The 50,349-nt window shown below is 71.6% G+C and carries 38 protein-coding genes and 1 pseudogene; 18 read left to right on the top strand and 21 right to left on the bottom strand.

What is annotated here, in order from left to right:
- Positions 1 to 97: 97 nt before the first annotated feature.
- From ACFWYS_RS30785 to ACFWYS_RS30805, 5 genes are all read right to left on the bottom strand, one after another.
- Positions 98 to 223, bottom strand: coding sequence for a hypothetical protein (locus ACFWYS_RS30785; protein WP_384775875.1), 126 nt, complete (start codon positions 221 to 223; stop codon positions 98 to 100).
- Positions 224 to 280: 57 nt separating this feature from the next.
- Complete coding sequence (locus tag ACFWYS_RS30790) at positions 281 to 613, bottom strand: hypothetical protein (RefSeq protein WP_384775877.1); 333 nt, start codon at positions 611 to 613, stop codon at positions 281 to 283.
- A 236-nt stretch (positions 614 to 849) separates the two neighbouring features.
- Entirely contained in the window at positions 850 to 1,521 is a 672-nt protein-coding gene (locus ACFWYS_RS30795) for an HdeD family acid-resistance protein (RefSeq protein WP_384775879.1), read from the bottom strand.
- A 76-nt stretch (positions 1,522 to 1,597) separates the two neighbouring features.
- Positions 1,598 to 2,191, bottom strand: a complete 594-nt coding sequence (locus tag ACFWYS_RS30800; protein WP_384775981.1) for an HhH-GPD-type base excision DNA repair protein — start codon at positions 2,189 to 2,191, stop codon at positions 1,598 to 1,600.
- An 87-nt stretch (positions 2,192 to 2,278) separates the two neighbouring features.
- Positions 2,279 to 2,998 (bottom strand): siderophore-interacting protein, encoded by a 720-nt coding sequence (locus ACFWYS_RS30805; protein ID WP_384775881.1) that lies wholly within the window; start codon positions 2,996 to 2,998, stop codon positions 2,279 to 2,281.
- A gap of 78 nt (positions 2,999 to 3,076) precedes the next feature.
- Here ACFWYS_RS30805 and ACFWYS_RS30810 point away from each other — a divergent pair, with 78 nt between their 5' ends.
- From ACFWYS_RS30810 to ACFWYS_RS30825, 4 genes and pseudogenes are all read left to right on the top strand, one after another.
- On the top strand, positions 3,077 to 5,287 hold the full coding sequence (locus ACFWYS_RS30810) for a penicillin acylase family protein (protein ID WP_384775982.1): 2,211 nt from the start codon (positions 3,077 to 3,079) through the stop codon (positions 5,285 to 5,287).
- Positions 5,280 to 5,872, top strand: a pseudogene (locus tag ACFWYS_RS30815) (GNAT family N-acetyltransferase). The gene ACFWYS_RS30810 and the pseudogene ACFWYS_RS30815 overlap by 8 nt, the downstream one beginning before the upstream one ends.
- Positions 5,869 to 6,342 carry a cupin domain-containing protein gene (locus ACFWYS_RS30820; protein WP_384775883.1) on the top strand — a complete coding sequence of 158 codons (474 nt, stop codon included), beginning with the start codon at positions 5,869 to 5,871 and terminating at the stop codon, positions 6,340 to 6,342. The pseudogene ACFWYS_RS30815 and the gene ACFWYS_RS30820 overlap by 4 nt, the downstream one beginning before the upstream one ends.
- A complete protein-coding gene (locus tag ACFWYS_RS30825) occupies positions 6,339 to 7,196 on the top strand; it encodes an SDR family NAD(P)-dependent oxidoreductase (RefSeq protein WP_384775885.1) in 858 nt (285 codons plus the stop codon). Before ACFWYS_RS30820 ends, ACFWYS_RS30825 begins: the two co-directional genes overlap by 4 nt.
- Positions 7,197 to 7,237: 41 nt before the next feature.
- Here the strand turns inward: ACFWYS_RS30825 and ACFWYS_RS30830 are convergent, their stop codons facing one another.
- From ACFWYS_RS30830 to ACFWYS_RS30840, 3 genes are all read right to left on the bottom strand, one after another.
- Positions 7,238 to 7,471: a helix-turn-helix domain-containing protein gene (locus ACFWYS_RS30830; protein WP_384775887.1), complete on the bottom strand. Its 234-nt coding sequence runs from the start codon at positions 7,469 to 7,471 to the stop codon at positions 7,238 to 7,240.
- Positions 7,471 to 7,962 (bottom strand): DUF2975 domain-containing protein, encoded by a 492-nt coding sequence (locus ACFWYS_RS30835; RefSeq protein ID WP_384775888.1) that lies wholly within the window; start codon positions 7,960 to 7,962, stop codon positions 7,471 to 7,473. The genes ACFWYS_RS30830 and ACFWYS_RS30835 overlap by 1 nt, the downstream gene beginning before the upstream one ends.
- Before the next feature lie 114 nt (positions 7,963 to 8,076).
- The gene (locus ACFWYS_RS30840) at positions 8,077 to 8,559 is read right to left on the bottom strand and encodes a hypothetical protein (RefSeq protein WP_384775984.1); all 483 of its coding nucleotides are present in this window, start codon (positions 8,557 to 8,559) and stop codon (positions 8,077 to 8,079) included.
- Positions 8,560 to 9,236: 677 nt separating this feature from the next.
- On the opposite strand from ACFWYS_RS30840, the gene ACFWYS_RS30845 reads away from it, so the two are divergent.
- From ACFWYS_RS30845 to ACFWYS_RS30855, 3 genes are read left to right on the top strand one after another with little or no spacing between them, the layout of a single operon-like run.
- Positions 9,237 to 9,491, top strand: a complete 255-nt coding sequence (locus tag ACFWYS_RS30845; protein WP_384775890.1) for a hypothetical protein — start codon at positions 9,237 to 9,239, stop codon at positions 9,489 to 9,491.
- Positions 9,463 to 9,978 carry a DUF6879 family protein gene (locus tag ACFWYS_RS30850; RefSeq protein ID WP_384775891.1) on the top strand — a complete coding sequence of 172 codons (516 nt, stop codon included), beginning with the start codon at positions 9,463 to 9,465 and terminating at the stop codon, positions 9,976 to 9,978. Before ACFWYS_RS30845 ends, ACFWYS_RS30850 begins: the two co-directional genes overlap by 29 nt.
- A gap of 14 nt (positions 9,979 to 9,992) precedes the next feature.
- Complete coding sequence (locus ACFWYS_RS30855) at positions 9,993 to 10,841, top strand: helix-turn-helix domain-containing protein (protein ID WP_384775893.1); 849 nt, start codon at positions 9,993 to 9,995, stop codon at positions 10,839 to 10,841.
- Positions 10,842 to 10,863: 22 nt separating this feature from the next.
- Here ACFWYS_RS30855 and ACFWYS_RS30860 read toward each other — a convergent pair whose 3' ends face one another.
- The gene (locus ACFWYS_RS30860; RefSeq protein WP_384775895.1) at positions 10,864 to 11,046 is read right to left on the bottom strand and encodes a DUF397 domain-containing protein; all 183 of its coding nucleotides are present in this window, start codon (positions 11,044 to 11,046) and stop codon (positions 10,864 to 10,866) included.
- A 13-nt stretch (positions 11,047 to 11,059) separates the two neighbouring features.
- Positions 11,060 to 11,914 carry a helix-turn-helix domain-containing protein gene (locus ACFWYS_RS30865; protein ID WP_384775897.1) on the bottom strand — a complete coding sequence of 285 codons (855 nt, stop codon included), beginning with the start codon at positions 11,912 to 11,914 and terminating at the stop codon, positions 11,060 to 11,062.
- Positions 11,915 to 12,147: 233 nt separating this feature from the next.
- On the opposite strand from ACFWYS_RS30865, the gene ACFWYS_RS30870 reads away from it, so the two are divergent.
- From ACFWYS_RS30870 to ACFWYS_RS30900, 7 genes are all read left to right on the top strand, one after another.
- A complete protein-coding gene (locus ACFWYS_RS30870; RefSeq protein ID WP_384775899.1) occupies positions 12,148 to 12,609 on the top strand; it encodes an ATP-binding protein in 462 nt (153 codons plus the stop codon).
- Between the two features lie 129 nt (positions 12,610 to 12,738).
- Positions 12,739 to 14,586, top strand: coding sequence for a copper resistance CopC/CopD family protein (locus ACFWYS_RS30875; protein ID WP_384775901.1), 1,848 nt, complete (start codon positions 12,739 to 12,741; stop codon positions 14,584 to 14,586).
- 209 nt (positions 14,587 to 14,795) lie between these two features.
- Complete coding sequence (locus ACFWYS_RS30880; protein ID WP_384775903.1) at positions 14,796 to 16,109, top strand: ABC transporter substrate-binding protein; 1,314 nt, start codon at positions 14,796 to 14,798, stop codon at positions 16,107 to 16,109.
- A 4-nt stretch (positions 16,110 to 16,113) separates the two neighbouring features.
- On the top strand, positions 16,114 to 17,100 hold the full coding sequence (locus ACFWYS_RS30885) for a carbohydrate ABC transporter permease (protein WP_384775905.1): 987 nt from the start codon (positions 16,114 to 16,116) through the stop codon (positions 17,098 to 17,100).
- Positions 17,097 to 17,984, top strand: coding sequence for a carbohydrate ABC transporter permease (locus ACFWYS_RS30890; RefSeq protein WP_384775907.1), 888 nt, complete (start codon positions 17,097 to 17,099; stop codon positions 17,982 to 17,984). Before ACFWYS_RS30885 ends, ACFWYS_RS30890 begins: the two co-directional genes overlap by 4 nt.
- A gap of 30 nt (positions 17,985 to 18,014) precedes the next feature.
- Positions 18,015 to 19,337 carry a glycoside hydrolase family 36 protein gene (locus ACFWYS_RS30895; protein WP_384775909.1) on the top strand — a complete coding sequence of 441 codons (1,323 nt, stop codon included), beginning with the start codon at positions 18,015 to 18,017 and terminating at the stop codon, positions 19,335 to 19,337.
- Entirely contained in the window at positions 19,334 to 21,340 is a 2,007-nt protein-coding gene (locus ACFWYS_RS30900) for a beta-galactosidase (RefSeq protein ID WP_384775911.1), read from the top strand. The genes ACFWYS_RS30895 and ACFWYS_RS30900 overlap by 4 nt, the downstream gene beginning before the upstream one ends.
- Before the next feature lie 15 nt (positions 21,341 to 21,355).
- On the opposite strand, the gene ACFWYS_RS30905 is transcribed toward ACFWYS_RS30900, so the two are convergent.
- The 10 genes from ACFWYS_RS30905 to ACFWYS_RS30950 all read right to left on the bottom strand — a co-directional run bounded on the left by ACFWYS_RS30905 (position 21,356) and on the right by ACFWYS_RS30950 (position 41,440).
- A complete protein-coding gene (locus ACFWYS_RS30905; protein WP_384775913.1) occupies positions 21,356 to 23,158 on the bottom strand; it encodes a hypothetical protein in 1,803 nt (600 codons plus the stop codon).
- Entirely contained in the window at positions 23,155 to 25,314 is a 2,160-nt protein-coding gene (locus tag ACFWYS_RS30910) for a hypothetical protein (protein ID WP_384775914.1), read from the bottom strand. Before ACFWYS_RS30910 ends, ACFWYS_RS30905 begins: the two co-directional genes overlap by 4 nt.
- Positions 25,311 to 28,241: a hypothetical protein gene (locus ACFWYS_RS30915; RefSeq protein ID WP_384775916.1), complete on the bottom strand. Its 2,931-nt coding sequence runs from the start codon at positions 28,239 to 28,241 to the stop codon at positions 25,311 to 25,313. Before ACFWYS_RS30915 ends, ACFWYS_RS30910 begins: the two co-directional genes overlap by 4 nt.
- A complete protein-coding gene (locus ACFWYS_RS30920) occupies positions 28,238 to 31,777 on the bottom strand; it encodes a tubulin-like doman-containing protein (RefSeq protein WP_384775918.1) in 3,540 nt (1,179 codons plus the stop codon). Before ACFWYS_RS30920 ends, ACFWYS_RS30915 begins: the two co-directional genes overlap by 4 nt.
- A 169-nt stretch (positions 31,778 to 31,946) precedes the next feature.
- Entirely contained in the window at positions 31,947 to 34,208 is a 2,262-nt protein-coding gene (locus ACFWYS_RS30925) for a VWA domain-containing protein (RefSeq protein ID WP_384775920.1), read from the bottom strand.
- Between the two features lie 278 nt (positions 34,209 to 34,486).
- Positions 34,487 to 35,038 carry a Pycsar system effector family protein gene (locus ACFWYS_RS30930; RefSeq protein WP_384775922.1) on the bottom strand — a complete coding sequence of 184 codons (552 nt, stop codon included), beginning with the start codon at positions 35,036 to 35,038 and terminating at the stop codon, positions 34,487 to 34,489.
- A complete protein-coding gene (locus ACFWYS_RS30935) occupies positions 35,035 to 36,765 on the bottom strand; it encodes a hypothetical protein (protein WP_384775924.1) in 1,731 nt (576 codons plus the stop codon). The genes ACFWYS_RS30930 and ACFWYS_RS30935 overlap by 4 nt, the downstream gene beginning before the upstream one ends.
- Positions 36,758 to 39,472 carry a hypothetical protein gene (locus ACFWYS_RS30940; RefSeq protein WP_384775925.1) on the bottom strand — a complete coding sequence of 905 codons (2,715 nt, stop codon included), beginning with the start codon at positions 39,470 to 39,472 and terminating at the stop codon, positions 36,758 to 36,760. The genes ACFWYS_RS30935 and ACFWYS_RS30940 overlap by 8 nt, the downstream gene beginning before the upstream one ends.
- Positions 39,473 to 39,477: 5 nt before the next feature.
- Positions 39,478 to 40,350 carry a hypothetical protein gene (locus tag ACFWYS_RS30945; protein WP_384775926.1) on the bottom strand — a complete coding sequence of 291 codons (873 nt, stop codon included), beginning with the start codon at positions 40,348 to 40,350 and terminating at the stop codon, positions 39,478 to 39,480.
- A gap of 307 nt (positions 40,351 to 40,657) precedes the next feature.
- A complete protein-coding gene (locus tag ACFWYS_RS30950; RefSeq protein WP_384775928.1) occupies positions 40,658 to 41,440 on the bottom strand; it encodes a Crp/Fnr family transcriptional regulator in 783 nt (260 codons plus the stop codon).
- Between the two features lie 584 nt (positions 41,441 to 42,024).
- Between ACFWYS_RS30950 and ACFWYS_RS30955 the strand changes: the two genes are divergently transcribed.
- Complete coding sequence (locus ACFWYS_RS30955; protein WP_384775930.1) at positions 42,025 to 45,327, top strand: BTAD domain-containing putative transcriptional regulator; 3,303 nt, start codon at positions 42,025 to 42,027, stop codon at positions 45,325 to 45,327.
- Positions 45,328 to 45,352: 25 nt separating this feature from the next.
- Here the strand turns inward: ACFWYS_RS30955 and ACFWYS_RS30960 are convergent, their stop codons facing one another.
- Positions 45,353 to 46,024, bottom strand: coding sequence for a hypothetical protein (locus ACFWYS_RS30960; protein WP_384775932.1), 672 nt, complete (start codon positions 46,022 to 46,024; stop codon positions 45,353 to 45,355).
- A gap of 211 nt (positions 46,025 to 46,235) precedes the next feature.
- Here ACFWYS_RS30960 and ACFWYS_RS30965 point away from each other — a divergent pair, with 211 nt between their 5' ends.
- From ACFWYS_RS30965 to ACFWYS_RS30975, 3 genes are all read left to right on the top strand, one after another.
- Positions 46,236 to 47,885, top strand: coding sequence for a B12-binding domain-containing radical SAM protein (locus ACFWYS_RS30965; protein WP_384775934.1), 1,650 nt, complete (start codon positions 46,236 to 46,238; stop codon positions 47,883 to 47,885).
- A gap of 187 nt (positions 47,886 to 48,072) precedes the next feature.
- Positions 48,073 to 49,362, top strand: a complete 1,290-nt coding sequence (locus ACFWYS_RS30970; RefSeq protein ID WP_384775936.1) for a phosphatase PAP2 family protein — start codon at positions 48,073 to 48,075, stop codon at positions 49,360 to 49,362.
- A gap of 168 nt (positions 49,363 to 49,530) precedes the next feature.
- Entirely contained in the window at positions 49,531 to 50,205 is a 675-nt protein-coding gene (locus ACFWYS_RS30975) for an HNH endonuclease family protein (RefSeq protein ID WP_384775938.1), read from the top strand.
- Positions 50,206 to 50,349: the final 144 nt, after the last annotated feature.

Consider the following 50,349-nt stretch of genomic DNA (forward strand, 5'->3'; position numbering starts at 1 on the left):
CTCGCCGCGCCGGGGCGCGAGCCCCCGGCGGCGCGCCGGGGGGGCCCGGGGGCCCCGCGCCCGGGGCGCGGGGCGCGCCCCGCGCCCCGCGTCGGGGTCAGCCGGCGGTCCGTTTCTTGGTGGGCTGTTGCGGCTTCTCCTGCTTGGCCTGCGGTTTCGGGGCGTTGCGGGCGGCCTCCGCGCGCAGTAGGGCGCGCAGGACCGCGTAGTGGTCGGTGGGCATGGCTGTGCTCCTTGTGTCGTACTGACTGGCCTCGGCCGAGCTCGTTGCCGGGGGCTGTCAGCAGCGCAGGACCACAGTGCGCAGGATTTCGGGGACGTACGGCGGCCGTGGTGGCGCGGTGTGGGAGGGGTGCGCCGGGACCACGCCGGGTGCCGGTTGCGGCGGGGGCGCGGGGCGGCGCAGCCGTACGGGGGTGCGGCGGTCGGTGCGGGCCGGGGGCCGCAGGATCGTGTCGAGGACGTCCTGTTCGGCGGCGGCCTCGCCGGAGACGCCGGCCGTGGCGGGCACCGCGTGTGCGTGCGCGTGGGCGCCCGGGACCAGCAGGGCGAGCAGCAGCACGAGGATCCGCAGCCAGGTGCGGCTGCGCGGGAGGTGTCGTGCGGTGCTCACGGGAGGTCATCTCCCCGGTGGCCGTACGGCCCGCATCGCATCGGGCGGCAGATCCGCCCGCTCGGCGTACCGGTGCGCGGCGCGTATCAGATCGTCTGAAGAGACCCCCGCCTGTGCCGTGCCCTCCCGTGCCGTGCCCTCCCGTGCCGAGCCCGCATGCGCCGTGCCGCCACGGCGCCCGCCCCCCCGGCGGACGACGGGGGTTTCCGCACGGGTTCGCACGGCGCTCACGGCGCTCACGGCTCGTGCGGTACCTGGCGGGCCCGCCCCCGCATGCGCAGGCCGGTGATGATCTCGACGACGCCGACCGCGACCAGCCACCACCCGCCGAGCAGCGTGAGGACGGTGACCGACTCGACCGGGGAGTCGATCAGCACGATGCCGCCGATGACGGTGACGACGCCGAGGAAGATCTGCCAGCCGCGGGCCGGCATGGAGCGGTCGGAGGCGGCGGCCAGGGTCTGGGTGATGCCGCGGAAGAGCCAGCCGATGCCGATCCACAGGGCGAGCAGCAGGATCGACTGCATCGGGCGGCGGAAGCAGAACAGGCCGAGCAGGACCGACAGGGCGCCGCTGATGAAGGCCAGCACCCGCAGTGAGGTCGTCTTGTGCGTACCGAACGCGGCGATCAGCTGGAAGACGCCGCTGATCAGGAGGTAGAGGCCGAACAGGATGCCGGAGACGAACAGCGAGGCGTCCGGCCAGAGGAGGATCAGGATGCCGAGGGCCAGGGAGGCGACGCCGGTGAGCAGGACGACCTGCCAGGCGGCGCGGGACAGGGCGAGCAGGGGACCTTCGAAGGGCGGCTCGGGCTCATGCAGCGTCCCCGGTCCGTGTGGGCGTCCGGCATGCACCCGGCGGTCGTCGTAGTCCCGGCCCCCGGCAGGGCCGGTCGGTGGCTCGGTCATGCTCCATGCTGGGAACGCCGCCGCCCGCTGCGCCATTCGGGACGGGCCAGATGGGCCACCCCGCCGACGCCGGACGCTACTTGCCGGCCGCCTTCGCCGCCTTGGCCGCCGCCTTCATCTCCTGCTTGTGGGCCCGCACCTTGGCCAGCGACTCCGGCCCGGTGATGTCGGCGACGGAACGGAAAGACTTCGGCTCGCCGTAGGCGCCCGCGGCCTCCTGCCAGCCCGCCGGGGCCACGCCCAGCTGCTTGCCCAGCAGCGCCAGGAAGATCTGCGCCTTCTGCTTGCCGAAGCCGGGCAGGTCCTCCAGCCGGCGCAACAGCTCGCGCCCGTCGTCGACGCCCTTCCAGACGAGCTCGGCGTCACCGTCGTAGTGCTCGACGAGGTACTGGCACAGCTGCTGGATCCGCTTGGCCATGGACCCCGGGTAGCGGTGCACGGCCGGCTTCTCCGACAGCAGGGCCGAGAAGGCGTCCGGGTCCTGGGCGACGATGTCGTGCGCGTCCAGGTCGTCCGCGCCGAGCCGGTCCGCGATCGTACGGGGACCCTTGAACGCCCACTCCATCGGAACCTGTTGGTCCAGCAGCATGCCGACCAGCGCGGCGAGCGGGCTGCGGCCGAGGAGCGCGTCGGCCTCCGGGTCCTGGGCGAGATGCAGGGTGACGTCCATGGCCCCGATCATGCCCCCTCCACTCCCACCCCGCAGCCCTGCGCCGGCACCCCCCCGCACCGCGGCAGGGCGCCGGCCTGCGTCGGGTCAGGCCCGCCAGTACCCCAGCGCGTTCACGCGCTGCTTCGGCAGGCCCAGCTCCTTGCGGACGTACGACGTGAGGGCCCGGGTCGTCGCGGTGTCGCAGGCGATCCAGACGTACGGGTCCGGGGTGCCCTTCACCAGGTCGGGCAGGGTCTCCTTCACCTGGGCGACCAGGTGGGCTCCGGCGTCGCGCCTCGGCAGGGTCCGTACGTCGTGGCGGGAGGGCTCGGTGCGGAAGGGGAGACCGTCGCGCTCGCCCTCGAACCAGACCGTCGCCGGGGTCGGGTCCAGGGCGCCGAGCAGGGAGTTGAGGGCGGGCAGGGAGGCCGGGTCGGCGATGGCGAAGACGTGGGAGGGGGCCGGGTCCGGGCTGGTGAAGTCGGTGCCGTGGACCGTCGCCTCGATGGTGTCGCCGGGCTTCGCCGCCCGCGCCCAGTCGCTGGCGCGCCCCTCGTGCAGGGCGAACTCCAGGCTGAAGGTGCCGGCCGCCGGGTCCGGGTCGACCAGGGTGTAGGCGCGCTGGTGCGGCTTGCCCGCGTTGTCGAACCAGAGCCGGACCCACATGGTGGGATGCACGCCGGTCGCCGCCAGCATGCCGCCGTCGGTGAGGTGGACCCGGCGGTACTGTCCGGTGACGTCCTCGGCACCCGTCACCGTGAAGACGAAGTCCTTCGCGCGCAGCAGCTTCAGGACCGCGCCCTCCCAGCCGTGACCCTGCGCCATGGTTTCTTCACCCTTCAAGTACGATTCCTGCCCGGATTACTTAGGGAAGGCTAACCTAAAGCATTGGAGGGACACAGGGTGACGGGTGAGATCTACCGCGACGCCTGGGGCATTCCGCATCTCCGCGCGGACGACGTGACCGAACTCGCCCGCGCCCAGGGCCGGGTCACCGCCCTCGACCGGGCCTGGCAGCTGGAGGTGGAGCGGCACCGTGCGCAGGGCACGTCCGCGTCCTTCCTCGGCGCCGAGGCCCTGCCCTGGGACCGGTTCGTCAGACGGGCCCGACTCGACGACACGGCCAGACGCTGCTTCGCCGAGCTGGAGAGAGGGGACCCGGAGACGGCGGCCTGGGTACGGGCGTACGTCGACGGGGTCAACGAGGCGCTGGAGGCGGGGGCGGCCCGTACGCCGGAGTTCGCCAGGACCGGGCTCGTACCCGGCCGTTGGGAGCCCTGGACCCCGCTCGGTGTCTGGCTCGGCATCCACATCCTGTTCGCCGGGTTTCCCGCCAAGCTCTGGCGCGAGCAGGTCGTCCGGCATCTCGGCGCCGACGCGGTGGGGCTGTTCGCCATCGACGGGCCCGGCACCTCCGGCAGCAACGGCTGGCTGGTGAGCGGCGAACGGACCGTCACCGGGCAGGCGATCATCGCCGGTGACCCGCACCGCTTCATCGAGGAACCGGGCGTCTACCAGCAGATCCACCTCTCCTGCCCCGAGTTCGACGTCATCGGCCTCGCCGTCCCCGGCGTTCCCGGCATCGCCCACTTCGGCCACACCGGCACGGTCGCCTGGGCCATCACCAACGCCATGGCCGACTACCAGGACCTGTACCGGGAGCGGCTGCGGCGCACCGGGGCGGGCGTGGAGGCCCTGGGCCCGGACGGGGTGTGGCGACGCGCCACCCGGCACACCGAGGTGGTGGAGGTCGCGGGGGAGGAGCCGGTCGAGATCGAGGTGATCGAGACGGAGCGGGGGCCGGTGATCATCGGGGGGCCTGAGGGGTTGCCCGACGGGCTGCAGGACGGCGTGCAGGATGGGTTGTCCGAGGTGCTGGCGGACGGCGTGCAGGGCGGGTTGCAGGAAGGCTTCCTCATCGAGCCCCTCATCGAGCCCCACGACGAGCCACTCGACGAGCCCCTCGCCGTAGCCCTCCGCTACCCGCCCCGCGTCACCGCCGACCTCGGCTTCAGCGCGCTCCTCCCCCTCCTGCGCGCCCGCCGGGTCGCCGACGTCGACCGTGCCGTGGACCTGTGGGCCGAGCCCGTGAACGTCCTCCAGGCCGCCGACACCCAGGGCGGTCTGCTGCACCGCGTCGCCGGGCGGGTGCCGGTGCGTTCCGCCGCCAACCGGACCCGGCTGGTGCCCGCCTGGGAGCCCGGTCACGACTGGCACGGCCGGCACGAGACGCCCCGTGGCGGCCTCACCGACGGCATAGCGGCCATGGCCAACCAGCGCGGCCTCGCCGCACCCCTGGGCGTCGAGTTCGCCCCGTCCCATCGCGCCGACCGCATCACGGCTTTGCTGGAGGAGAAGGACCGCTGGTCGGCAGCCGACATGCCGGCGATCCACATGGACACCCAACTGGCCGCCGCGGAGCCCCTGTTGGAGATCCTGCGCACCCTCGGCACTGCCGACGCTGACCTCGCCCCCCTCACCCCCGACGCCGACCGAGTCCGGCAGACCCTCCTCGCCTGGGACCGCCGTATGGACGCGGACAGCGAGGCCGCGGCGCTGTACGCGGCGGTGCGCGGAGCGGTCGTACGGCGAATCGCGGCGCACCCCGCCTTCGCCGCGCTGTCCTCCCCGCCCGCCTACCCGGAGGTCCTCCTCCCCTGGCTGGCCCTGCTCCCCCGGGTCGGCTTCGCCCTCGAACATCTGCTGCGCGCCGAAGAGTTGTACGGCGTCGACCGCACCGAGGCCGTCCGTGCGGCGCTGGAGGAGGTGGCCGCCGAGCCGCCCACCGGCACCTGGGGCGACAGCCATCGCCTCGCACCCTGGCGGGCGCTCCCCGACCCGTCGTACGACGCGCCCGGCCTCTCCGGCGACCACGACTGCGTACTGTGCACGTCGGCCGTCCCCGGCTTCACCGACCTGAGCGCGCGCGGTCCGGCCGCCCGCTACGTCTGGGACCTGGCCGACCGCGAGGCAAGCCTGTGGGTGGTCCCGCTGGGCGCCTCCGGAATCCCCGGTTCGGGCCACCACCGCGACCAACTCCCCTTGTGGCTGCGGGGAGACCTGGCCCCGGTCGTCACCGATTTCACCGAGCTGGAGAAGGAATCCGATGTCTGAGCAGACCGTGCACGAGCAGAACGTCGGCGGTTTCGGCACCGTCCGTATCCGCCCCCTCGACCCGCAGGCGGACGCCGCGGTCGTGCACGGCTGGGTCAGCGAGGAGCGGGCCTCCTTCTGGGGCATGAACGGTCTGACCCGGGACCAGGTGGCCGAGATCTACGCCCACATGGCCACCCTCGACACCCATCACGCCTTCCTGGTGCTGCGGGACGCCGACCCGGTGGCGCTCCTCCAGACGTACGAGCCGGAGGCCGACCGCGTCGGCGAGTGCTACGAAGTCAGTCCCGGAGACATCGGCGTCCACCTGCTGATCGCCCCCGCCGGTCCCGAGGGCGGGCGACCGGGCTGGACCTCGGCGCTGCTGACCGTCGTGGCGTCGTACGTCTTCCGGACCCTGGACCGCCGACGGGTGGTCGTCGACCCGGACGTGAGGAACGAGAAGGCCATAGCCCGCTTCCTCAAGCAGGGCTTCACGGCCGGCCCGGTGGTCGTGCTGCCGGAGGTCGACCTGCCGGACGTGCACATCCCGGAGAAGAAGGCCCAACTCGCCTTCCTGAACCGGGGGTAGCCTTCCCGACGTGACCCCTGATGACCTCGTCGCGCACTACTCCCTGGAGCCGATCCCGCGCGAGGGCGGCCTGTACCGGCAGACCTGGGCGGGCCCCGAGCGGTCCGACGGACGGCCGCAGGGCACCGCGATAGTCGTCCTGCTGACCGCGGACGACTACTCGGCCCTGCACCGCCTCCCGTCCGACGAGGTCTGGCACTTCTACCTGGGCGACCCCCTGGAGATGCTGCTCCTCGCCCCGGACGGCACCTCCCGCACCGCCGTCCTCGGCCCCGACGTGGCGAGCGGCCAGCACATCCAGCTCACCGTCCCGGCCGGGACCTGGATGGGAGCGAGGGTGAGGACGGCCGGGTCCTGGACCTTCTTCGGCTGCACGATGGCACCGGGTTTCACCTACGAGGGCTACGAGCACGGCGACCTGGCGGACCTGACGGCGCGCTACCCCACCGAAGCCGCCCGCATCGAGGCACTGTGCCGCCCATGAGCGGACTCCTGGACGGACAGGTCGCCCTGATCACGGGCGCGGGCGGCGGCATCGGGCGGGGGATCGCATGGCGGTTCGCCGAGGAGGGCGCGGCGGTCGTGCTGCATTGCCGTACGGCGGTGAAGGCGGCGGACGAAGTGGCGTCCCGTATCCGGGAGTCGGGCGGGCGGGCCGTCGTGGTGCGGGGCGATCTGAGTGACGAGGACGCCTGCCGACGGGTGGTCGGGGAGGCCGCCGAGTGGGGCGGTGGGCGGCTGACGGCGCTGGTCAACAACGCGGCCGTGCAGCCGACGCGGGAGCTGCGGGGCATGTCCCTGGCGGAGTGGCGGGCGGTCGTCGACACCAACCTGTCGAGCGTGTTCGCCTGCACGCAGGCTGCGGTGGAGATCATGCGGGGGCAGGGGCAGGGGCAGGGGCAGGGGCAGGGGCAGGGGCAGGGGCAGGACGGGAGTGAGGGTGGGAGCGTGATCGGGGGCGGGGGCGGGGGCGGGGGCGGGGGCGGTTCGGTGACCCACATCGCCTCGATCGAGGCGACGCATCCGGCACCTGCGCACGCGCACTACTCCGCGTCGAAGGCGGCGGTGGTGATGCATGCCCGGGCGGCCGCGCTGGAGTACGGGCGTTTCGGGGTCCGCGTCAACTCGGTGTCGCCCGGGCTGGTGCACCGGGAGGGGCTGGAGGAGGCGTGGCCGGAGGGAGTACGGAGGTGGCGGGAGGCCGCTCCGATGGGGAGGCTGGGTCGGGCCGAGGACGTGGGGGACGCGTGTGTGTTCCTGGCGTCGCGGCTCGCGTCGTGGATCTCCGGGCACGATCTGGTGGTGGACGGCGGGGTGTCGGCAGGGCCGACATGGTGAGTCGGGCGGATCCGGCGCCGCCCCCGCCCGCCCCGGGCACGTCATCCGCCCGCGGCGGCCTCGGCCTCGGCCTCGGCCTCCCAGCGCAGCAGGTCGCCCGGCTGGCACTTGAGCACCTCGCAGAGCGCGGCGAGCGTCGCGAAGCGCACCGCCTTGGCGCGGCCGTTCTTGAGTACCGCGAGGTTGGCGGGAGTGATCCCCACGCGGTCCGCGAGGTCGCCCACGGACATCTTCCGTTTGGCCAGCATCACGTCGATGTCGACGACGATGGGCATCAGATCACCTCGTCCAACTCGGCCTGCATCTGCGCCGCTTCGACGTCGCGCGCGACGGCCTGGGCGAGCAGCATGCGCAGCACGAGCACGATGAGCGCGACCCCCAGGATGGCCAGGCCGACCCCGCCCATGATGACGGTGACGCCAGGGTCCTCCCGCTGGCCCGGCGCGTTGATGGCCGTGACGGTGAACCACAGGAGGGCAGCCGCCACGATCGCGCCGATCACGCCGTCCACGTAGCGGAAGGCGGCGTGGGAGAACACGGTTCCGCGTCGCACCATCGTCACCAGCCGCCATACGCAGACCAGGGCGACCTGGGCCGACACCATGCCCAGGATCGTGATCACGCGCAGCGCGGTCAGCGGGAGCGACCCGTCCTCAGGGTCGCTCCCGCTGACCAATGTCCACACCATCAATGCCTGCACGAACACGGTGCCGGCGAGCACCACCACGAGCACGGCGCGCAGCGCACGCACTGTCAGCTTTCCCATGGCCCACCCTTCAATCGAATCACGATGAGAATCTATCGAAAGTCGATAGGTGAGGCAAGGTTAAGGGCAAGGACACGGAGATGGGCATGGACATGCACATGGATGAGAGCGTTGTCATCCGAGGGGGCACGGCAGGGTGGGTGTCGAGCGGTTCGGGGAGCATGTCACCACGGCCAGTGAGAGGTAGGCGGGGCGTTCGAGGTAGAAGCCGTACGACACGTCGGCTCCCGTGGTGAGGCGTGCGGCGGCGGAGTCGACCAGTCGGCTCAGGCGACCGGTGTCCCGGTGATGCCGGTCCGAGAACCGATGCGCGTACTCGGCCAGCCGCTCCCCGAGCCAGGCTGCCGCTTCCTTCGCCTCGTCCCAGGTGCCGCGCACGAGCGAGCGCGGCTTGATCAGCCAGTACGCCGTCTCCAGCGGCGGCAGCTCGGACGTCGGGAACTCTGCCGCCACCTCCCGGTAGCGCTGGAGCAGGCGTTCCCCTGTGGGGTCGTTGGGGGACGGTGGGGGTGGGGGCCGAGGATGTGGGGGTCGCCGTAGGGCCTCGTTGTCGAAGCGTTCTTTGGGGCCGGTCCATACGTAGCCGTGGTGGTGCACCAGTCGTTCCCGTCCGGGCATTGCCAGTCGGGCCGGAAGCGGGGGCGGGGAATGGGTCCGACCCGACTGGTGGGGGGAGGAGGATCAGACGGGCAGGCCGAAGCGCGCCGGGTCGATACGCCGATCCGGGGCGTGTACAGGTCGCTTCCGTCCAGCATTTACTGCACCTTCCTGCTCAACTGACCTGATCGCGGCCATGCCTGACCGCCGCCGCCCGGGTCGGGCGGGAGTTCGTGGGAATGAGGCCCGCTTCAGCGGTTGCGACGCTCAAGGGGCGCCCGGCGAAGAGGTGCGCGTTGGTTTCTGTGCTCACTAGGCGTGGGTCTCTGCCTGGTGTTGCCGCAGCTCAACGTTCGCGTCGGATACGCCGCTGTAGTTGCCTTCGGAGCGTGCGTTCTCCCTGCTGACCGATAGGGACAGGCAGTCCGAGCATCCCGGCACGGCGGAGGGCTCGGGCAGTAGCTCGGTCAGGTGGTAGTCCTGCGGCTTGTGTGGCATTGCTTCTCCCCGGTTCATCTGCGCGATGCCACGACGCTAGGAGTCGGTGTGTTCGGGGCTCTACAGACTTGCGTGAGCTTGCACGTCAATTCGCTTTGCGGCAGTGCTTCTGCTGCCATCCAGGGAGTTCAATGACGTTGATGCAAGCCCGAGCAAGCACCCGAACGAGGGAGCCGGCCATGGCCGTAGAGTTCGTGGGAATCGACCCCGACACCGACTTGGACCACTGCCCCACCGTGTGGGCGGACGCGGAAGCTCAGGAGATCTTGTTGCAGGGGTGGAGGCCGAGCACCGAGACTCAGACGGAGTGCGAGGAGAACAGCCCCGCGAACGGCCCTGTGCCAGAGAGTGAAGCCATCGTCAGGATTCCGGCCCGGATGATCCCGATGATCAGGGAGGCGTGTGATGCCGTCGAGCGCGCCCAGCTTCGCTGATCTGCTTGGCCGGTGTGAGCGGTCCGCCGTCCACCTGGAGCTGCGCGACTCCTACGCCTCGACGGACCGGTTCGAGGCGTGGAAGCGGGGCGAGCGCATCAACTGGGAGAAACGGGAAGCCTGGTGGCATCCCTTCCATCAGCTGATCGCGGACGCCTTGGCCCGGGGCGTAACGGTCCGCCGGGCTCGGGTGGTCTCCGAGCCCGTGTCGGAGTACATCCGCTGGGAGCACTACGTCACTCACGCCAACATCACGGCGGGCGAGGAGGTCCGGTGGCTGCCCCGGCGACGGGCCACAAGCATCCCCCTGCCGGGAAACGACTTCTGGCTGTTCGACGGCGGGCTGCTCCGGGTGCACCATTTCTCCGGTGACGGAGTGGTGGTCGAGGACGAGATCACGGCAGATCCCGAGGCCGTGAAGCTGTGCTCCACTGCCTTCGAGACGGTCTGGGAGCGAGCGATCCCGCACCACCTGTACGAGATCTGACGAAGGCCGGCTCCATGCCCCCGCATCCCTCTTCACGTGTCCAGAAGGCTCGCGAGAATCTCGCCGACCGTCTGCGTGAGATTCGGAACGACGCCGGGATCACCGGGCGGGAGCTGGCTGTCAGATGCGGCTGGTCTGAGTCGAAGTCGTCCCGGATCGAGAACGCCAAGACGCCTCCCTCTGACGCGGACATCAAAGCGTGGTGCCGGGCCTGCGTCGCTGAGGACCAAGTCCCCGATTTGATCGCGGCAAACAGGCAGTCTGCTGATGCTCATGTGCAGTGGCGACGACTCCAGCGGAGCGGTCTGCGCCACCTGCAAGAGTCCGTGGTCGACCTGTACCAGCAAACCAAGATGTTCCGCGTCTACGTCTCTGACGTGATTCCCGGTTTCCTCCAGACAACCGGATACGCCACTGCCCTCTTGTCATCCATCGCGGAATTCCGGGGAACCCCGGACGACGTGACGGACGCGGTGACGGCCCGCATGAGGCGTAACGCGGTGTTGAGTGATGGCTCCAGACGCTTCTTGTTCGTGCTGGAGGAGTCGGTGTTGCGGTACCGGCTGTGCAGCGCCGAGACCATGGCGGCGCAGCTTGGTCACCTGCTGGGGGTCATGGATCTCCAGAACGTTGCCGTGGGTATCGTCCCGTTTTCGGCTCAACGGGCCGTGTGGCCCATGCCCACTTTCACCATCTTCGACGACATCAGGGTGCATGCGGACACGTTGGATGCCGCTTCCGCGCTTACGGAGCCCAGCCAGGTCGAGCTGTACGCCCGGGCCTTTGAACGGCTGTCACAGGGGGCTGTGCGGGGAGCGGCAGCGCGTTCCCTGATAGCGGATGCGGTGGCGTCCCTGACGTGACAGGGGTGTTCCGCGTCTGCCGTTACTGCTTCGCGTCCATCGCGTGTGAAAGGAAGCCTGCCCATGCGGTGGGGCAGAGGGTGAGGTGGTGGCCGGTCGGGTTTTTGGAGTCGCGGATGTGGATGGTGGTCGGGGTGGTGGCTATCTCGACGCAGTTCGAGCTGTCGCCGCTGTAAGTGGACTTCTGCCAGTGGAGGGTCTGCACGGTCGGTTCTCTCTCAGGTGTCCTGGGTGAGGCTCTGGATGAAGTCGCGCGACTCGGAGGGGCCGAGGGCGCAGGACTCCATGTGGTCGAGCACGGCACGGTACTTGCTCAACTGTGCCTCCGCGTCGAGGAAACCGCAGCCGCCGTGGTGGGTGTCGAGCTGCACGGTGTCGAGTTGTTGGACTGGGCCCTCGACGTAGTCGAAGGACTGGCCTGTGCTCGGGTAGTACTCCGTGTCGAAGGGGATCACCTGGACGGTGACGCCTGGCATCTCGCTCATGTCGAGCAGATGCATGAGCTGCCCGCGCTTCACGGCAGGGCCGCCGAAGCCCATCCGCAGAGCCGACTCGTGGATGATCGCCGAATAGGGGCGCGGGTTCTCCCCGTGCAGGATGCCCTGTCGTTTGATGCGGTGGGTGAGACGGTGCTCGATCTCGTACTGCCGCATGGGCGGCACCACGGCACGGAAGAGGGCGCGGGCGTGGTCCGTCGTCTGTAGCAGCGCCGGGATGTGCATCGCCAGGGCAACGCGCAGGCCTGCGGCGTGATGTTCGAGTTCGGCCAGGTCGACGAGCGCGGCGGGCAGGTGCTCGCGGTACTCCTCCCACCAGCCGCGTGTCCGGCGTCCGGTCATCGCCGCCAAGGCGTCGATCAGCGCCTCGTCCGAGCAGTCGTAGGCCGACGCCACCACTCGGACCCGGTCGGCGCTGAGCGCACTCCGGCCGGTTTCGATCATGCTGACGCGCCCCTGGTTGACACCCAGTTGTGCGGCGGCCTCGGTGACGGTGAACCCGGCACGCTCACGGAGTTTGCGCAGTTCGGCGCCGAGACGCCGTTGGCGCAGGGTGGGGTTGTTGGTGGGTGGCAAGGCACCTCCTTCCGAGCCGCGACGCGGCGCTCTGGTAACCCACACGAGGGAAAGGAAGGTCGATCTTCCAACTTCGGAAGATTTATCTCCCATCAAGGTTCTACGTTAATACCCGCACCGCCCAACTCCCCCGCCCATAAGCCGGAAGCGCACCAACCCAGGCAATGCCACCGCCCGGCACGGCAGTTGAGCGACCCCACGCCCCCCTTCCTTGCGAGACTCCCGGAGGCTCCATGCGCACCGTATCCCCGCCCCACACCTGGGCGTACGCCCTCCGCCTCCCCCACGACCCCCGAGCGGCACGGGTCGCACGTATGACCGTACGGTCGGTGCTCGCCAGCCACGGCCGGGCCGAAGTGCTCGACGCCGTTGAGCTGTTGACCTCGGAGATGGTGACGAATACCTACCTGCACACCAACGGCCCCGCATCGCTGCGCCTCACCGCCCTGGCCGACGGACGTCTGCGCGTCGGGCTCTGGGACAGTCACCCCCGCGTTCCCGCACCCTTCGGCCGACCACCCCACGACCATGTCCCGCTCGCCCGGCCGGACGCCGACGGTGGTCGCGGCCTACGCCTCGTACAGGAATACGCCGACTGCTGGGGCGGCATGTCCCTCGGCTCCCTCGGCTCCACCGGCGCCGGCACCTTCGACCGTCGTTCCGGCAAGCTGCTCTGGTTCGAGATGAGCGGGTGAGTCGGTGAGCGTGGAACCCTTCGCATCCGTACGTAACTGCGAGGCGGCACGGACCGACGACGGAGAAGCGGCGTGAGGTGTGATGGCGGACGGCCAGGGCGTCGAGGGCGACGCGGACTTCAACGGCTGGTGCTGCTGGGCACCCTGCTGGTCCTGTTCCTCCTCGGCGGTACGGGACCAGCGTCGGCCCACGCGGCCCTCCGCGGCACCGACCCCGAGGACGGAGCCGTCCTCAAGTCGGCCCCCCGCCACCTCACCCTGACCTTCACGGAGTCCGTCGGTCTGCTCGACGACTCCTTCCGCGTCCTGGATCCCGATGGGCGTCGCCTGCGCGTGGGTGAGCCGCAGCACGCCTCGAACGGCGCCGACACCGCCCGCGTCACGCTGCCCGCCAAGCTGGCCGAAGGTACGTACACCGTCGCCTGGCGGGTCGTTTCGGCCGACAGTCACCCGGTGTCCGGGGCGTTCACCTTCTCCGTCGGCAAGGCCTCCGTGACCACGGCCATCGTCGACACCGGGCCCACCGAGGACCCGGCCACCAAGAGCCTCTACAACCTCGCCCGCTATCTGGCCTACCTCGCCGCCGCCCTGCTCATCGGCACCGCGACCTTCATGGCCGTCTGCCGCCCGCCCGACGCCCCGGTGCTCGCCAGGCTGCTCAGGTCGGGTTGGTGGACGCTTCTCGCCGCCACCCTTGCCCTGCTGGTGCTGCGTGGGCCGTACGAGAGTGGCGAGGGGCCGCTCGCGGCCTTCAGCGCCGAGTCCCTCACCCGCACCCTCACCAGTCGGCCCGGCCTGATCCTGCTGGCACGTCTCGCCCTGCTGCTCGTGGCCGCCGTCTATCTCGTACGGCTGGCCAGGCAGCGCAAGCCCTACGGCTGGTCCGGCGCCGCCCTCGCCGCGGGCCTCGCCGTCACCTGGGCCGCCGGGGAGCACGCCTCCGCGGGTATCCAGGTGCCGGTCGCCATGGCGTCCGCCGCGCTGCACCTGCTCGCCACCGCGGTCTGGCTGGGCGGGCTCGCGGCCCTGCTCGTCACCCTGTACCGAGCCCATCTGACACCGGCCGCCGTCACCCGCTTCTCGCGCCTCGCGTTCGCTTCCGTGACCGTCCTGGCCGTCACCGGCGTCTACCAGTCCTGGCGCGCCCTCGGCTCCTGGGACGCGCTCACCGGCACGACGTACGGCAGGCTCCTGCTCCTCAAGCTGGCCGGAGTCCTCTTGCTCCTGACCGCCGCGGCCGCCTCCCGGCGCTGGACGGCGCGACTGGCGACGGTCGGCGCGGAGACGGTTGCAGCGAAGAACGCCGTGTCGGAGAAAGCCGTACGGGAGTCGGAGAAAGCCGTACGGGAGAAGGTCCCCGAGGCGGTCGGGGGACCGTCCCTGCCCGAGTCGCCCGGCGACACATCGGAGCCGTCCGCCTCTGTGGGGCCCGCCTCCGAGGGCCGCGAGCCCACGGGTCTCGATCCCTCCGCCCCCGACCCCTCCGCCCCCGACCCCGCCCACCGCCGAGCCCTCCGCCGCTCCGTCCTCGCCGAGGTCGTCGTCGGTGCCGTGGTCCTCGCCGTCACCACGATCCTCACCAGCACCCTCCCCGGCCGGGCGCAGGCCGAGGCGGTGGCGCAGGGGCCTGCCGTGGTGGGGGCGTCCGTCACCAATGTGCCCTTCGACGTCGGAACCCCCGGCGGTCGCGGCAAGGTGCAGATCACCCTCGACCCGGGCCGGGTCGGCGACAACTCGATCGAGGCCCTCGTCTTCGGCCCCGACGGCGGTGTCTCCGTCGTCCCGGAGCTGCGTATCTCCTTCACTCACCCGGGCAAGGACATCGGCCCCCTCGACGCCGAACTCACGGACAAGGGCGGCTACTGGGCCAACAGCTTCCTCAACCTCCCCATCGCCGGGAAGTGGGAGATGAAGGTGACCGTGCGGACCTCGGACGTCGACCAGGTGAGCGAAACCAGGACCGTCGTCGTGCGCTAGCGCCGGCCCGCAGTCCTGCCGCAGGGCGGTTCAACAACGGTTCGAGATGTCGGTCACGTTTCCAAAACGGCGACGGACATCTCTTGACGTATGACCTGACATACGGCTGTTATTGCGCCACCGTGTTCGGTCAAGTTGATTTCTGATCGGTTACGACGGACTTCGGCGAGCACACCCTCATGATCGAACCTTGCCCTCAGGAGCCGTAGATGCGCGACCTCACCCCCTCCGGTCTCTCCCTCCCCTCACCCGGCCGCCGCACCCTGCTGCGCGGCATGGGAGGTGCCGCCCTGCTCGGCGCAGGTATTCCGCTGCTCAGTGCCTGCGGTGGCAGCGGGGCGGCGAGTGACCCGAAGACCGTCACCCTCGGCTCCAAGGCGTCCGACCCGGTGCCGAAGAAGGCGTTCGCGGACATCTACGCGGCCTACCAGAAGAAGTCCGGCATCACGGTCGACGTGAACACCAAGGACTCCAACACCTTCCAGGAGCAGATCAACTCCTACCTCCAGGGCACGCCGGACGACGTGTTCACCTGGTTCGCCGGCTACCGGATGCAGTTCTTCGCGGCCAAGGGGCTCGCGACGCCGATCGACGATGTGTGGAAGACCATCGGGGCCAACTTCCCCGAGGCGATGCACAAGCTCAGCAAGGGCGAGGACGGGAAGTACTACTTCGTGCCGCTCTACACCTACCCCTGGGCGATCTTCTACCGGAAGAGCGTCTTCAAGGAGAAGGGGTACGAGGTTCCCACCAAGTGGGACGACTTCGTGGCCCTGTGCAAGCAGATGAAGAAGGACGGGCTGGTGCCCATCGCCTTCGGTGACAAGGACGCCTGGCCCGCGCTCGGCACCTTCGACCAGATCAACTTCCGCCAGAACGGCTACGACTTCCACGTCGAGCTGATGGCGGGCAAGGCCTCCTGGACCGACGCCAAGGTGCGCAAGGCCTTCGACCTGTGGGCCGAGATCCTCCCCTACCACCAGGAGGGCGCCGTCGGCCGCACCTGGCAGGACGCGGCGCAGACCCTGGCCTCCAAGAAGGCCGGCATGTATCTGCTCGGCACCTTCGTGGCCCAGCAGTTCACCGACAAGGCCGATCTGGACGACCTGGACTTCTTCGCCTTCCCGGAGATCGACCCGCAGTTCGGGCAGGACACCGTCGAGGCGCCGACCGACGGCTTCATGATGAGCAAGAGCCCGAAGAACAAGGCCGAGGCCGTCAAGCTGCTGCAGTACCTGGGCACCCCGGACGCCGAGGACATCTACCTCAAGTCCGATCCCAGCGTCGTCCACGCCTCCACCAAGGCCGACACCTCGTCGTACACCGCCATTCAGAAGAAGGCGTACGACATGATCTCGGGCGCCAAGTCCCTGACCCAGTTCATGGACCGCGACAGCCGCCCGGACTTCACCTCCACGGTGATGCAGCCCGCGCTCCAGAAGTTCGTTCGTGACCCCAAGGGGATCGACAGTCTGCTGTCCTCGATCGAGCGCCAGAAGAAGACGATCTTCGCGTCGGGCTGATCACATGGCTACCGACACCACCAAGGAGAACCCGGAGGCGGCCAGCGCGCCGCCTTCGGGTGCTGCCCCCGCTCAGCACACCGAGAAGGTGCCTCACGGGCACCGCCGTCTGCTGACCCGCCGCGACCGGCTCACCCTCGGTCTGATGGCGGGTCTGCCGACCGTCCTGCACATCGCCCTCGTGTGGGTGACGGCCCTCGCCTCCATCGCGCTGGCCTTCACCACCTGGGACGGCATCGGCTTCGACTCCATCAAGTGGGTCGGGCTGGAGAACTTCAAGGAGCTGTTCAGCAACAACCCACAGTTCTGGCCCGCCGTCGAGCACAACGTCATCTGGTTCGCCGTGCTCATCGTGATCCCGACCCCGCTGGGCCTGTTCCTGGCCGTGCAGCTGGACAAGAAGATCCGGTTCAGCCGGGTGTACCAGACCGCGTTCTTCCTGCCCGTCGTGATGTCCATGGCGGTCATCGGCTTCGTCTGGCAGCTCATCTACAACCCCGACACCGGCCTGATCAACAGCATCATCGGCGCCAACGAACCGGGCAAGTACATCGACTGGATCGGCGACCCGGACCTGAACCTCTGGGCGATCCTCGTCGCCGCGTCCTGGCGGCACACCGGCTACATGATGATCCTGTACCTGGCCGGGCTGAAGGGCGTCGACCCCTCGCTGCGGGAGGCGTCCGCGCTGGACGGGGCGAGCGAGTGGCAGACGTTCAAGAACGTCATCTTCCCGACCCTGCGCCCCACCAACACCGTCGTCCTGGTCGTCACCATCATCGAGGCCCTGCGCGCCTTCGACCTGGTCTTCGTCTTCAACAAGGGCGCCCAGGGCACCGAGCTGCTCTCGATCCTGGTCACCAACAACATCATCGGCGAGTCCAGCCGCATCGGATACGGCTCCGCGATCGCGGTCGTGCTGCTGCTGATCTCCCTCGTCGTGATCATCCCCTACCTGGTGGCCACCTTCCGCAAGGAGCGGCGCGCATGAGCACCGGCACCGTCGCGCTGAAGAAGCGCGCCCCCGTCCGCCCCGGCAGGATCCTGCTGCACCTCTTCCTGGCGAGCATGGCGCTGGCCTGGCTCGGCCCGCTGCTGTGGGCGCTGTACTCGGCGATGCGCCCCTACAGCGAGACGAGTGAGAAGGGATACGTGTCCTGGCCGGACACGCTGAACTTCGACAACTTCACCAACGCGTATCAGCAGTCGGACATGAGCCACTACTTCGTCAACACCATGATCATCGCCGTGCCGGCGGTGCTGTTGACGCTGTTCCTGTCCTCCATGGTCGCCTTCTACGTCAGCCGCTTCGACTTCCGCCTCAACCTCGCCCTGCTGCTGGTGTTCACGGCCGGCAACCTGCTGCCGCAGCAGGTCATCATCACCCCCCTGTACCGGCTGTACCTGCTGGTCGACCTGCCCGGCATCACCATGAGCGGCAAGCTCTACGACTCCGCCCTCGGCCTCGTCCTCATCCACGTCGCGTTCCAGTCCGGGTTCTGCGCCTTCGTGCTCAGCAACTACATGCGCACCCTGCCGCACGAACTGACCGAGGCCGCCCTCGTCGACGGGGCCTCCGTCTGGCGGCAGTACTGGCAGATCGTGCTCCCGCTGTGCCGCCCGGCGATGGCCGCCCTGGCCACCCTGCTCTCCATCTGGATCTACAACGACTTCTTCTGGGCCCTCGTGCTGATCTCCACCGGCGAGAACATGCCGATCACCTCAGCCCTGAACAACCTCACCGGCGCCTACTTCACCGACCCCAACCTCGTCGCCGCCGGCGCCCTGCTCACCGCGATCCCCACCCTGATCGTCTACTTCGTGCTGCAACGGCAGTTCGTCAGCGGCCTGACGCTCGGCGCCAACAAGGGCTGATCCGCGCCCCGTTTTGAAAGAGAAATACCTGTGCACCACCCCTTCACCCCCGTAGCCTCCGTGCCCGTGGACCCCCGCAAGGCCCGTGTCCACGAGGAGGGCTGGCAGTCCTGGAGCCCGAGCGGCGCCTACGCCCTCGGCGACCGGCCGTACCGCCCGACCAACTCCAACTGGGCGACGGTCTGTTACCGGCCCGGCGTCACCGTCCCCGAGGGCACCTTCCAGGGCGAGGGCCTGCTGGCGCTCGACCCCGGTGACGGATCGCCGGTCCGGCTGTGGGCGGCGACGGATCCGCTCAGCGAGGTCCCGTCCATCAGGCTGGTCATGGCGGACGACGACGCCGTCGCCGAGGTCAGCGCCGACGGCCCGGTGAAAGAGTGGACGGGGACCGGCATCCAGTCGGTGCTGGGCGACTGGGCCGACAGCCTCCAACTGCCCGCTCCCCGCCCGGCCCCCACCGTCTGGTGCTCCTGGTACGAGTACTTCACCGCCGTCACCGAGGACGACATCCACGAGAACCTCCGTGCGATGGAGACCCTCGACCTGCCCATCGACGTCGTCCAGATCGACGACGGCTACCAGAAGGCCCTCGGCGACTGGCTCACCCTCTCCGGCCGCTTCCGCTCCCGCGCCGGCATCGCGGACACCATCCGCGCCCGGGGCCGCCGCGCCGGCATCTGGACGGCCCCCTTCCTGGTCGACCCGGCGAGCGACCTGGCCGCCGAGCACCCCGAGTGGCTGGTCCGGGACGAGGACGGCGGCTTCACGCACGGCGGCCGCAACTGGGGCCACGACCTGCGCGTCCTGGACACCACGCACCCCGAGGCGGCGGCATATCTGACGGAGGTCTTCCGGACGCTGCGCGCCGAGGGCTACGACTACTTCAAGGTCGACTTCCTCTACGCGGGCGCCCTGGACGGCGTACGGCACGACGCGGACGTGGACGCGCTGACGGCGTACCGGAACGGCGTCCGGCTCATCCGGGAGGCGATCGGCGAGGACGCGTACCTGCTGGGCTGCGGTGCGCCGATCCTGCCCTCCGTCGGCCTGTTCGACGCGATGCGGGTCAGCCCCGACACGGCTCCGCACCGCCGCCCCGAGGCCGATGACTACAGCCAGCCCGGGCAGGACCCGGCCGAGTTCACGGGCGTCGGCCGCCAGTGGCAGCACGGCCGCCTCTGGGTCAACGACCCGGACTGCCTGATGGCCCGCCCGGCCGTGGAGACCCGGGAGCGCTGGGCCGCGCATGTGGAGGCGACGGGCGGTCTGATGGCGTCCAGCGACCGCCTGCTGTCACTGGACGAGTGGGGCGTGGCGACCACGGTCCGCCTGCTCGGGGGAGCCGCCCGGTGAAGCGCGAACTGTCCGGCCCCGGCATCGCCTACGGCGGTGACTACAACCCCGAGCAGTGGCCCGAGGAGGTCTGGGCCGAGGACATGCGCCTGATGCGCGAGGCCGGGGTCACCATGGTCAGCGTCGGCATCTTCTCCTGGGCCCTGCTGGAGCCGAAGGAGGGCGAGTACGACTTCTCGCTCCTCGACCGCGTCCTCGGCCTGCTGCACGCCAACGGCATCGCGGCCGACCTCGCGACCCCGACGGCCGCGCCCCCGGCGTGGTTCTTCCGCGTCCACCCCGAGGCGCTGCCCGTGGACAAGGACGGCAGAGGGCTGTCGTACGGCAGCCGTCAGACGTTCTGTCCGAGCAGCCCGGCGTACCGGGAGGCGGCCCTGCGGATGGCGGGGGAGATCGCCCGGCGGTACGCGGACCATCCGGCGCTGGCTATGTGGCACGTCCACAACGAGTACGGCTGCCACAACGCCGAGTGCTACTGCGACGAGAGCGCGGCGGCCTTCCGACGCTGGTTGCGGGCCCGGTACGGCGACGACCTGGCGGCGCTGAACGACGCCTGGGGCACCCGCTTCTGGAGCCAGTGGTACTACGACTGGGACGAGATCATCCCGCCCCGCCCCACCGGCGCCGTACCGAATCCCACCCACCAGCTGGACTGGCGCCGCTTCTGCAGCGACGAGCTGCTCTCGCTGTACGAGGCGGAGCGGCAGGTGCTGCTGGAGGCGGCCCCGGCCGTCCCCGCCACCACCAACTTCATGGTGATGTACAACTTCGACGCCCTGGACTACTGGCGCTGGGCCCCGAAGCTGGACCTCGTCTCCAACGACCACTATCTCCAGTCCGCCGACCCCGAGTCCGAGATCGACGTCGCGCTCAGCGGCGATCTGGTCCGCTCGCTGGCGGGCGGTCCGTGGCTGCTGATGGAGCACTCGACGGGCGCGGTGAACTGGCAGCCGGTGAACCGGGCGAAGGGCCCCGGTGAGCTGCGGCGGAACGCACTGGCCCATGTGGCGCGCGGCGCGGACGGCATCGCCTACTTCCAGTGGCGGGCCGCCAAGGCGGGTGCCGAGCAGTGGCACTCGGCGATGCTGCCGCACGCCGGTACCGACAGCCGGATCTGGCGGGACGTGGTCCGGCTCGGCGCCGATCTGAAGGCGCTCGCGGAGGTGCGCGGCAGCGTCGGCACGGCCGAGGTGGCGATCGTCTGGGACTGGAACTCCCGCTGGGCGATGGAACTCCCCTCGCAGCCGAGCGCCGAACTGCGCTTCCAGGACCTGGTCCGCGCCTGGTACGAGCCGCTGTGGCGGTCGGGCGTGGCGGTGGACTTCGTACGGCCGGACGCGGATCTGTCGGGGTACCGGCTGGTCCTGGCGCCGAGCCTGTACCTGGTGGACGACGCGGGTGCCAGGAACCTGACCGCCTTCGCCGAGCGGGGCGGCACCCTGGCCGTCGGCTTCCACAGCGGGGCCGTCGACGAGAACTGCCATGTGCGGCTGGGCGGTTACCCCGGCGCGTTCCGGGAAGCGCTCGGTGTCACGACGGACGAGCTGTTCCCGCTGCTGCCGGGCGAGTCCGTGGGGCTCGACGGGGGCGGTACGGGGGTGCTGTGGTCGGAGCGCGTGCGGCTGACCGGCGCCGAGGCGGTGGAGTCGTACGCGACCGGGCCGTTGGCCGGTGGACCTGCGGTGACGCGCACCTCCCATGGTGAGGGCACGACTTGGTATCTCGCCACGCAGCCGGATCCGGCGACCCTGGGCGGGTTGCTGGACCGCATCCGGGCGGAGGCGGGCGTGGAGCCGGTCCGTGCGACTCCCGAGGGCGTCGAGGCGGCGCTGCGCCGGGGCGCCGACGCCGACTTCCTCTTCGTCATCAACCACTCGGACCGGGACGCCGAGGTGGCCGTCCCGGCCGACGCCACCGAACTGCTCACCGGCAAGCCGGCGAACGGCTCGGTGACGGTCCCGGCCGGGGATGTGGCCGTCGTACGGGAGCCGCGCGGGGACTGAGAAAGCGGCTCTCCGTCAGCTGAACGCCCACAGCGCGACGAACACGACGACGAAGAGGAGGGCGACGGACCCGAGTACGCGGCCCGGATACCTGTTGGCCAGGTCGGAGAGCTTGCCCGTGAGGGTGGACGATTCCGATGCGAAGACCGTCTGCTGTGGGACCGGTGACTGCGAGGCCAACGGCTTGAAGACCGACGGCGGTGGGGGCGGCGGGAGCGACGGCGGGGGGAGCGATGGCTCCGCGAGCGGTTGCTGGGGGAGTGGCGGGGGCGCCGCGGGCAGCTGTGTGCCGTTCTGGCTCATCTTGTCCTCCACCAGCTGGCGCCACAGCTCCGGCGGCAGGTCGGGGACCTGGCCGTTCGCCGGTCGGAGGATGCTCTTCCGGAGCCAGTCGGCATCGGTGGGCAGGGGGCTGAGGCCCACCAGGTGCAGTACCTGCGCCAGATGGGGCTGATGGCGCGGATCCCGGACATACGGGGCGACGGCCCACGTGAAGAGGCCGGCCGCCCGGTCGACCTCCGACACGTGTTCCGGGCTCGGCTCCTGGAGGTTGAAGTACAGGCCGTTCAGGAGCACCTCCGTGCACAGCTCGTGCCGCATCCCGGGATGACGTACCTGCACCCGGTCGGGCCTGCCCAGCTCCCTCAGCAGCAAGTCGAGGGAGTCCGGAGGCAGTTGTTCGCCGAAGGTCAGCTCGTGCAGGAGCACCTCGTCGCTCTGCTCTTCCAGCCGCGCGATCAGGTAACCGCGCTGCATGCCGTCACCATGAACGTTGCCGAGCAGGTCCCGGTGGAGGGCATGGGGGTCGTGGCCGTTCGCGGGCGGTGGGGGCGCGGGAGGTGCGGGCACGGAAGGTGGCGTCGGGTCCGGCCGGCGGGGCGTGGTCCTCGGGCCGGAGGCGGGGCCCGCGCCGAGGATCTGCTTGAGCAGGTCGCTGCGCCGCCCCCAGTCCATGGCCGCGCCCTCGGGGAGCTTGTCGACCAGCTGCGGTACGCCCGGGTCGGCCTCCGGGTGCGAGAGGAGGTGCGTCACCAGCTGAAACGCGGCCTTCTGCTCGAACCCGTGGTGCGCCTCCGCGCGGCCCCTGATCCGGGCCAGCGGGCCGGACTCACCCGAGTCCGCCTCCCAGCGTGGGACGGACATCAGCCGCAGGGGATGGCCGTCCACCGTGTCGTACGTGGCGAAGGTCCACCGCTTCCTCAGCCATGGCCCGAAGATCAGGACCAGCCCGAGATAGGCCACCGGAACCAGGTCCGGCGTCGGCCAGTCACGCGGTGTCTTCTCCTCCAGCAGGAGGGACACCCGCTGCCGTGGATCGCGCAGCAGCTCCGCCGTGGCCAGGATCAGCGCGTGCTGGACCTCCGGCAGCCGCTCCAGCATCTCCGGCCGCCGCTTCCACGCCGCCCTTTCGAGTTCCGCGCGGTCGAACTCGGGCAGCCCTCCGGACGCCTGCTCGACCTCGCCCTGCCCGCGCCAGCCGCCGTACGCGAGGGTGAGGCACCGCCCCGGCGTCAGGGTGTCGTGGTCCCCGACCAGCACATGGCTGACCGTGCTGGGCCGGCCGCCCCGGTCCTTCGTGGGCCGGCGCTGGACGAGCAGGACGTCGCCGTCACGGGACAGCGTGCGTACGACGCTCGGGCGGGCGGCCGCCGCGCCGGACACCCACAGCAACGAGCCCAGATCCCGGCCCAGTTCCTCGGCGCGCCCGGCCTCGCAGGAGTGGGCGACGGCGTGCATGCCGGTGTCCTGGCGGCCCTGGTTGCCGTCCCAGCGGAAGACGACCTGGTGCACCGGGCCCCGGCCCTGGAAGTCGTTCACTGAAGTTCCCCTCCTTCGGATTCCTCGGGCTCCTCGGGCCCGGCGGCCCGCTCGAACCGCCCGGCGTCCCCGCCCCGCTCGACCTCTTCCCACGGCACCGCCTCCAGCGCGGGCGCCTCTCCGATCGCCAACGCATCGGCGCCGCCCCGCACTTGGACCATGCCGTGCATGGCGAGCAGCGACAGCAGCGGCTCCAGCACCCGTCGGGGCCCGGCCCCGGCCGGATACCGGCCCTGGTCCTCCTGGCCGCCGGTGGCGGACGCGATGTGCAGGGTGCAGCGGCGGACCGCGTCGAAGGGACGCAGCCACGCCTGGCCCGCGTGCCGGCGCAGCAGCCCGTACACGTCCCGGCTCTCCTCGCGCATCAGCTCGGGGTCCAGCGAGGTGGCCGGCGGCCGGGTCAGCCAGCGGTCCACGGGCGGCTGGAAGCGCAGCAGGTCGGCCTTGCCGAGCACCATCGCGGCCGGCACGTCCAGATACCCGCCGCTCTTCGGCAGCCGGTCCAGCACCGTGCCGAACGCCAGGTCGCCGTCCCGGTTCACCTCCACGCCCCAGCGCTGCCGGGCGTGGTCCAGCTGCGGCAGCGGCAGGGCCAGCGCCGGGTCGACCACGAAGACCAGGGCGTCGACGCCGAGCAGGAACCGCAGCGCCGCGTCGGTCCGTACGAGGTCCTCGCCGCCGAGGTCGAAGAAGGCGACCGGGCGCACCTGACCCCGGGCGTCGGTGATCAGCAGGGACTCCACGAAGCGGGCGAAGTCGTCCATGCCCAGCGCCGCGGTGTGGTCCAGGACCTTGCCGTTGCGCAAGGGCTGCACCCGGTCCCGTACGAACCGGGCGTGCTGCTCCGGATTGACGGACTGCCACTTCAGGCCGAACGGTTCGAGACCGCCGTCGGTGATCGCCGCGATCATCTGGGTCAGCAGATGGCTCTTGCCGGTGGAGGACTGGCCGACCATCGCGACGGTCAGCGGGCGGCCGTGCGTCAGATAGGGCACGGCGATGTAGTGCGCGGGGAACTCCGGGTCCGCGGTGCACTTCTGGACGGCGCCGCGCATGACGTCCGTGCGCCGTACGGGGTTGTTGATGCCCTTGAGGTCCAGCGGCTGGTACTGCATCCGGCTGTCGGTGACGAACAGCTTCGTGAGGTCGAGCCGGATGGTCTCCAGGCAGTACGGGCAGAGCACCTCGCCGTTGGCCGTTTCGGCCCCCGGCGTCCTGCCGGTCCGGGAGGCCGGTGCCTGGCGTTTGAGCTGCAGCGCCTCCTCGAAGGCGTCGTGGTGCGGGCGCGTCTCGTCGGGCGGTACGGCCAGCCGGACCCGGCGGGCGGTGCCCGGTGCCATGAGGTCGAGCACCTGGGCGGGCGTCGGCCGGTCGGCCGCCCTCGGGGCGAAGGCGTCGCGCACCATCTGGTCGAGCATGCGGTGTTCGCCGAGGTCGGGCGGCGGGCGGTCGGCGGGGCCGAGCCTGCCGGTCGCCAGCCGGTAGAGCAGCTGGGCCGCGCTCCACACCGCGTCCCTGGGGTCCGCGAGCCCCTCGCCGTCGCGCTGCTCGGGTGGGCAGAAGGGCGCCGCGCCCCATGGGCGCCTCGGCCGTCCGATGCCGGTCACCGACTCCAGCCCCCAGAGCTGGACCCGGGCGCCGTCCCAGCGCACGGTGGCCGGCGAGACACCGCGCGGCAGCAGGCCCCGCCGCTCCAGCAGACACAGCGCCAGCATCAGGTCCCGGGTGAAGACGCCCTGGTCGGCGGCTCCCATCACCTGGATCCGGGTGACGGCCGTGCCGCGCGGCGGGTCGTACAGCAGGAACGGCTCTGCCGCGTCCAGCTCGTAGCCGATGATCCTCGGGAACAGCGGCGCGTAGTCGGTGTCTCCCAGCGCCTGGTTGAGCTGCAGGGTGGTGCCCGCCTCGATGTCCAGCAGGGCGCGTGCCGCCGGGTTCGCCGAGTCCCGCGCGCTCAGGCGTACCTGCACGCACTGCTGGCCGTCGTCGTCCAGTACGGCCTTGCGGATCAGCTGGGGCAACGGCCGCTCCCGTCGGAACTCCCGGCCGACCCGGACCGGGGTGACGCGCCGCCGCCCCGACGGCAGCGTGAACGCGAGCTTGTCCGGACCCGGTCCGCCCGGCCCCGGCAAGGGAGAATGCGTGGTGCTCGTCACCAGCGGTCGCCGTCCCCTCGTGCGTCGGACTCCGGCTGTGCGCTGGACTCCGACCGTGCGTCGGCCTCCGACCAGTCGCCCGAACTCAGCCAGGCGTCGGCGTCGGTGCGGTCGTATGTGTCGGTACGGTCGTACGCGTCGCTCCGGCTGTCCGTGTCCGCGTCCGCGTGGTCGTAGGCCTCCGTGCGGGCGTACGCGTCGCTCCGGTCGTAGGGCTCCGGCTGCTCGTACGGCTCCGCTCGGTCGTACGGCTCTGTCCGGTCGTACGGGTCTGTCCGGTCGTACGAGTCCGTCGGGCCGTACGACTCCGTCACGGCGTCCGTGTCCCTGCCGACCTCCCTGCCCATGTCCGTGCCCGTGCCCCTGTCCGGCCCGTCGGGTCCCGAGCCGTGCCGGGGGCGGATGGTGTCGATGACGCCGATGCGCAGGGGGGTGAGGCGGACCAGGCCGGCGTATCGGCCCGAGGACGTCCACAGGACCTCCTCCGGGTGGACCGTGCCGGTCGTGCGCCAGGTCTTCTCGACCTCGTCGCGTACGGCTCGCGGGGCGAACCGGAGCCACACCGCGGCCGCCGGGTCGCGGCTGAGCAGCGTGCCCTGTTCGGGCGTGGACAGCTGGACCACGGCCTGGCGTTCGGCCTCCGCGCCGACCAGTTCGGCGGGTCCGAGCGGGTCGGTGCCGAGCAGGTTGGCCGAGGTGGCGCGGACGCGGCGCGGGGCGGCGAACGGGGGCGGGGCCAGTACGCCGTTGTGCTGGAGGTGGTGGCGGGCCGTGGACAGCAGTTCGCGGACCCGTTCCTCGGTACGCCGCACGGCACGGGCGCCGGCCTGGCCGCGTTCGACGGCACCCCAGTAGTGCTTCATGGCCTCCAGGGCCGCGTCGGTGAGGTCGGCGGACAGGGTCGTGACCAGTTCCGGCCCGCCCTCACCGCTCTCCCGCTCCAGCCAGCGCGGCACAACTCCCTTGCCGCGCCGCCCACTTGAAAAGCCGCCGCTCTCCGGGCCCGGCTGCTTTCCCTTCCCGTTCTTGTCCTTCTCCTCTTCCGCCGGTTCGTCCTCCCAGGCGTACACGCTCGCCCAGTCGCCGTCGTCGGATTCGCCCGGCGCCTCGTCCGGCTCCAGGTCCGTGTCGTCGACGAGCCAGTCGGTCTCGGCGGCCGCCCTGGCGCCGGACGCCCCGAAGGCCGCGGACGCCCCGGCGCCCACCGGCCGTTCCTGCTCGGGCACCGCCTCCGCCTCCGCCGAGGCGGCCGTCGCCCGCAGCATGCCGGCGACGGAACGGGCGGCGTCGGCGCAGTACAGGCGCTCCTCCACGGCCCAGTGCTCCCGGACCGCCTCCGCGAGCAGGGTGTCCAGGCCGTCGAGGGCGTGCCGCAGTACGGCGGTCATATGGCCCGGCGCCCAGGAGGTGGCCGCCGCCCGCCAGAGCCGGCGTACCGTCTCCGTCGCGCCGCCGAGACCGACGAGCAGTCCGATGGTGCCCATCCAGACCGGGGAATCGGTGGCGTAGCCGACCGCCGCCCCGAGCGCCGCGCCGACGAACGCCGCGACCTGGGGAGCCACGGCCCAGCGGCCCGAGCGTCCCGCACCGCGCAGCCGAACCGCCCCGAGCTGCGCCATCCCGACGAACAGCAGCGGCACGACGAGCGCCAGCGCCAGGAACGGCCCCGACCACAGCGCACCGAGCAGTCCCGCCCCGGCCGCCGCCAGCGGGCCGACCACCGGCAGGCCGGGCACCGTGGCGTCCGCCGCCCCCGCCGTCTGCCGGGCCACGGCGTCGGCGGAGTAGGGCGTGAGCTTCGGCAGCAGCGCCGAGCCCGGCAGCGGCTCCACCCGTCCGGCGAGTCCGGTGAAGCGCTGGGCCACCGACCGCAGGGCGAGCCCCTGGCCGAGCAGTTTGTGGGCGAACTCCCGCAGGCCCTCGCCGATCCGCTCGCCCATGCCCTCGGCCGACGGCACCCGCAGCCCGAGGGCCGCCAGGCGGGTCGCCGACTCGGCGGCGGACGGTGCCGTGCCGCCGCCGCTGCGCAGGGCCGTGGCGACGAGGTCGCGGTAGGTGTCGAGCGCCTGGCGCGCCTCGTCGACGTCCGTCTCGAAGGCGACCCGGCGCCCGGAACGCACCAGACCGGGCAGGGTCCGCAGCCCGGCCAGCGCCTCCTCGGCATGGTCGAGGGCGTCCGCGCAGGCACGGTAGGCGTCGTCGGCCACCCCGCCGGGTTCCCGGTGTCCCAGGTCCCGGCTGCCCCGGCCCGCCACCAGACCGCGCAGCGGCTCCGGCAGATCGGCGCCGGAGGAGGCGGTCAGCAGTACGTCCGGGGCGAGTTCGGTGTCCTCGCCGGCGAACCGGGTGAGCGCGTCGCGCCAGGCCCGGTCGCGCACCTCCGGTGGCAGGTCCTGCTCCAGCAGCCGCACGCCGGGTGCGGCGACGGCCTCGGGCAGCGACTGGACGCTGTCCAGCACTTCGAGGTAGACGTCCGGGACCGACAGGACGTCCACCAGGACCGCCAGCGCGTCCGGGTCGTCCGGCTCGGGCTGCTCCAGCGCGGTGCGGGCCGAGCGCAGATCACCGGCCCACAGCAGTGCGGTGCCCGGGGCCCGCAGTACGGCGGGCCGCAGCAGCCGGCGGTCGGGCTGGAAGCCGCCCTCGACGCCCGCGAACGAGCCCGGCGCGCTGCCGACCAGCAGCACCAGCAGCCTGACCTCGCCCACCGCCCGGTAGCCGGTGAGCAGTTCGTACTGCACCTGGTGGTCGGTGAGGCCGGCCGGGGTGTCGACGACCAGGAACAGCGGGTCGTCCGGCTCCGGCAGCCCGGCCCGGCCCAGCTCCTGGGCGACCCTGGCCCGCAGGGCGGCCGGATCGTGCAGCGCCGCCGCCCCGGCCCGCAGGTCCAGATGAATGACGGTACTGAAGTCCTGGGCCCGGCTCACCGCTCGTCACCGCCCCAGGGGGCGTCGCGGCCGGTGTCACCGGACTCGTCGTCCCAGGGGGCCCGGGGCCGGCCCGCGTCGTCGGGGTCGGGCCTGTCGTACTCGCCACGGCGACGGTCAGCACCGGGGCCACGCCCGCCGTAGTCGTCGTACTCCTCCCGTTCCTCCCGCTCCTCCCGACGGCCACCGCCGCGGGAACCCCCGTCGCCGCGCTCACCGCCGTACGGCTTGTCGTAACCACCGCCGTAGTCACGGTCGTACTCGTCCTGACCGCCCGCGCCCCCGCCCCCGCCGCCGCGCAGGGTGACCGGCGAGGTGCCCCAGTCGTCGTCCTCGGGTGCGGTGCGCCGGGCTTCGCCGAGGCCGTCGCGGGTGCGCGGGCCGTTCGGCGTGCCGCCGCGGATGTGTTCCAGCAGAGTGCGCAGCGTCGGCTGGACCGCGCGCTGGTCGCCGAACTCGGTGTCCAGCGCGGCGGGCAGCGTCTCCGCCCAGAACTCCCAGAGCGGGCGCACCCAGCCCTCGATGCGCTCGCCGCCCCGCTCCCGGCGCTCCGTCAGCAGCTCCAGCTGGCGCGGGGCGACCTTCTCGACCAGGTCGACGAAGAGGGGATGCGGTTCGCTGCCGGTCCGGGCCAGGCCCTGCGGCTGGGCCTGCATCAGCTCACGGCAGTAGTCCTCGACGATCCGCTCGTCGTCCAGGACCGTCCAGCGTTCGTACGACCGCAGCAGTTCGGCCCAGCTGGACACGCCGCCGGGGTAGTCCCCGAGCCGCAGCCGTACGCCGGGGACGTGGGTGCCCTTCTCGGGGTGCAGCCGCAGCCGGACCCGGTCCGGCGACGCCGGGTCGCCGTCGACGACGTCCACCTGGCCGTTCCACATGCAGCACAGCAGCCGGTGCAGGATGACGCGCCGGTCCTCCTCGCCGCTGACCATCCAGCTGTCCCGGTAGCCGAGCCGCTGCCGCCAGCGCAGTACGTCCTGGGCCTGCTCGGAGTCCTTCGCGCGGGCCCACTGGCGCAGCACCTTGCGGGCCTCGGGCACCTGGGTGAGGCTCATCTCGCTGCGGAAGAGGACGACGGTGATCGAGTCGCTCTCCACACCCCGGTACTCCACGGAGTTCTTCGCGTCCGACGGCAGCCGCAGCGTCTTGCCGAGGAACTCCTGCACCTCCTCCACCGCCTGCACCCGCGGATAGGTGACGAGGACCCGCAGCAGTCCGGTGCCCTCGGGAGTGAACCCGACCGGCAGCAGCCCGGTCAGCTTGCGGCCGAACAGGTCGAGCGCCTCCTTGCTGACCTGGTCCTTGGCCTCGGCGTCGCCCGCCGCGGCGGCCAGCAGCGTGCCCATGGACGGCAGCAGCGGCCGCTGCTCCAGATGCGCCCCGCTCTCGGCGAAGAGGCGGGTGATGCGGGCCTCCAGCTGCCCCTTGACCCTCGACACCGCGCCCTCCGGGTCACGCCGGCTGAGCCCGTGGACCTGCCGCCAGGTGTCGCCGTCGACCAGCTTGAGCAGCAGATCCGCCTCGTCGTCGTTCTCCCGCAGCGCCTCGCGGTGGATCAGCCGGCCGACGACGTCCTCGTAGAAGTCGTTGAGGCTGCGCTGCGGCGGCAGCAGATACGAGATGCCGGTGCGGTCCTCGTACAGTTCGCGGGCCTTGTGCTGGGAGGTCTTGCGCTCCTGGTCGCTGTGCCTGCGGAAGGCGTTGACCATGCGCACCAGGTCGGTGCCGGCCGCGTCGGCCTGGGGCTGCCAGTGCATCTGCTGTTCGCGCCAGGCCTCGTGCCACACCTGGCGGCTGCGCCACTGGTACCAGAGGTCCTGCTCCTGGATGGCCGCCTGGACGTCGTCGTCGCCCCAGCGGGCCGGTGCCAGTCCGCCCAACTGCCCCTTGATCCGGGGGATCTTGGGCGGCTGCTCGGTCACGCCGGGCGGGCGCTGCGGGGTGCGGGCGCGGGCGTCCAGCATGCCGAGGAAGCCGAGCTGGGCGATGCGTTCGTCGCTGTCGGGGACGCCCCGCACGACGCGTTCGGCGAGGAAGGGGTCCACGGTCTGGAGCAGTTTGTCGATGGCGGGGCGCGGCGCGAACCGGTCGGCCATCGCGGCGGCCGTGCGGTCCGCCTCGGCCCGCAGATCGAACAGCAGCCGCTGCATGTCCGCGATGCGCTCGCCGAGCGCCGCCTCGATGCTGCGGCCGCCGCGCGGCAGCGGCTCGGGCTCGGGCACCGGCAACTGCCTGCGTTCCCACAGCTCTTCGAGGTGCGAGTCGGCGAACAGCTGCCGGATCATCGGCACCGCCCCGTCCCGCAGCTCCGCCCGGGGCCGCTCCACGAGGTCGGTGACCGCCGTCCGCAGCAGCCGTCCGGCCACCAGGTCGGCCAGCTGGTCCATCGGCGCGGTCATGGAGGCGACCAGGCTGGTGGAGACGCCCTGGCGGCCGATGCCGGTCGGGGACACGGCGCTGCGCTGCACGCCCCGGTTGATGAAGCTCGCGGCGAAGGTCGTGAAGTCGTCGTCGGCCGCCATCGTCCGGCCGGCCGTACGGCCGTCGCCCAGTTCGGTGCCGATCAGCGACATCACCAGGGAGACGATGGAGCGGCGCAGGTCGTCCGCGCGGATACCGGCGGTCGGGCTGAACAGGAACCCGGTGGGCAGGATGCCGGTGCGCAGCCGGATCGGCGTCATACCGGGGTAGCGGATGCCGAGCCCGAGCTCCTGGTCGAGGTCGCCGATCTCATGGCCCTCCGACGGCGCGTTCTGCGTGTCCACCAGCCGGAACAGGTCGACCAGCGCCCGGGCCGCGTTGAGTTCGGCCTCTCGTCCGCCACCGGTGGCGGTGCCGAACGACGACGGCATGACGACCAGCGGGTAGATCTTCACGCCGTCGAAGCGGCGCAGCTGGAAGGCGTGGTTGATGAGGTGGAGGTAGTCCAGGAAGATCCCGGCGCCGGTGCCGCCGGCCACCGAGAAGGCGACGAAGACGTCACAGCCGTTGACCTTGCCGCCGCCGAGCTCGCTCAGCTCGCCGCCCGCCTTGGCGATCGCGTCGATCGCCTGGAGCAGCGGCTCCAGCACCGGGTTGAGGCCGTGCCGGAGCGTGGCGAACAACGCCGCCCGGCCGACCGTCGGCAGCTGGCCCGCGCCGGCGTGCAGCGGGGTGACCTTCGGCTCGTCCATGCGCGGCGGCAGCCAGTCGGCGACCTCGTCGCGCAGCACCGCCCGGAGCATCTTGGTCACCTCCGGGGAGGCGTCGAAGTTCGGCAGCAGATTGTGGGTGGCCCGGGAGGTGCGGGAGTACGCCGCCCGCAGCGACGGGTCCACGTTGAACTGCGGCAGCCGCTGCAGATCGCTCTCGCTGTAGTCGGCGTAGACGAACTGCAGACAGTCGGGCAGTTGAAAGGGGGCGTGGCCGTTCTGCCGGCTGAGCGCCATGCCGTCCGGACCGCACAGTTCGGCGCGGAGCCTGCGTTCCAGCTCGGCACCGACCAGACCTCCGGTGCCGCCCAGGCCGACGAAGAGCATCGGCTGGAAGATCTTCATGGTTTCCTCCCCGCTGTACGGCCGCCGAGGCCGCAGGTTTGTGCTGGGTACGTCCGTGGGGCCGCGCGACGGGACGGCCGCGCGGGGGTGCGATGCGGTGCGGTGTTGTGGTGCGGTGTGGTGGTCGGGGGCGGGCCGGGTGGTGATGTGCCAGGGCCCGCCCCGCCCGTCACAGGAACTCGTCGTAGGTGCCGGTCTGGCCCGGGGTGCTCGGGCCGGGCCCCCCGGCGTAGGTGCCCGCGTAGGTTCCGGTGCCGGTCCCCGGCGGGGTCCCGCCGAGGGAGAGGCTCAGCGCGTCGGTCAGCTGGACCCGGCCGCCGCGCGCGGCCAGCGGCAACCGGCTGCCGCCCTTGCGCACCACGGCCCCGCCCTCGCGACTGCGCCGGACGGCGTACGGTCCGTGCGCGCGCTTCTCGATCCGAGGGCTGCGATGGGCCTCGGCGACGGCGAACTCGTACCACTGCTTGTTGTTGCCGTGCCCGGCCTTGTGCTCGCCGAGGACGGTGCCGTCGTTGTCGACCAGTTGCAGCACCAGCCCGTACGGATCCCGCCGGCGCCTGCGCAGCCCCAGCCAGGCGACGACGGCCGCGACGGCCAGCGCGAGGACGATGGCGCCGGCCACGAAGGCCCACCAGTACTGCTCCCAGATCCCGGGCTTCGGCGTGACCTGAACCGAGATGGGGGTTCGCTTGAGGGCCCGGTCGTCGTCGGTGGCGTCCACGACGGTGAAGGTGCCGGAGACGTCCACCCCGTCGCCGAGCCGGTCGCCGAAGACGCTCGCGGGGGCGACCCGCACCGTGACCTTCCGGGTGCCCTCCGCACCGGGCTTGAGGGTGATCTCGGTCGGCTCGACGGACAGCCGCCGGTCCTGCACATCGGCGACGGACAGCCGCAGGGTGTGCGCGGTGCCGGTGGTGTTGCTGACGTCGAGGGTGCCGGTGACCGATCCGCCGGGGTGGACGTCCCCTTCGGGCAGCTCCAGCACGGCCTTGACGGGCAGTTCGCCGAGCGCGACCTTTCCGGTCTCGCTGCGGGTGTCGGCGCTCAGTCCCGAGGCGGTGAGCGTGGCGCTCACCGTCAGCTCCCCGTCGGCGTCCTCGGGGATGGTCACCGTCCCGGTGAAGTCGCCGTCGCTCGCGTCGGAGTCGGCCCCTTTGCCGTCGTCGGCGAGGTCGAGCGCCCGCGGGGAGAAGCCGTCCCCGGTCAGCTCGCTGCGCACACGCAGCCCCTCGTAGTCGCGCGGGTCCTTGATCTTGTAGCCCTCGCGGGTCTGCAGCCCCATCGTCACCGTGACCTTCTCACCGGCCTGCGGCGAGGGCGGGTCCATGGTGATGGCGCCGTTCAGCTCGCCCTGCCACAGCACGCTGACGGCGACGGGCAGCGAGCGATGCCCCTCCGGGGCCTCGGCCTTCACCTTCCAGACGCCGGGCAGCGGATCGACGATCTTCAGCGCCTCGACGGTGCCGGAGCCGCCCGCCAGCTCGAACCGGGACCCCTTGAAGGACCCGGAGGTGGTGGGGATCTCGTCGCCCTTCGGGTCGAAGTAGGTGATCTTCACCTCGGGATCGCCCTTGTCGACGACGATGCTGCCGACGGTGGCCAGCGGGGAGATACCGATCTCCAGGGTGGCCGGCGGCCGCTTGCTGGGGCCCTCCTCGTGGCGCAGACAGTGCGCCGCGGCGAAGATCCGCTCCAGCGTGCCGCCGACGTCCTTCGCCCCGTCGACCTTGTGCGCCCTGGGGGTCGCGGAGGGCAGTTCCACACAGCCCTTGCGGTAGCCGCCGGCGGCGATCTGGTCGAGCTGCTTCTTGTCCGGGTCGGGTCCGAAGCCCAGCGGCCAGATCTGCACGTTCTGCGCGGCGGCCTCCTTGAGCGCCTCCTTCAACTGCCGCTCGCCCTCGGCCACACGGTGCGACTTCTCGCCGTACTTGAAGCTGTCCTCGACGTCCATCTTCCCGTCGGTCAGCAGGAACAGCACCCGGGGCACCTCGGCGTCGGTGCCGTCGGTCAGGTCGTTGACGCCCTGCCGGATGGCGGTCGGCAGATCGGTGCCGGTGCCCTCGTCCTTCTTACGGCTGCGCAGCCCGTCCACGCACTTGCCGACCTCCTCGCGGCCCGCCGAGTTCAGCGTGGTGGGCCGGCAGACCGGGTCCACCACGCGCTGGCCGCGCTTCTCGGCGGCGGCGAAGCCGAACACCGTGACCTGCGAGGACGACGACACGTCGCCCAGCGCGATGCGTTTGGCGGCGGCCTTCTCGGCCCGCATGTCCTCGGGCGCGAGGCTGGCTGACTCGTCCACGGCCACCGCGTAGTTGACCGCGGGGAACACCGGTTCGGCGTCCGCCGCCGGCACCGGATCCCGACCGGCCGGCGCCAACAGGGACGCGAACACCGCGGTGCCGCCCAGCGCCGAGAATGCGGCGCGGCGCACCCGGGTCCTTCCTGTCTGCAGTCTTCCCGTGACTCTTCCCACGGCCGTCCCCTTGGTCTTCGACATTCGTGATGCGTGCGTGAGGTGGGTGCTTCTGGTTCTTGGCTCTTGGCTTTTGGTTCGTCGTTCGTCGTGTGGCGTGTGCGTGTGGCGTGTAGGTGGTGACGCCGCCGCGTCGTGCCTGGTGCGCGCCGGTGGCGGGTGCGGTGGTGCGTTGGCGTGTGCGGGGGTGGTACGCCGGTGTCGCGTGCGCCCTCCTGGATCGGCGCCGTCCTGGATCAGCCCGAGGTCAGCCCCCAGACCACGGCGAGCGCCGCCGACGGGGCGAGCGAGCCCACGCCCCAGCGGATGGCCCGGTACTTGGCGGACAGGATCGAGCTGACGTCCACGGCCTGCACGAGCAGCCACTTCGCCGGATCGCGCCCGGCCTCCACGACCCGGGCGGACAGCCCCGCGAGATCGTGGGACGCCACCAGATCACCGAAGTACGTCACCCCGTCCCCGCCGCGGACCGTGCCGGTGCGCGGCATCAGCGCCGCGACCAGCGCGGCCACCGCGACGGCCCACAGCACCCCGGACAGGACGAGCGTCATGTCCGCGAGCCCGTCCCAGGCGGGGGTGCCGCGCCACCCGGCGAGGAACGCGGGCAGCGCCAGCGTCCCCGAGAGCAGCACGGCCGCCTTGGAGTCGGCCCGGCCGAGGTCCTCCCGGACGGTGACCAGCAGCCGCTCGGCGATGCGCTCCCCCGCCCGGTCGCTGCAGTGCCGACCCCCGTGCGGCACAGGCATGACCGGGTCGGGGGAGTTGCGTGCCGCGCCGTCGGCGCTCATCGGTCCTCTTCCGCCCAGGACCAGCCGTCGTCCGCGGCACGTCTGCGACGCCGTGGCCGCTCCCACTCGCGCTCGTCGTACGGGTGGTAGGGCTCCGGCCGGTAGGTCCGAGGCTGGTCGCCGGGGCGCGGCTCATCCTCGGGGTCGTGGTCCGGGACCGGTCCCGCCGGGCCGAGCTCCGGCCGACGGGGCCGACGGCGCCCTTCGTCGCGGGGTGCGCCGTAGTCGTCGTAGTCGCCGTAGCCCGTGTCGTCGGCGTCGTCGGCGTAATAGGGCTCCGCCCGTTGGGCCGGACGCCGGTCGCGGGAGCGGCGTTCGTCGTGGTCGGGGCCGTGGTCGGGACCGTAGTCGGGCCCGTAGTCCCGGTCCGGTGCCGGGGAGTAGGGCTCCGGGCGGTAGGTCCGCTGCCGGGCCGGGGTGCGCGGTTCGTCGTAATCGGCGTCGTCGCGCGGGGAGTAGGGCTCGGGCCGTTGCGGCCGGCGCCGGACGGGGCCGCGCCGGTCGTCGTCGCGGTCGGAGCGGTCGTCGTGGTCGGAGCGGTCGTCGTGGTCACGGTCGTCATGGGCGGCGCGGTCGTCCGCCGGGTACGGCTCCGGGCGGGGGCCGCGGCGCCGGGGGCGAGGGGCCGGGTCGTCGTAGTCGGGGTCGTCTCCCGGGTACGGCTCTCCCCGGTCGGGGCCCCGTCGGGCGGTTCCCCGGCGGTCGGGCTCACCCCGGCGGTCGGGCTCGCCCCGGGAGGGGTCGGGCCTGCGGGGCCGGCGCCTGGGCGGTTCGTCCGAGGCCCAGTCCGGGTTGAACGGCCGGTCGCCGGACGCCTCCAGCTCCCGGGGCCGGCGCGCGGGCACCGTGCCGATGGGCCCCACCATGGGCCGCCCCATGCCCTGGTTGAGGAGGTTGAGGACCTGGGTCTCCACATCGACCGTGGCGAGTTCGCCGCGCGCGGCCATGGCGAACAGCCGGGCGACCCGGTCCTTCTCGTCCTGCCTGCCCTCCTGGCGGATCTTCTCCAGGAAGTCCTTGGCCCCCTCGGGGTCGGCCGCCAGCATGAAGCTGAGCTGCTCCAGCTCCCCGCCCTGCAGCATGCGCCGGTACGAGTCCTGCCGCAGCCGGATCACCTTGGCCTGGGCGTGCGCGTCCCGCTCCTCGTCGGCGTGTTCGATGGTCCGGTCGTCGACGCGCAGCCGGACGTACAGCCGTACCCGCAGCCCGAGTTCGGAGCCCAGGTCGGCCCAGCGCCCCCCGGCGCACTCGCGGGTGATGGCACGGTTCGCCTGCTCGGCCTCGGTCACCCGGTAGGTGGTGGTGACCTCACGCAGCCGTTCGAGGACCGGGGAGGTGAGCCGGCCCGCGACGTCGGTGACGACTTCCAGGGCGGCCAGGTGGGGGTCGGTCACCGCCCACTCGATGTCCACCTCGGCCTTGAAGAAGGTCGTGCCCCCGGCGGCCGGCAACTCCATCTGGAGCGGGGCCACATAGGTGCCGAGCGCGATCTCGCAGATGCTGCGGGTCCTGGCCAGCACCGGTTTGTCGACGTGCTGGACCCCGGAGGCCCGCTTCACCGTGTAGCCGCCGTTCCGGTAGAACTGCACCAGCGCCGACTTGGGGCTCACCCGCGGAAAGCCGTCCGCCACCGTGTTGAAGTCCCGCAGGAACGGACCCGCGGGCGCCGTCGACTCGGTGCTCTCCGCCTCGCCCGCGCCGGCCGCCTCGTCCTCGTTCTCAGCCATAGCTCTCCTCCTCGCGCGCCCTGTCCCGACGCGTCCTGTCCTGGCGCGGCCTTGCCTGGTGCGTCCTGTCCCGCTGCGGTGCGCTCCGGCGCGGCCTCTGATCCGGCTCGACGGCGAGCCACCACAGCTCGCGCGCCGCGGGCTCGGGGAGCGGCTTCTCGGGGTCGTTCATCATGCGGCGCAGCAGCCAGTCCAGCCGCCGCCGGTCGTGCTCCTCCGTCGCCAGCGCGGGCAGCAGCGCGGCCAGCCCCGGCCGGGTCCCCTCGCCGCCGTCCTTGCGCACGGCGGAGCGCAGCAGCTCCTCCAGCGCGTCCATCGCGACGTCCTTCGACCGCGCCGTGTTCAGCGCCGTCCACATCAGGTCGGCCATGGCGTCGACGAGTTCGGGCCGGATGGCGGCGAGGGCGAGCGCCACCGGCCAGTCGCCGCGGTCGTCCCACGGGGAGCCGGCGTCGTCCAGCAGCGAGTCGGGGTCCATCAGCAGCTCGTCCACCGGCGTCCGGGCGAGCCGCACGGTCGCCGCGAGCCCCAGGTCCTGGTACGGCTCCCGCTTGTGGTGCGTCCACTCGGCCATCCGCTCCAGCACCTCGGCGGCGTCCGGCAGCACCAGCAGTCGTACGACGTTGAGGGAGGCGACCTGGACCAGTTCCCCCTCGTCACGGACCCCGATCCGGGCCAGTGCGTCCAGGGTGTCGTCCGTCGAGGACGCGGCGTTGCCGTAGCCCAGCGCCCACGCGGCGGCCCAGCGCTGGGTGGGGGTGCCCTTCTTGCTCCAGTCGCCGATCAGCTTGTGCACGGCCTTGCGGTGCGAGTCATGGCCGGCCGCCTGGTCCAGCGTGGTGGCGGCGAAGATCAGCCGGCGGTTGGTGGTCGCCTCGGCGAGCGGCCGTACCAGCTCGGTGTAACCGTGGTCGAAGTCCCGTACGCACAGCTCCCCGGCGGCGACCGCGGCACGCATCCACACCTGGGGACGCGGGTCGTCCGCCAGCAGCCGCAGCCAGCGCACCATCGGCGCCCGCACCGGGAAGTGCCGGTCCCACAGCTCGGTCAGCACCGCGGACGGCAGGGCGGAACCCCGGTACCAGACCAGCCGGGCCGGCACGTCGTGCCCGTCCACCTCGACCTTGCCGTCGGTGAGTACGGCCCGCGAGAGCGCCACGTCGGCGTCCGGGTCGTCGCAGAACAGCGGGCGGGCCGGGGTGCTGTCGGGGTCGGACTGCACCGACAGTTCCCAGGTCAGCAGATGGGCGGCGGCGGCCACCGCGCTGTGCGAGGCGCCGCCCAGCACGGCCAGCGCGATCCGGAACGCCACCGGGTGGAACAGGGTCGCCGTGCCCGAGCGCGCCCGGGCCCGGTCCGGCCGCTCCGGGTCGGCCGGCGGCGCGGTCAGCGCCCGGTCCACTCCGGCGAACCACTCCTGGGCCTGCTCGGCGGCGATGCTACGGCAGCCGGAGAGCAGATCGTCGTAGGAGATGTCGTCCAGCACATGCCCGGCCAGCAGCGAGGCCAGCAACTCGGCCTCGGCGGGCCGCAGATCCTTCAGCCCGACCGCGTCCTCGACCTCCCCGCGGCTCGCGAGGTCCTCCGCGCGGGCCAGCAGCTCGTCCAGGGGCGTGTCGTCCTCGTGGGCCTCGGCGGTACGTTCCTCCAGCCGCTCGCGCAGCCGGGTGGCGAGCAGTTCGTCGGTGGGCGCGGGCGGGCAGAGCATGCCGTACCGCCCGGCGAGCAGCGGGTTCGCCGCCGAGCCGACGGTGACGACGATCACCGCGAAGGCCTCGCGGCGGGCCAGGGCCGCGGCGAACTCGTCGAGGTCCATCTCGTCCGGGGGCCGGGCGTCGGGCCGGTCGAGGGACAGCTCCAGCAGATGACCGGTGCCGCGCCAGGCCTGACCGCCCTCGCCGTCGAGCGTCTCCGCCAACTGCCGTACCCCGCCGACCCCGCCGTCCGAGTCGACCCGGCGAACCCTCGTAACGGGCTCCGCTTCGGCGCCGTCCGCCTCGGCGGTGGTGACCTCGTCCAGCAGCGACAGCGCCGTACTCGTCCGTCCCGTGCCGGGCGCGGCGCCGAGCACCAGCAGGCGCCGGGCGCGCAGCGCGTTGCGCAGCCGTACGTACCCCTCGGGCGGCACATGCGCCCGGCGCAGCCTGCGCAGCTCCTCCTCCGGGACGGGCCCGCTGCGCATGCCCGCGCCGGGGCGGCGGGCGCCCAGCAGCAGGTTGATGTTGTCGCCGATGTGGGCGCGGTTGAAGTAGGAGCGGTCGAAGCGGGTGAGGTCCCCGCCGACGTCGAACAGCAGCCGGGTGGCCCGGCGGGTGCGCGCGGCGGCGGCGAGATCGGTGGGCCCGTCCTCGCCCTCGTCCTCGGCGAGGGGATCGCGGGTGTACGCCTTGAACCGCCCGGCGGCGCGCTCGCGTTCCCGTTCCCGTTCCTTCTCCGCCTCCTCGTCCTCGGCGGACTTCTCGTCGTCGGAGCCGTCCTCGTCGTCCCTGTCCCTGTCCCGGTTCCGGTCGTCCTCGTCCCGGTCGTCCCGGTCCTGCTTCCTGCCGTCCCCGGCCTTCCGGTCGCTCTTCCTGTCGGCGCGCCGGTCGCCCTTCCGGTCGGCCTTCCTGTCGTCCCCGGACTTCTTGCCGTCGTCGGACGACCGTCCCCCGCTCGGCTCCTCGGGGGCGTCGTCGCTCGCGCCGCCCGCCTGCTCGTCGTCGCTCACCCGGCTCAGCCCCTCCCCTTCTCGGCGTCGCGGCCGGACTTCCGGCCGATGTGCACGTCTCCCTGGTACTCGTTGTGGTGGTTATGGGACATGTCGCCGATGACGTTGTAATGAATCCCGCTCTGACCTGGCCGATGACCGGACATGCCGTCCCCGACGACCTCGAACTCGTCGTTGTCGTCCAGCTCGTCGTCGAGGCCGTCGTAGCCGTATATGTCGTCGTCGACGGGAGGCGGCGGACCGGCGGCGGACGACGACTCCGATGCCGCCGCGGCCTCGGGGATCGCCGGAGCGGGCCGCCCGGGCAGCCGGAACCAGGCGGTGACCGGGCCCTCCTTGAGCTCCAGCCGCGCCGGCGCGTAGTGCGCGGGCTCGATGAACTTGCCGCCGCCGTTGACCACGTCCTCGTACAGCGACTGGGAGGTCACCAGCACCAGGTCGGCCTTCTCGGCGTCGAGGAGCCGCCGGGCGACGGGGGAGTCGGCCAGCCGGCACGCGAGGTCGACGGCGCGTCCGCTGATGCCCCGGTCGTCGTGCCGGACCGGGCCCACGTGCATGCCGATGCGCAGTCCGAGCGGGACGGCCAGATCACGGTTCTCGTCCCGCAGCTTCTCGTGCACCTCGACCATCCACAGGCCGAGCAGCCGGCTCACCGCGATCCGTCCCGCGACCGCCAGCAGCACGCCGTCGCCGCGGTCCTCCATGTGGACGGCGTCCCGCGCCACCTTGGCGTGTGTGAAGGCCGTCTCCAGCACCCGGTAGATCCGGGCGCGCATACGCGGCTTGTCGACGTCGTCGTACGCGCCGGAACGTCTGGCGTCGACGCTGATCACCAACTCGTAGTGCGCTTCGGTGAGTTCCAGAGCGTCGTGGTTCACCCGTGCCCCCTGCGTGTTCTGTCGTGCGGAAGAGGTGGTTCGTGCTGCGGACGTGGTGGTTCGCGGTGTTCATGGTTGTTCGTGGTGGTTCGTGGTGCGGAAACGGTGCTGCGTGGTGCCGGAGTAGTGGTGCGTGGTGCCGAGGAATGGGGCGGTGCTGTCGCGGAGGTGGGCCGGCCAGGGCGGTGGTGTGCGGTGGCGGCGGTCCGCGGGAGGTGGTCCGTCCCCTCAGGGTCGGGCTCCGGACGAGAGGCGTCTGTAGCCGTTTACACACGGCGGGGCTTGGGTTTGCTCCTGGGGCTACTGGCTACTCCTCATGACCGTCCCCGAGAAGGGCGAGCAGCGCGGGGTCGAGGATCTCCACCATCCGGTTGCCGGTGCGCACGATGTTCTGGGCGCGCAGCAGCCGCAGTGCCTTGGCCACGGCTTCGCGGGTGGCCCCGATCGTGGCGGCCAGCTCGTCCTGGGCCAGGTGGACGACGGGGCCGGAGGCGGCGGCGCGTGCGGCGGGGTGGCCGTGGGCGGGGTGGCCCGAGGAGGCGGGGCCCGGGGCGGCGGGGCCGCTAGAAGGGCCGGCCGCTGAGGGGGCGTAGGGGCCGGAGGGATCGATTCCCGACAGCTCGATGAGCCGGCCGGCCAGCCGCTGGAGCACGGTGAGCGAGGCGAGCGCGGACCGCTCCTGGTCGGCGCTGCGGAGCCGGGAGGTGAGCTGGCGTATCACCAGTCCGCTGACCCGGGGGTGCAGGGCGAGGAAGCGACGGAACGCGTCCCCGGATATCACCTGGGCCTCTATCGGACCCAGCGCGCGCACGGTGGCGCTGCGCGGATGCGGATCCAGCGCGGCCATCTCACCGAGCAGTTCACCCGGGCCGCGCAGGCCGAGTATCAGCCGGGTGGCCCCACGATCCGTCGCCACGGACACGGTCACCCACCCCCGGATTATGATCACGACGTGACTGGACCGGTCACCCTCCGTGAGGAGATGGGCATCGGCCGGGTAGCTCTTCCGGTTGCCGAGGGCCATCACGCTCTCGTGCTCCTGGGGAGTCAGCGTGTGCGCGAAAGCCAGCTCATTTCCGAGCAGCCCCATGGCCGGCCCCCCGCCGCAGTCCGGACGCCTGGATTTTCGATGGGTGTTGATGGTGGCAGGGAGAAGATTCGGGCCGAGCGGATTGCGCCATACCAGGGGTACTGGCCGGTAGTTGCGGAATGCCAGGTTGGTCGCCCTGTCGTCGCGTATGCCGGTGGCACCTCGCCCATCGGCTCCCACCACTGGCTCCGTGCGCCGTACGCGCGCTCGAAGCGACGACTGTGAGGTCAGACACAGAGCTCGAACAGAAGGTCGTATCGCCGACGGGATTCGGTCAGCCGATGGGGAGTTGGCGGAAACTCGGGTTTGAGCTGTGGCGGTGGTGATGGAGAGGTGGTGGCGGGGTGAGGGGACGGTGAGCCGGGCGGTGGCCGGGGGGTGAGGCGAACGGGAGACGTTCAGGGCTGCCCTCCGTGATCGCGATCGAGGGAGGGCAGCGCCTGCCCCCTGTGACAGCGTCAGCTTTCCGAGGAGGACCCGAGGGAATGTTGAGGAAACCTGTACGCGCAGGTCGTGCGCCATGGACCATGCCCCTCTGAAGGCACGGGCGGGCAGGGCACGGGCTGTTGCGGAAGGGCGGGCCGGTGGAGTTCCGGTTGCTGGGGCCGGTGCAGGCATGGGCGGACGACGAGGAGATCGACCTCGGCCGGCCCCGCCAGAGGTGTGTGCTGGCCGTCCTCCTCATGGAGGCCAACCGTGTCGTACCGATCGAGACCCTCATCGACCGGGTGTGGGGCGACGACCCGCCGGCCTCGGTGCGCAACGTGATCTACGGCTATGTGGGCCGCCTGAAGACCGCACTGCGGCAGGCGGACACGGCGGCGGCGACAGGTGTACGACTGGACCGCACCCAGGGCGGCTACACGCTGCGGACCCCCACCGAGCGAGTGGATCTCCACCGCTTCCGTGAGCTGGTCGGGCGGGCCCGCGCACAGGAGGCCGCCGACGACGACCGTACGGCCGAACTCCTGCTGGACGCCCTGGAGTTGTGGCACGGCGACCCTCTGACGGGCTTGACGGGAGCCTGGGCGCAGACGACCCGCGACCGGCTGGAGAGCGAGCGCGTGGTCACCCTGCTCCAGCTGCACGAGGTGCAGTTGCGCAGGGGCCGGCACGCGGAGATCCTCCCCCGGCTGCGCGAACTCGCCGCCGCCCACCCCCTCGACGAACGAATGGCCGGGCAACTGCTGACCGCCCTGTACCGCTGCGGCTTACAGGCCGAGGCCCTCCTCCACTACGACGGCATCCGCAAGCGCCTCGCCGAGGACCTGGGCGTGGACCCGGCCCCCGACCTGCAGACCCTCTACCACCTCATCCTCGACAACGACCCGGCGGCGGCCGCCCCGGCACCCGCGAACCGGCGTGTGAGTCCGGACGCCGACAGCACACCCCCGGTCCCGGCCGAACTGCCCCACGACACCCCCGGTTTCGCGGGCCGCACGGATGAACTGGCCCGCCTGCACGGACTGTTGCCGCCCGAGCAGGGGCGGGGGCAGGGAGAGGCGCGGCAGGGAGAGGCGCGGCCCGCCCCGCCGAGCACGGTCGTCATCTCCGCGATAGGCGGCGCCGCCGGCATCGGCAAGACCGCGCTGGCGGTGCACTGGGCCCACCGGGTACGCGCCCGCTTCCCCGACGGCCAGCTGTACGTCAACCTGCACGGCTTCGACCACGACCGCCCCCCGCTGGGACCCGGCGAAGCCCTGGAGCTGCTGCTGCGCAGCCTGGGCCTGCCGGCGTCGGAGATCCCGCTGAACGCCGAGGCCCAGGGCCGCCTGTACCGCACCCTGCTGGCCGACCGGCGCCTGCTCGTCCTGCTGGACAACGCGGCGTCGGCGGAGCAGGTACGCCCGCTGCTGCCGGGCAGCCCGTCCTGCTGTGTCGTCGTCACCAGCCGCAACCGCCTCGGCGACCTGGTGGCCCGCGACGGGGCACACGCCCTGCCCCTGGACCTCCTCCTCCCGGCCGAGGCCCGCGCCCTGCTGAGCGAGGCACTCGGCGCGGACCGCCTCTCCGCGGAACCCCCGGCGGTGGCCGACGACCTGATCCGGCTGTGCGGCAGCCTCCCGCTGGCCCTGCGCCTCGCCGCCGCCCGACTGGCGGGCGACCCGGGCCTGCGCCTGTCCGACCTGGTCGCCGAGATGACGGAGGGCGACCGCCTGGCGGCCCTGGCACCGGACGACACCGACGGCGCTCCGTTGCGTACGGCGTTCTCGGCGTCGTACGGCGTTCTGTCCCCGGCGGCCCGGCGACTGTTCCGGCTGCTGGGGCTGTTCCCCGGCCTGGAGTTCACCGTCGAGGCGGCGGCGGCCCTCGCGGACGTGCCGTTGCAGCAGGCCCGTCGGCTGATCGGTGCCTTGGCCGCGGCCCATCTGATCGAACCGGCGACGGCGGGCCGGTACCGGTTCCACGATCTCCTCCGTGAGTACGCGCAGGAACGCGCGCGGGCCGAGGACACGGCAGCGGACCGGGACGCCGCACAGGAACGACTCATGCTCTGGTACCTGCACGCCGCTCGCACCACCGCGGGGACCGGGCTCTTCCCCAAGCTGCCGGGCCCGCTCGACCGCGGTGACCGGCGAGGCATGCCGTCCGCCGCCACGGCCGCCCAGTGGCTGCGTGCGGAGCAGACGAACCTGCTCGCCGTCATCCACCACGCGGCCCGCCACGGTCCCCGTCCCGTCGCCTGGTACCTGCTGTCGGGGCTGTTCGGCTACTTCTGGCTGCACCTGCCGCGAGCCACGTGGCAGGCCACCGCGCAGACGGTGCTGGACGCGGCCGAGGCCGAGGACGACCGGTTCGGCCAGGCGGCCATGCACCACCACCTCGGAGTGGTCCGGTGGGACAGGGGGCATATGAGGCAGTCCATGCATCATCACGCACGCGCCCAGGAGATCAGCCGGGAGCTCGGCTGGGCGGCAGGCCACTTGGCGGGGCTCGGTGGCGCGGGCGGCGCGGAATGGAGCATGGGACGCCTCGACAGCGCGTACGAGCACGCCACCGACGGCCTCCGGATCAACCGTGAGGCCGGGATCGACTACGCCGAAACGTTCGGGTTGATCATCCTGGGCATGACCTGCCGGGATCTGGGCCGTCTGCACGAGGCCGCCGGCCACCTCGAACTGGCCATCCGCCGCAACGAAGGGGCCGGATGGTTCGACGACAGCCTGGCGCTGCAGATTCTGGGCTCCGTGTACTGGGAGCTCGGCCGTCTGGCGGACGGCCTCGACATCCTCGGTCCGCAGGCGGCGGCCGACGAGCGAAGCGGATACCGCAACGGCCGCGCCATGATGCTGGACGCGGTGGCGAAGATCCATGTCGACCTCGGCCGGTACGACGAGGCGCTGATCCAGGCCGAACGTGCCCTGGACATGGTCAGATCCTCGGGACGACCCTGGATTCAGGCGACCCTCCTCAACACGGTCGCCGCCGCCCACCGAGCGAGCGCGCACGCCGACCGGTCCCTCCGGACGCACGGTCAGGCCCTCGCCCTGGCCCGCGAGGTGAGACACCGACGCACCGAGGCGGACAGCCTGCTGGGCCTCTCCCTGACGTACCAGCACCTGGGCCGCCACGACGAGGCCCGCGGCCATGCCGAGGAGGCGCTCGGCCTGGCGCGCGATCACTCGTTCGGGGTGGTGGAGGGGCAGGCGCTGACCGTCCTGTGCGCGGCGGCGGATTCGGAGGGGGCCCACGCCAAGGCCGTGGAACTGGGCCGGCAGGCCCTGTCCAGCCACCGCCACACCGGTCACCGCCTCGGCGAGGCCCGCACCCTGCTGACCCTCGGCCGCGCCCTCCGGAACAACGGCCAGGACCCGGCGGCAGCGGCCCTCATGAGGCAACAGGCACAGGCCGTCTTCGCGGAGGTCGGCGTGCCCCCGGAGCAGTGACCGCCCAGCTCGGCGGCCATCCGGCTCAGTGACCGTAGGGCGGCTCGAAGCAGCCGGTCTCCGGGTAGGGCCCGTTGGCCGCGACGCCGTAGTTGGACTTCTGCACGAACGCCGTGACACAGGCGTCCTGGTGCACACGCAGGCCGACCATCGCACCCTCGGGCGTGACGTACTTGCCGTCCTGGTAGCGCGAGAACATCTCCTGCACGGTGAGCGTCCCCCCGAGCAGCTTGCCGCCCTTCGTGACGCGCTCCTCCTCGTACCCGAGCCGCAGCAGCGCCGCACGCACCGCCGAGGGGTCCCACTTCCCCTGCTCCCAGAGCCGCTTGAGCACCGGCCGGATGCGCTGGGCCTCCCGCTCGGCGTCCTTCGCATGCTCGGGAGACATCTCGCCGGACTGCCGGTAGGCGTTGTTCTCGTTGTAGTGCGGGGCACCGTCACCGGCTCCCGGCTCCACGTACGGGGAGGCCCCCGGCGCCGTGGGCGACGCACTGGCTGAAGCATTGGCCGAAGTGCTGGGCGACGTGCTGGCCGACGTGCTGGGCGACGTGCTGGGCGTGGCTCCGTCCCCGGCCCCACCCCCGGCCGCCGTGTCCACTGCGCGCTCCTGACCGCAGGCGGTGAGGGTCAGGGCGGCGGCCAGCACGAGACCGGCACCGGCAAGTGACCTGCGACGTGCGGAAGTTGAGGGGGCCATGGGGCGAGTCTGCCACCCGGCCCGACGGCGCGTATGGGTGGTTGCACGGACGAGATCTGAGTACGCGTACTCAGGACAAGACACGCCACGGGTCGGCCAACGGAATGCCCCAATTCCCTTTTGGTGAACGTTAAATATCTTGGGGATACGGTTGCCGTTGTTTTGCCTCCTTTCGCTTCTGCTCAATTCGGCCCGGGCGCACCGTAAAAGCATGAACGTTCTCCTGATCTCAGGGCTCGGGCCCGAGTACCCCAACCACTCACTCCTGGCCGGCTCCACCTTCGAGGCTCTGGCCGCCCCCGGCGGATTCCCGGACCGGGCCGGGGAGATCGCCGAACTCACCACCCTCCACGCCGAGGTGAACGGCGGCCGCCTGCCCCTGCTCCGGCCGCGCGGGGCGGCGAGCGGGATCCGCGCGGTCTCCTCGGTCCGGCTCCAGCACGTCGAGAAGGAAGACGAGACGGCGACCGCGCCGCACCTCACCACGTTCACCGTCCGCGCCATCCTGGAGGCCGCGGGCATCGACCACGACGTCCACCCGACCGAGGCCATCTGGAACGGCGCCGGGAGCGGCCCCCTCGCCGAGCCCTCCGGCCCCTACGACGTGGTCCTGCTGTCGACCACGTTCATCTGGGACCGGGCCACGATGGCCAGGGCGATCACCTGGGTCGAGGAGCGCTTCCCGACGGCGGTCCTCGTCCTCGGCGGCCAGTACAGCAACCTGAAGTTCCAGCAGATCCTGGACGCCCACCCGTTCGTCCGGTACGTCGTCCGGGGTGACGCCGAACCCGCCCTGCCGCCCCTGCTCGACGCCCTGCGCCGGGGCGAGCCGGTGGCCGGCATCCCCAACCTGGTCTGGCGCGACCAGGACACCGGCCGCATCCGTCTGACCGGCATCCACTACGCCGACCTGGAGGCGCTGCCCTCGCCCGCCCCCTCGGGAAGGTTCCCCGTCATCCCGTACGAGTCGATGCGCGGCTGCCCCTTCACCTGCAAGTACTGCTCGTTCCCCGCCGCCTCCCCGAAGTGGCGCTACAAGTCGGCGGAGAAGATCGCCGGCGACTTCGCCCGCTACCGCGACGAGCACGGCGCGCAGTACATCAAGGCCCTGGACTCCACGTTCACGGTGCCGCCCACCCGCCTGCGGACCCTGTTACCCCTGCTCGCGAAGGAGGGCGTCGCCTGGGAGGCGTACACCCGGGCCAACTCCCTCCGTGACCGGGCGGTCGTGGACGCGCTGGAGGAGGCCCATTGCCGTGCGCTGGCCATCGGCTTCGAGTCTATGAACGACACGACGCTGACGTACATGAACAAGAAGGTGAAGGCCCGAGCCAACCGCACCGCCTTCGAACTGCTCTCCCGCAGCCCCCTCCACTACTTCGTGTCCTTCATCGTCGGCTACCCCGGCGAGAGCCCGGAGCTCTTCGAGGACACGAAGGCCTTCCTGGTCGACGAGTACGCGGGTCCCTTCGCCCTCTACGTCTTCATGCTCAACGACGAGACGATGCCGGTCTGGCAGGACGCGGAACGCTTCGATCTGCGGGTCCACGACCCGGACGGCGACGCCGAGCACTGGTCGCACACGGGCATGGACAGCACCACGGCCCGCCGGCTCCAGCTGGAGACCCTGCGCGAGGTCCGCTGGAAGAACGACCGTGCCATCCAGCGCACATGGCAGCGCGACTACGAGCTGCCGCTGCTGCCCGACCGCTCCGTCACGGAGAACTCGGTCATCGAGAAGCTGGTGGACCGACTGGGCATGGCGAGCGCCGACTTCCCGAACCCGGCGACGGCGGCCACGAAACGAGCCGGCGTACTCAGGCAACTCACAGGCCATGGAGTCACGTCAGACATGGTGTGACAACATAACCGGTCGAACTCATTAACGATCAGCGAAAACTCTGCTACCTGGCGCAAAGAGCGACGGATCGACGACCTATACCCCCAACACCTACAAAACGGCCAAACAATTGATATCTAGTGCATCGCGGTTGATTTCGCGAATAAGATGCAGCACCGCCTCCAACGCGTGGCGTCAACCACGGACGATGCTGTGGGCCGCGGCGGCCGCGGTGACCCTCGGCTTCCTCATAGCCCTGGAGATCACCGCACGTCGCTACGGCGTGCCGGGGCCGATCACCAACCAGGCGAGCGAGGTGATGTTCCCGCCGAAGTCCGGCTTCCTGCTCTACGCCAGCATGGCGTTGATGATGGTGGTCCTCACCTGGCGCCAACGCGCGATAGCGGCCGCCACCGCGATAGGCATCGACGTCATCTTCCTGGTGCTGCGATGGGCACTCGACATCAAGGTGACCGAGCACCACCACCCGTTCGGAAACGGCGCGCTGTGGGTCGTACTCGGCTGTGCGGTCATAGCCGTCACCCGCCGCACCGGCGCAGAACGCGTCCTGCTGCTGAAGGGCGTAGGACTGGCCCTCCTCCTGGTCGCCGGCCGCAAGACGGGCGACGCCTGGCTGCTGATCACGGCGAAGACCCGCCCCCTGGTGCTGGACCAGTACGTGGCGACGGCCGACCACGCCCTGGGCAACCCGTCGTGGCTGGTGGGCCGGCTCGTCAGGGCCAGCGGCCCGGTCGGCGCCCACATCCTCGACTACGTCTACGTCCAACTCGCCGTGTTCGCGGTCATCATCTCGCTCTACCAGCTGCGCAACGTCGCCACCGAGGGCCGCTTCCCGAGCCACCACCTGGTCCGCACCTTCCTGATGATCGGCCTCCTCGGCCCGGGCATCTACATGATCTTCCCGGTGGTCGGCCCGATCTTCGCCTTCGGCCCCGACGGCGACCACTGGGCGACGGCCGACATCTGGCCGGAGACGGCACCCCAGCTGCTGGCCCCGCAGCACATGCCGTTCAACGAGGTCACCCCGCGCAACTGCATGCCCAGCCTCCACACGGCCTGGGCCACCGCGATCTTCATCCACTCCCGCCAGGGCCCCCGCATCGTGCGCTTCGCAGGCACGTTCTGGCTGATCGCCACGCTGGGCGCGACGCTGGGCTTCGGCTACCACTACGGCGTGGACATCGTGGCCGGCGTGGTGTTCGTCGTGACGATCGAGGCGGCGCTGCGCACCCAGGCACACGGCTGGGACCGCACGGGAGTCCGGCTGGTCGCATACGGCGCGACGATCTTCACCGCGATGCTGCTGTCCTCCCGCTTCCTGCCGCTGGAGATGGCGAAGTACCCGTGGGTGTCCGGCCCTCTCCTCATCCTGGCGATGGCGTCAGTGATCGTCGCCTTCATGCGCACCACGAAGCAGTGGGAGCCGAAGGCGCTCGCGGTCCGCGAACAGCAACCGCAACCCGAGCTGGCCGTCTGAGCAGGGCCCCGACCGAAACCGGTCGGGGCCCTCTCTCGTGAGGTCTCTCTCACGCCCCCCTATTGGGTGATCAATAGCGCACCTGTCCGGTGAACCGACGCATCCATTTGGCTCGCCAGTTCGAGTCGCCTCGCTCGAACGAGGTACTCACGGTCAACCCTGCGATGCGTGATCAAGAACCTCAGACGAGCCGCCCTCGCGGCCGCCCTCCTGGTCGTGCCGCTCACGGCACCCACCCCGGCCAACGCCCACGGCCGCGCCGCCGCGTACACCCTCCCGCTGGCCGCCGCGGTCCAGTCCCTCCCGCTCGCCGCGGAGGCCCGGGCCGGCTACCAGCGCACGAGCTTCAAACACTGGAACGCGGGCCAGCGCCCCACCGACGGCTGCAACACCCGGGCCGAGGTGCTCCTCAACGAAGCGGTCGACCCCCCGCAGATCCTCCCCGGCTGCAAGCTCTCCGGAGGCCGCTGGTGGTCGTACTACGACGCCAGATGGGTAACCTCCGCCTCCGCCCTGGACGTCGACCACATGGTCCCGCTGGCCGAGGCCTGGGACTCCGGCGCCTCCCAGTGGACGTCAGCCCGACGCGAGTCCTACGCCAACGACCTCGACGCCGTGACCTCCCTGATCGCGGTCTCCGCGGGGTCGAACCGCAGCAAGGCCGACCAGGACCCCGCCGAGTGGCTCCCGACGGCGTCGGGCGTCATGTGCCGCTACATCTCGGAGTGGACGGCGACGAAACTCCGCTGGGGCCTCACGGCAGACGCCCCCGAACAGGAAACCCTCACCCAGCTCGCGGAGGCATGCGCCGGCACGACGGTGACGTACGAACCAGCGCCGTAGCACGCGGCAGCGAATGCGGCCCCGGACAACGTCGAAGGGGGGGCCCCCCCCCCCGGGGGGGGGCGGCGCAGCGGGGCCCGGGGGGCGGGGGGGGGGGGGTCCGCGTAGAATCACCGGGGGCTGTAAAACAAGACACGCCCCCCG

The sequence above is a fragment of the Streptomyces sp. NPDC059010 genome, from assembly GCF_042740355.1.
Lineage (GTDB): Bacteria > Actinomycetota > Actinomycetes > Streptomycetales > Streptomycetaceae > Streptomyces.

Coding starts and splice junctions, on each gene's coding strand:
- ACFWYS_RS30785 (WP_384775875.1), bottom strand. CDS start 223: ATGCCCACCGACCACTACGCGGTCCTGCGCGCCCTACTGCGCGCGGAG.
- ACFWYS_RS30795 (WP_384775879.1), bottom strand. CDS start 1,521: ATGACCGAGCCACCGACCGGCCCTGCCGGGGGCCGGGACTACGACGAC.
- ACFWYS_RS30800 (WP_384775981.1), bottom strand. CDS start 2,191: ATGGACGTCACCCTGCATCTCGCCCAGGACCCGGAGGCCGACGCGCTC.
- ACFWYS_RS30805 (WP_384775881.1), bottom strand. CDS start 2,998: ATGGCGCAGGGTCACGGCTGGGAGGGCGCGGTCCTGAAGCTGCTGCGC.
- ACFWYS_RS30825 (WP_384775885.1), top strand. CDS start 6,339: ATGAGCGGACTCCTGGACGGACAGGTCGCCCTGATCACGGGCGCGGGC.
- ACFWYS_RS30830 (WP_384775887.1), bottom strand. CDS start 7,471: ATGCCCATCGTCGTCGACATCGACGTGATGCTGGCCAAACGGAAGATG.
- ACFWYS_RS30835 (WP_384775888.1), bottom strand. CDS start 7,962: ATGGGAAAGCTGACAGTGCGTGCGCTGCGCGCCGTGCTCGTGGTGGTG.
- ACFWYS_RS30845 (WP_384775890.1), top strand. CDS start 9,237: ATGGCCGTAGAGTTCGTGGGAATCGACCCCGACACCGACTTGGACCAC.
- ACFWYS_RS30850 (WP_384775891.1), top strand. CDS start 9,463: ATGCCGTCGAGCGCGCCCAGCTTCGCTGATCTGCTTGGCCGGTGTGAG.
- ACFWYS_RS30855 (WP_384775893.1), top strand. CDS start 9,993: ATGCCCCCGCATCCCTCTTCACGTGTCCAGAAGGCTCGCGAGAATCTC.
- ACFWYS_RS30870 (WP_384775899.1), top strand. CDS start 12,148: ATGCGCACCGTATCCCCGCCCCACACCTGGGCGTACGCCCTCCGCCTC.
- ACFWYS_RS30880 (WP_384775903.1), top strand. CDS start 14,796: ATGCGCGACCTCACCCCCTCCGGTCTCTCCCTCCCCTCACCCGGCCGC.
- ACFWYS_RS30885 (WP_384775905.1), top strand. CDS start 16,114: ATGGCTACCGACACCACCAAGGAGAACCCGGAGGCGGCCAGCGCGCCG.
- ACFWYS_RS30890 (WP_384775907.1), top strand. CDS start 17,097: ATGAGCACCGGCACCGTCGCGCTGAAGAAGCGCGCCCCCGTCCGCCCC.
- ACFWYS_RS30920 (WP_384775918.1), bottom strand. CDS start 31,777: ATGAAGATCTTCCAGCCGATGCTCTTCGTCGGCCTGGGCGGCACCGGA.
- ACFWYS_RS30930 (WP_384775922.1), bottom strand. CDS start 35,038: ATGAGCGCCGACGGCGCGGCACGCAACTCCCCCGACCCGGTCATGCCT.
- ACFWYS_RS30935 (WP_384775924.1), bottom strand. CDS start 36,765: ATGGCTGAGAACGAGGACGAGGCGGCCGGCGCGGGCGAGGCGGAGAGC.
- ACFWYS_RS30950 (WP_384775928.1), bottom strand. CDS start 41,440: ATGGGGCTGCTCGGAAATGAGCTGGCTTTCGCGCACACGCTGACTCCC.
- ACFWYS_RS30960 (WP_384775932.1), bottom strand. CDS start 46,024: ATGGCCCCCTCAACTTCCGCACGTCGCAGGTCACTTGCCGGTGCCGGT.
- ACFWYS_RS30965 (WP_384775934.1), top strand. CDS start 46,236: ATGAACGTTCTCCTGATCTCAGGGCTCGGGCCCGAGTACCCCAACCAC.
- ACFWYS_RS30970 (WP_384775936.1), top strand. CDS start 48,073: ATGCTGTGGGCCGCGGCGGCCGCGGTGACCCTCGGCTTCCTCATAGCC.